Origin of the sequence: Mycolicibacterium tokaiense (assembly GCF_010725885.1) — a bacterium.
Taxonomy (GTDB): Bacteria; Actinomycetota; Actinomycetes; order Mycobacteriales; family Mycobacteriaceae; genus Mycobacterium; species Mycobacterium tokaiense.
Window position 1 is genome coordinate 913,155 of record NZ_AP022600.1, and the last position, 57,671, is coordinate 970,825.

The window sequence follows — 57,671 nt, forward strand, 5'->3', positions numbered from 1 at the left end:
CCAAGACGTATGTGCCCGGCATCGCGCTGGCCTTCATCGCGGCGATGGCCACCGCCGGAGTCGCGATGGCCGCGCACTCGCGCGCCGCAGTGGCACAGCGGATCTCGAGTCGCGGTCGGTGGCGGGTCAGCGCGGGCATCTGCACGGCCGCAGTCGCATTGATCGCACTCGAGGTGTCGGGAGCTGGCGGTATCTCCTCGGGATTCATCGACACCTACTGGGAGCTGGGTGATCGGTGGACGTGGCCCCACGCCGTGGCGGTGGCACTGGCCATCACCGCCGTCGCACAGCGGTCGTTCCGCTCGCCTCTGCTCCTACGTGGTGACGTGGCAACCACATTGGCCATCGGGGTCAGCACCCTGTCCGGCCAGATCGTGCTGGCCCTCACCATGACGACGACCCTGATCGTCAGTGCGGTGCACGGCCCGCAGACACCTCTGATCACCCCGCCGCCGGGGTCCCACCTGCTCATCACCTGGGTGGCTCTGGCCGCACTGGTGCCGGTGGCGGTCGGGGCCCGCTGGCGAGACACCGCGGGCCGGTCGGTCGCCCGGGTCAGCCTGCTGTTCCTGCTCCCGGTCGCCACCGGGGTCACCGTCCTTCAACTGGGGGGCCACTGGCCGGTCGTGTTCTGGGCCAAGGCACCGCAGGTCGCGATCTGCCTGACGCTGATCGGTTGTCTGGCAACGTTATTCGGCGCCCTTGGAAGGCAACGTGCCATCGGTCCGGAACTGGTCAACCGGTTGATGCTGATCCCGCTGCTTCTGGTCAGCGGCGCATCGTGGCTCCCCAGCGTGATCGCGACACCGCTGACACCGGTCATCGCCGTCACGGCCGCGTTGTTCGCGCTGCTCTGGGCGATGCCGTCCGACGACCAGGGCGGACACACCGGCGTCGTCCTCACGGTCTCGGCGCAACTCCTGCTGGTCGCTGCGGCAGCCGCCCTGGTCACCGTCCTGCCAGACGTCGCCGGCGACGACACCACCTTGGCCGTTCTGCTGTTCAGCGTCCCGCTCTCAACGCTGCTGTGCGCCAAAGTTCGATCGGCCGACGCATAGTTCCTGCCACGGTGGGGGCAATGGCTGCCAACCCGAAATCTCTGCGCTGACCTGCTGGTTATGCCTGTCAGAACGGATCGGAATCCCCTCCCGGACCGCCAGACAGAATCACCGCTGAGCAGAGAGAAGAAGACCATGAAAAATCTCACCGCCGCCACTTTGATCGGCACCGCGCTGACCGCCGCCACCCTCGGACTGGCCGCCCCCGCGCTGGCCGCCCCCACCGGCGCCGGCAACGCCCAGGACACCATCAGCTCGCTGCAGGACCAGGGCTACAAGGTGATCGTCAACCGCCTCTCGACCGCCCCGCTGAGCGAAGCGAGCGTCGTCTCCGTCGGCGAGGGCCCCACCTTCAGCCACACCAACTCCAACAACCGCAGCGAAGGTGGCTACGCGCCCAACTCCGACAACCAGTTCGCCCCGGTGAACACCAAGACCGTCTACGTCAACGTCCGCTGACCCACGGTCGGAACACGAGCGCCCCGCCCTTCGGCGGGGCGTTTCTGCGTTGGCGCCGCAACTGACCTGTTAACAAATCGAGATCGAGTCACACGCTGAACATTCGTCACACCGGGCATACGCTCGGCATGGTGACCATCCGGACAACGTGGACGCTGCTCGGCGCTGCCGCGCTGACGGTGGCCGCGGTGGCCGGTTGCTCCTCCACCACCGACGGTGACGCCGTGTCCGACGGTTCGACCTCCTACGTCGAACCCACCTCGCCGACGACTCCCCGGCCATCGACCACCACGCCCACCACCACGGCGGTCCCGCTACCCACCGCGACAGCCGCGCCCCCGCCGCAGGCTGAACAGCTACCCGCCAATGAGCAGGGGTACGTCTACATCGAGACCAGGTCCGGTCAGACCCGCTGCCAGTTGAACGCCCAGACCGTCGGCTGCGAATCGGCGTTCGAGAACTCGCCCGTCGTCGATGGCGCACCCGCCAACGGCGTGAGCGTCACCTCCGACGGCGCGGTGCAGTGGGTGCTCGGCAACCTCGGCAACATCCCCACCGTCAGCATCGATTACCGCACCTATCAGGCCGTCGGGTGGACCATCGCCGCGGGCAGCGACGGGACCCGGTTCACCAACGACAGCACCGGCCACGGCATGTTCGTCGCCGTCCAGGGCGTCGAGACGTTCTGAACCTCGCCTAGGCTTGCCCGGGTGGACTTCCGCGCATTCGTCGAACCTCAGCAGGGCGCCTCGTACGCCGATCAACTCGCCGTCGCCAGGGCCGCCGAAGCCCTGGGGTACTCGGCCTTCTTCCGATCCGATCACTACGTCGCGATGAGCGGGGACGGGCTACCCGGGCCCACAGACTCCTGGGTGACGCTGGCCGGCCTGGCCCGGGAGACCACCAGCATCCGGCTGGGCACCATGGTCACCTCAGCCACCTTCCGCCATCCCGGACCGCTGGCCATCTCCGTGGCCCAGGTCGACGAAATGAGCGGGGGCCGAGTCGATCTGGGGCTCGGCGCTGGATGGTTCGAGAAGGAGCACCAGGCATACGCGATCCCGTTCCCGCCGCTGGGGGAACGCTTCGAGCGCCTCGAGGAGCAGCTCGACATCCTGACCGGGCTGTGGCGGACGCCGGTCGGCGAAAGCTTCGACTACACCGGGACCCACTACAGCGTCAGCGACTCGCCGGCGCTGCCCAAACCCCACCAGCAGCCGGGCCCGCCGATCATCATCGGCGGCAAGGGCAAAAAACGCACCCCGGATCTGGCCGCCAGATTTGCCGACGAGTTCAACGTCCCCTTCTCGCCGCTGGCGGAGATCACCACCCAGTTCGACCGCGTCCAGGAGGCCGTCGCCGCCGCAGGCCGCGCCCCGGACTCGATGACCTACTCCGCGTGCTTTGTGCTGTGTGCCGGCCGCGACGACGCCGAGGTGGCGCGCCGCGCCGCCGCAATCGGCCGCGAGGTCGACGAATTGCACACCAACACCCCGCTGGTCGGCACCCCCGCGCAGATCGTGGACAAGCTGAGCCCGTACCTCGACGCCGGCGTGCAGCGGGTGTACCTGCAGGTGCTGGACATGAGCGACCTCGATCACCTGGAGTTGTTCGCCGAAGGTGTGATGCGGCAACTGGCCTGAGAGAACTTCTGCTCCGTCAGTGCTGGCGAGGCCGTTAAGCTCGGTAGCTGTGGCTACACACGAACCCGAGCCGGGGGCCGGGTTTTTCGGTGGGCGCCCTGACATCGACGAGGCGGCACCCGAGAGCACTCCGCCGCCCCGACCCCGCCCTAACCCGGACCCTCCCCCCGCTGCCGAGAATGTCGATTTCTTCAGCTCCGACCGCGGCGGGGTGGGCTCGGGTTTTTTCGGCGGTTCGGCTCCGGCAGTTGCCGACGAGCCTCCTGCTCCGGAACCCGAGCCACCAGGGTGGACCGCGCCCCCGGTAGCGGCCGACCCCGTGCCCGACCCAGAACCCGAACCGGTACCCCAGCCGGAACCCGAACCCGAACCACAGCCCGAACCGGAACCGGAGCCCGAGCCTGTACCCCAGCCGGAGCCCGAGCCCGAACCACAGCCCCGGCCGGAACCCGAGCCTGCCCCGCCACAGGCAGCGACCGGGTTTTTCACCACCACGAGGTCGGCCGCCGCCGACGTCACCTGGCCCGAGCCCGAATCCGAGCCGGCGCGCTACGACGACCCCGAGCCGGCCACCGACCCCCAGCTGCGGGTGCCGTTCGTCGCGCCGCCGCCGTACGACGACTACGACCCCTTCAGTCCGAACGCGTACCGCGCCGAGCAACCCTGGCACCGCAGTTCGTCGGCGCGAATCGCGTTGGGCGCCATCGGCGCGGCGGTGATCGCACTGGTGATCGCCGGTTCGCTGCTGCTGGCCGGTGGGGGCGACGACGAGGAACCCGACGAGGCCGTTGCACCGGCTCCCACATCGCAGTCACCCGCCCCGGATTCGCCGGCTCCGGCGTCGACGTCGGCGCCCCGACTCGCGCCCACCAGCGCGCCGCCGCCCCCACCGCCTCCACCTCCCCCGCCGCCACCTCCCCCACCCCCGCCGCCACAGACTGCCGAGGGCCGCAGCACCTACGTGCCGCAGTACACGCAGCGCCCGCGCAGCACCTGGACACGACAGGCACCGGAACCCGGCGGCCAGGGCGGTATCACGCGTGATGACGGACCGACGCAGAACTTCCCGACCGCGGGCCGTAACCCGAACTGGGAGCGTTAGCTAGTTACTATCGGCTCGTGGCGCGTAACGATGATCCGAACGAGTACTCCGACCAGGACCCAACGCAGTACGCCAATTACACCGGTGACACCGGCAGCGGGGGCCAGGCCTACAGCGAGTACCAAGGTCCGGACTACAACCAGGCCGACTACGGCGACCCCACCGGTTACGGGCAGGCGCCTGAGCCCACTCCCTGGTTCAAGAAGCCGCCGGTGCTGGTGGGCCTCGGCGCGGTCGCGGTCATCGTGCTCGCGGGAATCATCTACCTGGTCACCGGACTGACGGGCGATTCCTCCAGCACCACGGACACGTCCACCACCACCTCGACCACCTCGTCGAGCGAAGAGGCGACGACGCAGCCGGTGGCGCCGGTACCCGGCCAGACGGAGACAGTCACCATTCCGCCGTCGACCACCGAGACCACGGCACCCACGACCACCACCACGCCGCCGACCACGACGACGACGACCACGACCACCACGACGACGCCGACCACCACGACCACCACCACCACGGTCCCGCCGAGCACCGTCACCCAGACCGAGACGCAGACGCAGACCGAAACCGTCACGCAGCCGCCGCCGGTCGAGCCCGCCCCCGAGGACGGCAACTAGCCGGCTAGTACCGGCCGGCCTGCCCGGGTCTCTTGGCCTGAGCTCCTTCACCTGGCTCGTCCCTCGCCAGCCTCGGACTCAGGCCGAACTGCGCCACCATCGCCTCGGCGGAGCGCACCGCGGCGCGGCACGCGCGGGTGGTGAACGGATCGTTGAGCGGATGCTCCCCGCGGCGACGCCAGCGCTGCGCGGCCGCGAACGCCGCCCGCGGGCCGTCATACGGTTCGTCGGGCCGCAGACCCAGCCGACTGGCCGGGTCGGTTCCCGAACCGCCGATGATCCGCCGCAGCGACGCCATCTCGTCATCGTTGAGGGTGGTCGGCCGCGACCGCAGCGCCGAGAGCAACCGCAGTTCCTCGAAGGCGTGGGTGTCCGCCAACAGCGGGTCGATGTCGGCCAGGATGTAGGGCGTCGCCCGGATCGGATGGACCTCCACGAACCGGCGCAGCGACAGCAGCGCGGTGTGCGCTTTGAGCAGTTCGGAACGCTGGGCGAACTGCTGGTCGATCACGTCCCGCAGCGCCACCAGACCGCTGCGCTCCAGCAGTTGGTCGGCCAGGGCGGCGGAATCGGTGACCCCGGCGCGCAACACGGCGATCGAGATGCGGATCCCGAACATGCCGAACCGGTCCAGCAGTTGAGCCCGGATGTGGGCATCGACCGGCAGGGTGCTGTCCTCGCGGACGAAGCGGTCCACCGACAGCATGGCTTTGTTGAGCTCGCCGACGTCGACACCGGCCAGCTTCTCCAGCGCCACGAATTCGCTCTGGCGCAGGGTGCGGGCAGTCAGCGCCAGCAGGCCCGACACCGGAACGACGGCCTGACAGATCCCGGTCTTGTCCATCTCTTTGGTGAACCGGGTGGCCACGTCCTTGGCCGAGAGCATCGCGTCCAGCCGGCCTGCCCCGATCTCGTCGGCGCGGGATGCGACGCCGATGACGCCCAGCGCCCCCGACGACCCGCCGACCAACTCACCGATCTGTTTGAGCAGTGCGATGTCGGCAGCGTTGAGGGTGCGCAGCAGGAACACCACGGCGTCGACGCGCGGCACGCCGTCGTCGGGTACCAGCAACCGCAGCGTGCGTTCGGAGACGTCCTGCGACAGTGACGATGTGCCCGGGGTGTCGATGATCGTCGCGTCGATGAGTTCGGCCGCGGGCCATTCGACGTCGAGGTCCGCGACCTCGGCGGGATCCAGTCGGCCCAGGTCGAAGGTCAGGCCGTCCTCCCGCGTGATCGGCACGTTGGTCCGTCGCCCACCGACGTGGTTGGCCGTCACCTTGGGCGTGGGCCCGTGCCGGAACCAGGTGACGATCCGGGTGGCCTCGGTGGCATCGGTGGGGGCGATGGTCTCCCCGACCAAGGCGTTGACCAGCGTCGACTTGCCCGCCTTGAGGGTGCCGGCCAGCGCGATCCGGATGGGCTGATTGAGCCGTCCGCCGATCCGGTTCAGCTCGTTGATGACGTCGGGGCGCTGTCGGTAGGCCGGCTCGCCCTGGTAGGCGCGGATGGTCCCGTTCAGGATGGCGCGCACCTGGTCACTCGTGCTCATTGCCGCCTGAGTGTACGGCCCGACTTGCCGCCCGCCGGTCGCTCGCTAGTATCGGCGCCCGTGGCTCCTCCCCCGACACCCGACCCGGAAGACCGTGGTGCGTGGTATCGCAGCACGACGGCGGTATCGGTCGCCGGCGTGGTGGGTGCGGCACTGGTGGCGGGCCTGGCGGTCACCGTGGTCAAGATGTCCGACCAGTGGACCAGCCCCACACCGACGGTGATGACCACGTCGGTACCCACCACGCAGCAGACCCTGCGCACCACCGAGCCGTTCATCGCCACGCCCACCTACAGTTCGACGAGCTTCCCCACCAGCGTGCGGCTGTCCACCACCGACATCGGGGTGCCTGGTGAGTCGAGCACCACCACCGACAGTTCGGCCACCAGTGCCACCGATTCCCCGACGTCACGCAGCACGCGGCGTCCCGGCGGCCAGGATGAAGACGAGACCACCACCACGACCCGAAAGCGGCCTCGGCTCAATGAGACTCGGACGCTGAGCCCTTAGGACGCCGCCGGGGCACGCAGCTTCTGCACGTTCTCGTTCACCTGTCGCAGGATGTTGAGCTGACGCTCGAGTTCCTTGACGCGCGTGTTTCGTTCCGCCTCTTCCATTTTTGCTGTCGACAGCGCTGCCTGCAGGGATTCGTTCAGCGAGCGGGTGGCCTGGTTGGCGATGTCACGGTAGTGGTCGCGCAATTGGCGCTGAACACCTTTGAGCCGGTCCCGGGATTCCTTACTGACGACGAACATCACGTCGTCGACGAAGCGACGCAGGTTGGTCTTGGCCTCGTTGCGCACCCGCAGCATCCGGTTCTCCATGTCCTCCCGATACGCCTTGCGGCCCAAGAGAAGTCCGGCGCCCAGCGACAGCGGGTTGAACATGCCCAGACCGGCCACCGAGGTCAGCATGCCGAACATCAGGATGCCGCCATAGGATCCGCGCATACTGGTGATGGCCTTGTGCCCCACCCCGATCGGCTTGGATTCCAGGCGGGCCAGCGATTTCAGCCCGTCGAACCCGGCGCCCATCTCGCGGGCGCTGACCTCGGGCATCTGCACTGCGTCCAGGCCCGCTTCGACGAAGGTGCGTGCCACCTCCTCGGCCAGTGCCTCCGCCCGTTGATACGCCCAGACGAAGTTATCCCCCACTGCGGTGGCCACGGCGTTCTCCACCTCGGCGCCGATCTCTGCCCAGTGCACGGTGGGATCACACGAATCGATGACGCCTTCGGCGTGATGGGTGATCGCCCGGAATCGGGAGCGCATGTCGTGGTCCACATCGGCGGTCAGGTCGGCGATGCCGTCGCTGAGCACCTGCTGCCACAACGCGGTGTGCGCCAAGGCCTGCTGCGCTTCTTCCTTGCGCCGCTCGAGGTCGTCGGTGAGCCGCCGGACATCCTCGGGGTCGTTGATCGCCGACAGTTCGGACGTCAGCGCCAGCGTCAGATGTTCTGCGGCCGCAGCGATGTCGGCGATCACCTGATCACGCACCCGGTCGTTCTCGCGGGAAAGCACCTTGTCGGAGAGGAACTTCACGATGGCGGGAAAGTTCGACTCCTCGTTGAGCTCTTTGTCGTTGTGCTGGACGGCATGGCTGCGCAGCAGTGACGACGCCGGGATCACCGGGAGCTCGGCCAGCCCTGCCCGCTGCAAGTGACCGGTGTTGGTGTCGACGATCTGACGCCAGTACGGGTAGAGGTCGGTCTTGGTGGCCACCACCGCACCCACCGGACAGATCTCGTGCGCCTGGCGGATGAAGCGCATCTCGGGTTCGGTGAACTCCTGGCTGGTGTCGGAGATCATCAGCATGGCGTCGGCGTCGGGCAGCAGTCCCAGCGTGGCCGACAGGTGCGGCTGGCCGTGCCCGCCGACGCCGGGGGTGTCCACGAACGCCAGTCCGCCCTTGAGCAGCGGGCTGGGGGCGCTGACCTCGACGCGGATCACCTCGCGGCCGCCGGCTTGCGGGGCCCGGCGCAGATCACGGGCGATGTCGGCAACCGGGATCTCGATGATCTCGGGTTCGGCCGACCCCGGCTGCGGGGCCACCACCAGCCGGGCCGAGGCCTGCTCGCCGTAGGACACGATGGTCACCAGCGCGGTGGTCTCGTCGTCACCGACGCGGGCCACCGGCATGTTCAGCAGCGAGTTGAGCAGTTGGCTCTTGCCCTGCTTGAGCTGCCCGGCGATCACCACCCGGATCTGAGGATCGGTGATGCGCTCTTTGGCCGCCGCCAGCCGTTGCCGCAGATCGCCGCGGTCGTTTTGCTCGGCGATGCGGGCGGTGTGGTCGATGAGTTCGACGATCACCTTGACTTTGCGCGGGTCCGCCGGCTGCGTCACTGACACCCTCCTGTCGACTGTTCCACGGTAAGCCGCGAAACGGCGGGGACCGTAACGGTCCCCGCCGTTTCTGGCGGTCGGGTCAGAACCCGACGTGGGTCTGCGGCTCGTTGGTCAGCGCCGCGTCGGCGTTCAGCGCCGAATCGTTGTGCGCGAACAGATCGGTGGAGACCCCGGTGTCGTTGCCGCTGAACATCTCGTTGCTGAAGGACTGGTCATTGGACAGCGCGGTGTCGTTGTTGCTGGCCAGGCTGGTGTCGATCAGCGAACTGTCCGAGTGGTCGGAGCTGTCGATGGCGGTGGTGCTGCTGTCGGTGTCACTGATCACCGTGGTCTGCGAGCTGGTGCTGGTGTCGAAGTCACCCTCGATGGCGGTCTGGTCGCCACCGACGTTGGTCTCGTCGGTCCGGTTGTCCACCAGGATGATTCCACCGCCGCCGGCGTTGCCGCCGTCGTTGCCGCCGCCGATCCCGATCAGGCTGCCGCCGCCGCTGGCGTTGCCGCCGTTGCCGCCGGACGCGTCGACGTCCTGGAAGACGGGGGCCTCGTTGTCGGTGATGATGCTGCCGCTTCCGGTGTTGGTGTTGCCGTTGTCCTCGATGTCGCCCTCGCCGATGTTCACGTTGGAGCCCGACCCGGCGATCACGTCACCGTTGTTGACGTCGTTGCCGTTGCCGAGCACGGCGCCGTCGCCGCTCACGATGTCGCCGGTGTTGTTGCCGTCCACCACGACGCCGCCGTCGGTGGCGGTGTTGGTGCTCTTGTCACCGAGGGTGATGTCGCCGAAGCCCAGGTTGAACGCGCCGTTCTGAGCGTTGGCGCCGGCGCTCTGCTCGGGGCTGGCGATCGGGACCTCGTTGCCGCTGAGCAGGTCGGTGTTGGTCTCCGGGGCGAACGAGGTGTTCGGGGACAGGAAGCTGTTCGACGGGGAGTAGTCGGTGGCCGGGGCGAAGCCGTAGTGGTTGGACACCGCGCGCTGCAGGCCCACCACCGGGTCGCCGCCGCCGAGCACCAGGCCGGGGACGGCGGTGGCGGCAACGGTGGACATCTGGGCGGCGGAGACACCGGCCAGGCCGGCGTCGCGCAGGGTCTGCTCCGGGGCCGCGACGAAGGCGCGGGCCACATCCTCGCTGCGGAAGAGGTCGAGGATCCAGTCGATGAGGTTGTTCATTCGAGTGCCTTTCGCTTGCGAGCTCCGGAGTGTCCGGGGCTGATGGGAACTACGTTATGGGCGCCGCAACACCCCGGAAACGGGGCGCGTTCCCCTGCCTGCGGCCGTCTCATCCGGGTTGTCGGCAGCCGCATCGTTAGGGGATTAGGGGGTGGCTAGGGGATGCTCCGTCACAGCGCACCTGAACTGGACAAACAAAAACCGCCGGCAATGCAGGAGCATTGCCGGCGGTGTGCCGTCAGGGGCGGTGACCCTAGTCGAACAGGTCGAACGTGTGGTGGCCCTCGTCCAGCGGCTGGGGATCGGTGGCCGGGCCCTCCCACAGGGCGGGTGCCGGGTCAGCCGAGGCGTCGCCCAATGCGGGGTCGTCGGTCAGCACCGTGTCGACCAGTGGCTCGAAGTCCGGGACCACCGATGCCACCTCCGGACCGGCAGTGTCCACGACGGTGGGGATGTCGCTGATGTGCTCGGTGGTCAAGGGCGCGAAAGCATCAAAGGCCGCGGTCGCGGCGCCGCTGGTCCAGACATTGCCGTCGAGCGTGTCGTCGAGGCCGGCATCGGCACCGAACGCAGGCGCGGCCATGGACAGCGAGTCGGACACCATGGGGATCAGGTTGTTGACGTCGGCGCTGGTGACATTCGTCAGGTGGGCGTCAGCGATGGCCTGGGACGGATCGGCGGCGTACCGTGCGGCGGCGTCCGGGTCCCGGACCAGACCCATCACGAAGTCCAGAAGTTCGTTTGCCATCCCCCGCGCTCCTCTTGTGCTCGACGAGTCCACTACTCGATGCCGTTGATGCTAGGGCGCGGGCCCACCGCAGCGGATCGGTGCGATACCCACTACCCCTGACCCGTCGTTAGGGGCTGCCCCGATAGGGGATGTGAACTGATAGGGGGATCGTGGCCCGGCGTCACGGGCAACCATCCCCCCTGCGGCTAAGGTGAGGGCCGCACGCGGCTCCACAGATGATAGGCAGGCGACATGACCGACTCGTTGGGGTTGTCCATCGGGGCGACGAACCTGGTTGCGCTGCGCACCGGTCGGCCGCCGGTGGTCCGCCGTTCGGTCCTGACGTTGTTCGAGCACCGGCCGCCCGAGGTGGGCCTGCCCAGCGAGAACCCCGGACTCACCGAACCCGGAGTGGTGATGTGGGGCTTCGTCGAGCGGGTGGGTGACCCGGTGCCGCTGGTGGCCCAGGACGGGTCATCGCATCGCGGCGAGGCGTTGATGGCCGAAGCACTGGAGTCGATGGCCCGCGCGGTGGCCGACGGATCGGCACCGGCGCGGGTGGCCGTCGCCGTGCCCGCGCACTGGGGTCCGGCAACCGTCGGGGCGTTGCGCGGTGCCCTACGGTCGAAGACCAGCCTGTACTCCGACGGTGCGCCGCCGGAGCTGGTGTCGGACGCGGCCGCCGCGCTGGCTGCCCTGAAGGCGGACCAGGGTCTCCCGGAGTCCGGGATCGTGGCGCTGTGCGACTTCGGCGGCAGCGGCACCACCCTGGCCCTGGCCGACGCGGGCGCAGGCCTGTCCCCCGTGGGCGAGGTGGTGCGCTTCCCCGACCTGTCCGGAGAGCAGCTCGATCAGGCAATCCTGCGCCATGTGCTCGCTGGGGTGGCCGACGCCGGTGGAGCGGAGACGGCCGGGACGGCGGCGGTGGGAGCACTCACCCGGTTGCGGGGCGAATGCAAACTCGCCAAGGAGCGGCTGTCTGCCGAGACCGCGACGGTGATCCCGGTCCAGTTGCCCACCGCCACCTCCGATGTCCGGCTCACCCGCAGTGAACTCGAGGGGCTGCTGACCGAGCCGCTCGCCGGATTCTTCGATGCACTCGGAGACCTGTTGGAGAGCAACAGGATTCCCGCGACCGCGCTGTCTGCCGTGGCGACCGTCGGCGGGGGTGCGGCCATCCCGATACTGACGCAACGCCTCTCGGAAGAGCTGCGGGTTCCCGTCATCACGTCGCCGGACCCGGCTGCCTCGGTGGCGGCCGGCGCCGCGCTGCTGGCGGTGCAGGGCCCGTCACCGGACGCCCCCACCGGCATGGCCAGCTCGGTGGACGCCGCCGACCTGCCCACCGGATTGGCACCCGCGGCGTGGGCGGCCGGTGCGGCGGGAGCGGCCGCCGCCGAATCCGCCTCCGACGGTTCACCGTCGGCGACCTTCCGGGCGCTGGCGTGGTCCGACGACGATTCACCCGGCAGCGAACCGGTGCCCTATTCGGGCGAGGACTACACCTTCGACACCTACGCCCAGCAGGGCGCCACCAGCGCCCGCCCAGCGGTGGAGTTCGACCGCAGCGACGACGAGACCTACGTCATGGAACCGCCACCGCTGGCCTGGTACAAGCGACCGCCGGTGCTGTTCGGCGCCGCGGCCGCCGCCGCGCTGTTGGCCGTCGGCGGGCTGGCCATCACCTTGACCGGAACCAGCACCGACAGTGGTCCGGTCACCGAGACCACCACACTGCCAACCGAATCGGGTGCATCCAGCCCCGAGGTTCCGCTGACCACCGAGACCGTCACCATCACCGGCGAGAACGGCCAGATCATCACCTCGGAGGTCCCGCCGCCACCACCGCCACCTCCAATCACCACCACCACACCGGTGACCACCACGACGTCTCCGACCACCACTACCACCACCACCACAACCACCACGACAACAACGACCACCACCACGCCCACCACGACAACAACCACGCGCACCACCACCACCACCCCGCCGACGACCACGCAACCGCCGCCCACCACAACACAACCGCCGCCCACCACCACGGCCCCGCCGCCGACCACCGATCCGGTGATCCCCGACCCTCCTGACACACCCGACGTTCCCGACGACCCGGTGATCCCCACCTTCCCGGACGCGGGATGAATCAGGCCGGCCCCGGGCACTCACCCCGGTGGTCGACCCTGCTCGCCGTCATTCGTGGGGGCCATGGCGCACCGGTGAAGGCACTGATCACCGGCGGGGTCGGCACCGGCAAGAGTGCGGCCCTGGCCGATATCCGGGAAGCGCTGCGTAGCAACGATGTTGACGTGCGTAGTCAGCCCAGCGGGGATGTCAGCCACGCGGCGCTGGTGATCGACGATGCGCATCTGCTGCCGGTGTCCGAACTGGCTGCGGTGACCGCCGCGGTGGCCGATCCTGCCCGCACGGTGGTGGTGGCCACCGAGGCCCGCGACCACAGCGCGGCACTGCGGGAGCTGATGGCCGCGTTGGAGCGGGAACGCCCACGGCTTGCGCTCTCCGGCCTGACCAGGGCCGAGATCGCTGCAGAGAACCCCGGCGTCGATGCCGCGACGGTGGCCGAGATCGTCTCCGTCACAGCGGGTCTGCCGTTTCTGGTGAACTCGGTGACCTCCTTCGACGGCGCCGGGTCGGTGAGTCAGACCGCGGAGAACGCGTTGACCGAGCGGCTGCGTCGCATCGAGCAACCGGTCCTCGACGCCCTGCTGATCACGTCGCTGAGCCCGGACCTGGGACCCACCGACATCGCCGCCGCACTGGGCACCGACGCTGAGTCCGCCCACGCGGTGGCCGCCACCGCCCATGCGACCGGGCTGCTCGACGCCGGGCACGGTGACCGCTTCCTCTCCTCGGTACATGACGCGACGGCCCGCATCGTGGGCACGGCCCGCCACCACGACATCGAAATCGCGTTGCTGCGTTCACAACTCGAGATGGGCACGCTGGCCACCATGTTGGCGCTGCGGCTGGCCGAGCACGGGGTACGCGACGCGCGCCTGACGCAGGCGCTCAGCGATGAGGCCGCGCGGGCGCGGGACCGGCCCGAAGTCGCTGCCCGACTGCTGCGCGCGGCAGCGACCGCCGGTGCCGACGCACCCACCGTGCCGCTGGCCGACGCCCTGGCGTTGACCGGCGACTGCGCCGCCGCCGCGGCCCTGAGCGACGAGCTGCTCGCCTCACCGGATGTGGGCGTGCGCGCGGCGGCGGTTCGGGTGGCCGCGGCCGTGGCCGCCCATGACGGCGACATGGCCCACGCCGCCGAGTTGTTCGGCTGGATCGGGCCGCAGCCGGATTCGGCACTGAGCGCTGCCGCCGTGGTGACCCTGATCGGCGCCGGCGAGCTGGCTGCCGCGCACGCCGCGGTGGGCACACCGAGCGGGCCGCCCACCGCCGCGGCCCGCGCCGCGCGCAGCCTGGCCGACGGGGTGCTGGTCTCGGTGGACCAGTCGTACTCCGCTGCCGTCGTCAAACTCGGGCAGGCACTCGGCCCGGAGAGGCCGACCACCGAGGCTCTGCCGGACAGCCCCGCCGCGCTGGTCGGGTTGGCAGCCCTGCACGCCGGCGATGTGGTGCGCGCCCGCAGCGTGCTGGGACGCGCGGTGCGGGCACCCGAACCGCCGATGTTCGCGCACCGCCACCGGCTGTTGGCGGCGTGGGTGAAGATGCAGGATGGCCATCTGCCCCAGGCGGCGGTCGATGCGGGCGCGCTACCCGCGTCCGGCCTGCACCGCCGGGACGCATTGTGGGCGGCCGCCCTGAAGACCGGGCTGGCGCGGCGCAGTGGCGACGCGGGCACGCTGCAGACCCAGTGGTCGGTAGCCATGGATGTGCTCACCGAGTTCTCGGTGGACCTGTACTCCCTGCTCCCGCTCGGTGAGCTGTGGGTGGCCGCGGCACGGTTGCGTCAGGCCGACCGCCTGGCGCCGGTGCTGGACCAGGCTTTCGCGGTGTTGGCCGGACTGGGCAATCCGACTGCCTGGGTGCTGCCGCTGCATTGGTCCGGCGTGCACGCCGCCATCCTGTCCAATTCGCCGGAGGCCCTCACCCCGCATGGCCAGGCACTGACGGCGGCCGGCGCACACAGCGACTTCGCCCGTGCGCTGGCCATGGCCGGCCGGTCCTGGTTGAGGGTGCTGGCCAGACAGGTCGATGTCGACGACGTGACCGCTGCCGCGCGCGGCCTGGCCCGGTACGGCCTGGGCTGGGATGCCACCCGGCTGGCCGGGCAGGCGGCCCTGCAGGCGGGCGATCCCCGGGTGTCGGGGGCGATGTTGCAGGTGGCGCGGGACTTGAAGCTGACATCGGGCGCCTCGGAAGCGGCGGTGGAGAGCAGCTCACCACGTGCGACACCGGCGACTGCGGCGTCTCCGCTGTCGGACCGTGAGCGCGAAGTCGCCGAGTTGCTGGTGCTCGGGATGCCGTACCGCGACATCGGAGCGCAGCTGTTCATCTCGGCGAAGACGGTCGAGCATCACGTGGCCCGGATCCGGCGCCGCCTGGGCGCGGAGTCCCGGTCGGAGATGTTGTCGATGTTGCGCGCGCTGCTGAGCACCCCCGAATGAGACACGCGACACAATTGTGTCGAAGTTAGGTAAGCCTCCGTAGCGGACATTTGCACCGAGATGTAACTATGAGCTGGATCGAGCTTAAGTTACCGTCCGGTAACATCCAATAAGTTACTGTCGGGTAACTTCGATTGGGGAGGCACTTGTGGGCACCTTGGAATGGGTCAGGCTGGTAATCGGCCTGCTCGCGACGGCCGTGGTGGCCGCCCTCGCCGTCAAGCGGGTGCTCTGGCTCGTTAACTTGATCCGCTCCGGTCAGCCCATCAGCGACGCTGCCGGGCGCAAGGACGACATCCCCGATCGGGTCAAAGCACAGTTCACTGAAGTCCTCGGTCAGGCCAAACTGCTGAAGTGGAACCTGCCGGGCATCGCCCACTTCTTCACGATGTGGGGCTTCTTCATCCTGGCCTCGGTGTACCTCGAGGCCTACGGCGTGCTGTTCAACCCCGAGTTCCACATCCCGCTGATCGGCCGCTGGGACGCGCTGGGCTTCCTGCAGGACTTCTTCGCTCTCGCCGTGCTGCTGGGCATCATCGTCTTCTCGATCATCCGGTTGCGCTCCGAGCCCAAGGAACACGGCCGCGACTCGCGGTTCTACGGCTCCCACACCGGCGGCGCCTGGCTGATCCTGTTCATGATCTTCCTGGTCATCCTGACTTACGCGATCTTCCGGGCCGCCGCGGTGAACAACCTGGGCGAAGCCTTCCCCTACGGCTGGGGCGCCTTCCTGTCCCACGGCCTGGCGGTGGTGCTGGAACCGCTGGGGCAGTCCGCCAACCACGTCATCGAGACCGTCGCGCTGCTGGCGCACATCGGCGTCATGCTGGTCTTTCTGCTGATCGTGCTGCACTCCAAGCACCTGCACATCGGCCTGGCACCGATCAACGTCACCTTCAAGCGGCTGCCCGACGGCCTGGGCCCGCTGCTGCCCATGGAGTCCGGCGGCGAGCTCATCGACTTCGAGGATCCCGCCGAGGACGCCGTGCTGGGCCGCGGCAAGATCGAGGACTTCAGCTGGAAGGGCTACCTCGACTTCACCACGTGCACCGAGTGCGGCCGCTGCCAGTCGCAGTGTCCGGCGTGGAACACCGGCAAGCCGTTGTCTCCCAAGCTCGTGATCATGAACCTGCGCGATCACCTGTTCGCCAAGGCGCCCTACATCCTCGGTGACAAGGAATCGCCGCTGGAGAACACCCCTGAGGGCGGCCTGGGCGAAGAGGTGCGCGGGGAGAAGAAGTCCGAAGAGCATGCTCATGAGCACGTGCCCGAGTCGGGCTTCGAGCGCATCATGGGTTCCGGGCCCGAGCAGGCCACCCGTCCGCTGGTCGGCACCCTGGAGCAGGGCGGCGTCATCGACCCCGACGTGCTGTGGAGCTGCACCACCTGCGGCGCCTGCGTCGAGCAGTGCCCCGTGGACATCGAACACATCGACCACATCGTGGACATGCGCCGCTACCAGGTGCTGATGGAGTCGGAGTTCCCTTCCGAACTCGGGGTGCTGTTCAAGAACCTCGAGAACAAGGGCAACCCCTGGGGCCAGAACGCCAAGGACCGCCTGACCTGGATCGACGAGGTGGAGTTCGACATCCCGGTCTACGGCAAGGACGTCGACAGCTTCGACGGCTACGAGTACCTGTTCTGGGTCGGCTGCGCCGGCGCCTACGAGGACCGTGCCAAGCGGACCACCAAGGCCGTGGCCGAGCTGCTGTCCGTCGCGGGCGTGAAGTTCCTGGTGCTGGGCGACGGTGAGACCTGCACCGGCGACTCGGCCCGCCGCTCGGGCAACGAGTTCCTGTTCCAGCAGCTGGCGGCGCAGAACATCGAGACCATCAACGACCTGTTCGAAGGCGTGGAGACCGTCGACCGCAAGGTCGTCGTCACCTGCCCGCACTGCTTCAACACTCTGGGCCGCGAGTACACGCAGGTGGGCGCCAACTACACGGTGCTGCACCACACCCAGCTGCTGAACCGCCTGGTGCGGGACAAGAAGCTGGTGCCGGTCAACACCGTGAGCCAGGACATCACCTACCACGATCCCTGCTATCTGGGCCGGCACAACAAGGTCTACGAGGCACCGCGTGACCTGGTGGGCGCGGCCGGCGCCACGCTCAAGGAGATGCCCCGCCACGCCGACCGCGGCCTGTGCTGCGGCGCCGGCGGCGCCCGGATGTGGATGGAAGAGCACATCGGCAAGCGGGTCAACGTCGAGCGCAGTGAGGAAGCCGTCGACACCGGCGCCTCGGCCATCGCCACCGGCTGCCCGTTCTGCCGGGTGATGATGACCGACGGTGTGGACGACGTGACGGCCACCCGCAGCTTGGAGAAGCCGCCGGAGGTGCTCGACGTGGCGCAGCTGCTGCTGGGGTCGCTGGATCTGAGCTCGGTGACGCTGCCCGCCAAGGGTTCCGCGGCCGCTGAGGCCGAGAAGCGTGCTGCCGCGCGGGCCGAGGCGCAGCCGGAGGCACCGGCCGAGGTCGAAGCCGAGGAGGCACCGGCTGCGGAGGTGGCCGAGGAGGCGCCAGCCGAGGTCAAGACACAGGCTCCGGTGAAGGGTCTGGGGATGGCCGGCGCTGCCAAGCGCCCGGGCGCCAAGAAGGCCGCCCCCGCGGCCGCTGCACCGGCGCAGGAAGAGGCCAAGGCCGAAGCTCCGGTCAAGGGTCTGGGTATCGCGGGCGGCGCCAAGCGCCCCGGCGCCAAGAAAGCCGCGTCCGCCGCCGCCGCACCGGCGCAGGAGGCTCCGAAGACCGAGGCTCCGGTCAAGGGTCTGGGTATCGCGGGCGGCGCCAAGCGCCCCGGCGCCAAGAAAGCCGCCCCGGCGAGCGCTGCTGCTCCGGCGGCCGAGCCCGCCGCAGCGGAGGAGACCCCCAAGGCCGAGGCGCCCGTCAAGGGTCTCGGTATCGCCGCCGGCGCCCGCCGCCCCGGCGCGAAGAAGGCTCCGGCCGCGGCGTCGCCGAACGAGGGTGCCGCCACCGTGGTGCAGCCGGCGAACGTCGACCCCGATGAGGCCGAGTCCGGCACCCAGGCCGCCGACAGCGCCGATTCGAATCGGGGGTTGGACTCCGCGGTCAAGACCGAGCCTCCGGTGAAGGGTCTGGGCATCGCCGCGGGTGCCAAGCGTCCCGGCGCCAAGAAGACAGCCGCGGCACCGCAGCCCGCGGCAGCCACACCCGATCCGGAGCCGACCCCGGAGCCTGAGCCTGAGCCTGAAGCCGAGGCGCCGGAAGCCCCGTCCGCCAATGGATCCGGCAACGGTGAGGCCCGTGTCGTCGGCGATGAGCCACCCGTCAAGGGCCTCGGCATCGCCAAGGGCGCCCGCCGCCCGGGCAAGCGCTGACCCACTCCTCGAGACTGCACACAGTGCGCGCTTTCCGCCGAAAGCTCGCACTGTGTGCAATTTCGGCGTTGGTGGCGGCCCTCGGACTGGCCACTCCGGCGGCCGCAGCACCCGCGGACTGCGTGGTAGTCGACACCGACTTCGACATCGACGACCTGATGTCCATCCCCACCGTCATCGGAGCCCGTCATGTCGCGGCGGTGGTGACCACCGAGGGTTTCACCCGGGCCCCGATGGGCGCCTCGGCCGTCGAGCGGCTGATCGCCGAACCCGGCCAGCGCCGGATCCCGGTGATCGTCGGTGCCGGCATCAACCGCTCCGACGCCGACATCGCCGAGTCCTTCGGGGATTTTGTGCCGGTGTACCGGGCGCTGCTGGACCGGCTGAACAACTTCCTGCCCACCCCACTCCCCCCGGCGCAAACGAGTCCCGACTTCGTCCGGCAGGTTGTCGACGCCACCGCAGGTTGTCAGACGGTGGATGCCCTCCTGCTGGGCGGCTTCACGTCGTTCGTGGCTTACAGCCCGGCCATCCGCCCCAAGCTCGGCCGGGTGGTCATCACCGGCCGGCCCCTGGAGGGTGACCCCGACCTCGAGGCCGTCGAATCGTTCAACTGCCTCTATGACCGAGCCTCGTGCGTCACCGCATTCCATGAGCAACTGCCCGGCCTCGACCACACCTACGTCGATGTCCCCCGAACCGATTGCGACCTGACCCCCAACGCAGCGGGATGCACCGGCACGGTCTATGGACCCACGCTGGCGATGGTGCGGGCGCTGGGGCCGGTGGGACTGCCCAACACCCTCAAACAGGTGTTGCTCAACCACCCGGACAGCTGGGCCCTGGATACCTGGGAGCAGTCGGGCTACGGCGGCCGGACGTTGTTCTGGGATCAATCCGCCACGCTGGCGTTACTGGATCCGGCGGCGTTTCGCACCGTGGGCGCCCACGTCGAGACGACGCTGAGTCCCGAAGAGTTCCAAGCAACATGGACGGAGTACACCAACCTCGCGGCGGTGTACCGCTAACCGACCTTGGTGAGCGTGAACGGCGTCTGGGTGACGTTTCCGCCCGGGCAGCTGTAGTTGTCGTCCAGCGAGATGACGCCGTTCAAGTTCACCGGGTTCACCTCGATCTCGATGTAGGCCGGGGCGTAGCTGCCGTCGGCGCAGATGGCACCGTCCGGTTTGGTGATGACGAAATGCCAGAGCCCGCCCGCCATCTTCGTCGGCACCTGCCACCCCTGATTGCTGGACACGGTGCCGGTGCACCCCTCGGTCTGACAGGCGGTGGCCACGGTCCAGTAGTTCTCGGCGTCACCGCCGGCGTAGTTGCCCTGAAACGGGGGTGCCTCTGCCCGCGCAGGTGCCGCCAGGGCAACCATCAACGACAACAGCACGACGACTGTCAGCCTCATATCCTGCGCCTCCCGACCAGTGGTGTTGCAGCGAGTTAACAGCCAACCGTCGGCAAAACCGCGGAGCGCGGCAACGTGTCTTAAAAAAACGTTTCGACAGCCGTGGGATGATCGTTGCCGTGAGCACCCACCAGCTGCCGTGGCATCAGACCGGCCACGGGACCCGGCAGCGCGTCTTCACCCAGTCGACGAAGCTGCAGGATGTCCTCTACGAGATTCGAGGGCCCATCGCCGAGCACGCCACCCGCTTGGAGAACGAGGGCCACCGGATCCTCAAGCTCAACATCGGCAACCCGGCGCCGTTCGGCTTCGAAGCCCCCGATGTGATCATGCGGGACATCATCGCCTCGCTGCCGTACGCCCAGGGTTACTCCGACTCCAAGGGCATCGTCAGCGCCCGGCGCGCGGTGTTCACCCGCTACGAACTGGTAGACGGCTTCCCCAAGTTCGACATCGACGACGTCTACCTGGGCAACGGAGTCTCCGAGCTCATCACGATGACGTTGCAGGCGCTGCTCGACAACGGAGACCAGGTGCTGATCCCGGCGCCGGACTACCCACTGTGGACCGCGTCGACGGCGCTGGCCGGCGGCACCCCGGTGCACTACCTGTGCGACGAGACCCAGGGCTGGAATCCCGACATCGCCGACCTGGAATCCAAGATCACCGACCGCACCAAAGCGCTGGTGGTGATCAACCCGAACAACCCGACCGGGGCGGTGTACAGCCGCGAAATCCTGGAGCAGATGGTCGAGTTGGCGCGCAAGCACCAGCTGCTGCTGCTGGCCGACGAGATCTACGACAAGATCCTCTACGACGACGCCCAGCACATCAGCCTGGCGACGTTGGCTCCCGATCTGTTGACGCTGACATTCAACGGCCTGTCCAAGGCCTACCGCGTGGCCGGCTACCGCTCGGGCTGGCTGGTCATCACCGGCCCCAAGGAACACGCCAGCAGCTTCCTCGAAGGCATCAGCCTGCTGGCCAGTATGCGACTGTGCCCGAATGTGCCTGCGCAACATGCCATCCAGGTGGCCCTCGGCGGACATCAGAGCATCGACGACCTGGTGCTGCCCGGTGGGCGCCTGCTCGAACAGCGGGATGTGGCCTGGAACAAGCTCAACGAGATCCCCGGGGTTTCCTGTGTGAAGCCCGCGGGTGCGTTGTATGCGTTCCCCCGGCTGGACCCCGAGGTCTACGACATCCACGATGACGAGCAACTGGTGCTGGACCTGTTGCTGCAGGAGAAGATTCTTGTGGTGCAGGGCACAGGGTTCAACTGGCCCGCACCAGATCACCTGCGGATCGTGACCCTGCCGTGGTCGCGTGACCTGTCCGACGCCATCGAACGTTTGGGCAACTTCCTCGCGAGCTACCGTCAGTAGGTGCGCCGAACCCGTCGAACCCTCCCGGCACTGCTGCTGACCGTTCTCGTCGTCGCGGGATGCGGTTCTGCTGCTCCGTCCCAGACGATGCCGATCGAACGGGCCCAGCAGCCGATGGCCTACACCCGCACCATGCCGGACATCGCGCCGCAGGTGTGGGCCCAGCGCGGCCAGGTCATCTCCTCCGACGACGAGACGTCGTTCGACATGGCCAAACTGCCGTCCGGCAGCAAGGCTTCCACGATGATCTACCGGTCGACGTCCGGGATCGACGGCGCGCCGACGGTGGTCAGCGGCGCGCTGTTCGTCCCGCCGGGTGACGCGCCCGACGGTGGCTGGCCGGTGATCAGCTACGCCCACTACACCACCGGGGTGTCGCAGGGGTGCGGTCCGACCGCCGACAAAGAATTGGCCGGCAGCATCTCGTTCGTGGGCGCCATCCTGGGGCAGGGTTACGCAGTGGCCTACACCGACTACGTGGGCCTGGGCGACATCGGTGCCGAGCCCCGGCAGGTGCACCCCTACCTGGAGCCGAAATCGGCTGCGTTCAACGTGATCGACGCCGTCCGGGCCGCCCGCACCCTCGACCCCGAACTGTCGGACCGTTGGGTGGCGGTGGGGAATTCCCAAGGTGGGCAGGCCGCGTTTGCCGCCGCCGAGTACGGAAAAGAGTACGGCGACGGAACCCAACTGCTGGGCGCCGCCGCGGTGGTGCCCGCACTGGACGCCAGCCGACTGGGCGATCCCGCCACGCTGACCGACGCCCAGAAATCCGTCTTTCCGCTGCTCATCGCCGGGCTGTCGGCCGTCGACCCGGAGATCATCCCCACGGACTACCTCCCGGAAGGATCCGATCAGTCCGTGTCGTGTGCGCCGGGTCCGGTACAGCCCAAGGACGCCTCGCCCGAAGCGGTCGCCCGCCTCACCGAACGGTTGGCCTCCTACGCCCTGCCGCAGATTCCCACGCAGATCCCGATCGCCGTCTACTACGGCGGCAATGACCAGCTGATCCGGCCCGAGTGGACCGAGGAAGCGCTGCAGCGGGCGTGCGACCTGGGTGACACCATCGAGGCCACCCGGGTCGACGACGGCGGTCACGATCTCAATCCCGGTGACGCCCTGACCGACTGGGTCAAGGCCAGGTTCGCCGGTGAACCCGCTCCGTCAGACTGCTGATGGCACACAGCCATTCGCACTCCCACAGCGGCCCCGCCCCCCTGGGCCCGCTGGCCGCCCGGGTGGTGGTGGGCCTGCTGATCGCCATCGGCGTGGCCGTGCTGGCCGGCGCGGTGGTGTTGTGGCCCAGCCAGCAGAAGGCCGACATCCCCCTGCCCTTCCAGGACGCGACAGGCGGGGCGGTCACCACCGAGGGTGGCCACGTGGTGTCCACCGCGCTGGGTACCTGCGGCAGCCCGTCGGCGGGGCAGGTGCTGACCTCGGCGCCGGCACCCGGCCTGCCCGGCGCCGGTGACTGTGTGCAGTCGGTGGTGTCCATCGACTCCGGCCCCAATGCCGGCGCCACCACCTTGCTGGAGTTCACTCAAACACCCGGCCAACCCAACTTGGTTGCCGGCGAGGACATCCGGATCATCCGCGCGGTCGACGCACAGGGCGCCACCACCTATGCGTTCTTCGACTACGAGCGCACCTGGCCGCTGATCGGACTGGCGCTGGCGTTCGCGGTGATCGTCGTGGCGGTGGCCCGCTGGCGGGGGTTGCGGGCAATGGTCGGCATCGTGGTGGCCTTCGCGGTTCTGGTCATATTCCTGCTGCCCGCGCTGCGCGACGGCGCCCCCGCGGTGCCGGTGTCCCTGGTGGCCTCGGCGGCCATCCTGTATGCCGTCATCTATCTGGCACACGGAGTCAGTCTGCGGACATCGGCGGCGCTGCTGGGCACCCTGACCTCGTTGCTGCTGGCGGCCGTATTGAGCTGGGCGGCTATCGAAGTGGCCCAGCTGACCGGGCTGTCGGAAGACCAGAACAACGAGGTGGCCGCCTACCTGGGCAATGTGTCGATCACCGGGCTGTTGCTCGCCGGGTTCATCATCGGGTCGCTCGGTGTGCTCAACGACGTCACCGTCACGCAGGCGTCCACCGCCTTCGAGCTCGCCGCCATCGAGAACACCTCGCGGCGTGCGGTGTTCACCGGCGCCATGCGGGTGGGTCGCGATCACATCGCCAGCACGGTGTACACCCTGGTGCTGGCGTATGCGGGCAGCTCGCTGCCGTTGCTGCTGTTGTTCAGCGTCGCGGGACGGTCCCTGTCGGATGTGCTGACCAGTGAGAGCGTCGCCATCGAGATCGCCCGGTCCGCCGTGGGCGGTATCGCGCTGGCGTTGTCGGTGCCGCTGACCACCGCCATCGCCGCTGTGCTGGCTACCCCTGGCGGCCCAGCAGCTCCAACAGGTACCCGCCGTATCCGGACTTGACCAGTCCTAGGGCGCGCTGCGCCAGCTGCTCGTCGTCGATGAAGCCCATGCGCCAGGCCACCTCTTCGGGGATCGAGATCCGTAGGCCCTGACGGCGCTCGATGGTGCGCACGTAGTCGCTGGCATCCAGCAGCGAGTCGAAGGTGCCGGTGTCCAGCCAGGCCGTACCGCGGGCCAGCACCTCGACGGTCAGCCTCCCCTGGTCCAGATACGTCTGATTGATCTCGGTGATCTCGTATTCGCCTCGGGCAGAGGGCTTCAGCGACCGCGCGATGTCCACCACATCGCTGGAGTAGAAGTACAGACCCGGGACCGCGTAGTGGGACTTGGGTGTTGCCGGTTTCTCTTCCAGCGACAGCGCCACGCCGTCGGCGCTGAACTCCACCACCCCGTACGCGGACGGGTCGGCCACCCAGTAGGCGAAGATGGCGCCCCCGTCCACCCCGGCGAACCGGCTCAGGCTCGTGCCCAGCCCCGGGCCGTAGAAGATGTTGTCGCCCAACGCCAATGCCACCGACTCGGTGCCGATGTGGTCAGCGCCGATGACGAACGCCTGGGCCAGCCCGTCGGGACTGTCCTGCACGGCGTAGGTCAGGTTGATCCCGAACGCCGAGCCGTCGCCGAGCAGGCGGTGGAACGCCGGCGCGTCCGCGGTGGTGGTGATCACCAGGATGTCGCGGATGCCGGCCATCATGAGCGTGGACAACGGATAGTAGATCAGCGGCTTGTCGTACACCGGCAGCAGCTGTTTACCGGCGCCCAAGGTGATCGGATAAAGCCGCGTCCCCGAGCCGCCGGCCAGGATGATGCCCCGCATCAGGCGTCCAGGTCGTCCTCGGTCAGATCGGTGGCCTGCAGCGCTGACGCCAGGTCCGGGTGACGGAACACGGAGGTCACCTGGTCGTGCACCACACGAAACGCTGTCGCGCCGTTGGACTGTTCGGCGACCACATGTCCGTCACGGACGTAGAGCCGTCCGACGGTGGCGTCACCGGCGTAGGTCTGGGCCCATTCCTGCAGCGCCTCCAGGCCCTGCAGGGCACCGTCGGCGTGGGCGACCTCGATGTCGTCACTGGACAGGTCGACCAGCGTGGCGAGGTCCTTGGCGTTCAGCGCGTCGTGCCAGGCGAGGACGGTGGCGATCTCGGATGTGCTCATGATGTGAACCTACCTCCGCAACGCCCGTCAGAAGCTCACGTGGTCCACCCACGATTGCCACACCGCTTCGTCACCGAACGTCTGCACGGCCAGTTCCTGGCGGGGTCGGCGCCGGGTCAGCGCCAGCAGCAGGTCGACCGCGGCGCCACGCAGGGCCACCGTGCCCTTGCCATGATCGTGGGTCCACGACACCGTGTCCCCCTCCCGGGTGACGGTCCATTCCCCACCTTCTCCGAGTCCGTCATCGCTGGCGTGCAGGTGAATCGAGTCGCCGTCGCGCAGCGCCGTCCGCAGGTCGATGTCGGGGGCCAGCACCACGATGTCCAGCCATTCGCTGATGGCGTCGGCCGCAAGGTCGGGGCGCGCCTGGAAAGGCCACCGCAGAGTCAGCGCGGCGTCGGCGCGGTGCACCAGGACTTCGTGGAGTCGGCGCCGCACCCACCACGACGCCGGCCGCGGACCGAGGAACGTCCAGACCTCGACATCGCCGCCGGTGGCCACCGCGTCGATCAACCGGTGCGCACCTGTCAGCAGCCAAGCGGATTCCTGCCCGTCCGGTGGCTTGCCGTCCGGCACGGCACGCGGGTCGAGCGCCTCGGAGGCGCGATCCAGCACCATCTGGGCGGCCCACCGGTTGCCGCGCCCGACGTGCCGCAGCAGCTGCTGCAACGTCCAGCCCGGGCAGGTCGGCACCTCGGCGGCCGGGTCGCCCTGAGAGATCAGCGCGCCGAAGGCCTCGGTCTCGGCGAGGAATTCCGCAGCGAAGTCCACGCCGGTCAGGCTACGCGCCTGCCCAGGCAGTGCACCTGCCAACCGGCGGCGCGCCAGCGGGTGTCGTCGAGGCAGTTGCGGCCGTCGACCACCACCTTCGCCCGCACGGTGTCCCCGAGGGTCACCGGGTCCAGGTCCACGAACTCCTGCCACTCGGTCAGCACCAGCACCGCATCGGCGCGCTGGCAGGCCTCCTGCACCGACGCCGCGTAGTTCAGCGTCGGGAAGAGCTTGCGAGAGTTGTCCATCGCCTGCGGGTCGTAGACGTTGACCGTGGCACCGTTGAGCTGCAGCAGTCCGGCCACGTTGAGGGCGGGCGAGTCCCGCACGTCATCGGACTCGGGCTTGAATGCCGCGCCCAGCACCGCGATGTTGCTGCCCAACAGCGAGCCGCCACACGCGGCCGTGGCCAGCTCCACCATGCGCGAACGCCTGCGCATGTTGATACTGTCCACCTCGCGCAGGAACGTCAACGCCTGATTGGCACCCAGCTCGCCGGCGCGAGCCATGAAGGCGCGGATGTCCTTGGGCAGGCACCCTCCCCCGAAACCCAAGCCCGCGTTGAGGAATCGGCGACCGATGCGCGCGTCGTAGCCCAGTGCGTCCGCCAGCATGGTGACGTCGGCGTCGGCCGCTTCGCACACCTCGGCCATCGCGTTGATGAAGGAGATCTTGGTCGCCAGAAACGCGTTGGCGGACACCTTGACCAGTTCGGCGGTCTGCAGATCGGACACCAGGAACGGGGTGCCGGCCTCGAGCATCGAGGCGTACATCTGCCGCAGCATGGCCTCGGCCCGCTGCGAGCCCGGCTGCACACCGATCACGATGCGGTCGGGATGCAAGGTGTCGTTGACCGCGTGACCCTCCCGCAGGAATTCCGGATTCCAGGCGATCTCGACGTCGATTCCGTTGGGCGCCAGGCGCTCTGCCCGTTGCGTCAGTTCAGCGGCAGTGCCCACCGGCACGGTCGATTTCCCGGCGATCACCGCCGACTGCGACAGCCGCGGCACCAGCTCGTCGATGACGCTGTAGACGTGTCGCAGATCGGCGCCGTATTCGCCTTTCTTCTGCGGGGTTCCCACCCCGAGGAAATGCAGCTCGGCGAAAGCGCCGGCTTCGGCGTAGTCGGTGGTGAACCGCAGCCGCCCGGCGTCGATGTTGTCCCGCAGCATCTTTCGCAGGCCGGGCTCATAGAACGGAACTTCCCCGGCAGAGAGCTTGGCGATCTTGTCCGGGTCGACGTCGACACCCAGCACCTCGTGGCCCAATTCGGCCATTCCCGCGGCGTGGGTGGCGCCCAGATAACCGGTTCCGATCACGGTGCAACGCATAGGGCAATCTACCCCGCCACCATGGACTCATGACGTCCCAGGGTTGAGCACCCCGCAAACCCGAGGTGACCAGTAGCGCGGATCAGGTCACTCGAACGGCCACAACGGCAGGATGCCGTCGCCGCCCGACCCACCTCCGGAACCGCCCCCGGATTCACCGGAGCCGGAGCCTGAGCCGCGTCCCGACTCGCCCGAGCCGCCGCCGGAGTCACCGGACCCACGGCCGGAGTTCGATCCCCCGGAGCTTGATCCCGAGCCGCCGGAACCCGGCCACTGCGGAAGCTGCGGCAGCTGGATCGACGGAACCTGGGGCACCGGCGGCACGGTCGGGCGCGACGGCGCCTCCGGTGCGACGGTGGGCACCTGGGGAACGGTGACCGCCGGCGGGTCCGGACGTTCGGGCTGCTGGGTCTGGGTGGGCCGCGGCGTCTGAGTCTGGGTAGGTCGCGGGGTCTCCGTCGGCGTGGGCCGAGGAGTCTGAGTCTGGGTGGGCCGCGGCGAATCGTCATCGTCGGGCTGATTACGCGGCGGGTCCCAGTCCGGCCAGTTGTTGCGCGGCGGCTGCCACGGCGGCCGGAAGATGTTCGGCAGCTGGATCACCGGCGGCGGCAACTGGATGACCGGCGGCGGGAGCACCACCGGCGGCGGCACCACCGGTGCCACCACGGGCGGCGCTGCCGGCGCGGGTGCCGGAGCGGCGGGAGCCGGGGCCGGTGCGGCCGGTGCCGGGGCGGGCGCCTGGGGGGCTTCGACGTAGACCGTGCGCGGCGGAGCCTGCGGCTGCGGGGCCTGTTGCACGACGGGCACGGGCGCCTGAATGGTTTCCGGCGCGGGCGGCGGAGCCACCGCGGCTTCGGGTGCCGGCGGCAGCGCCTCGGGCACCTGGGTGGGCACGATGAGGCTTTCGGCCGGGCTGGGCCGCTGATCCACGGTGGGGCGGATGCTGACTGCCAGCGAGATCACCAGCGCAGTGACGCCGAGGACGAAGACCGAGGTCAGCGCGCTGCCGACCAGCAGGAACGGCTTACGCCCCTGCTGCTGCGGAGCCGGCTCCGGCCGGTCGTCGTCGAGGTAGGCGGGGAACGCCTGGGATTCCGGGTCGGCCTGGCTGTAGGCGAGCGCAGCCGGTGCGCCCGTGTAGCCGATTCCGGCGACCTGCGTGACGTCGGCCGCCGCCGCGCCGGCCAGCGCGGCACCGGCGGTGGTGGCTTCCGTGCCGTCCTGGGAATAGGCCAGGCCGACGGTGGATGCTTCGAATCGCGGGGCACCGGCACTGGCCAGCGCTGCGCCCCGGGCCAGCGCGACCTCGGGTTCCTCGGGGGCACTGACCGGCAGGGACGTCGCCGATTCCAGCTGCAGCTTGATGGCGCCGATGGCGACGCCCGAGCCGACGACGAAGACACCCTGCGGCGGCGACTCCAGCGTTTCCAACCCGGCGACCATCGCGGCCAATTCGGCCACCGCGTCGGTGGCGTGCAGATCGTGGCTCTGGACCTTGACGATGGAGCCGTCGGCGGTGTCCACCACCGACAAGGTGGCGGTGTTGCGTTCGAGGAACATCAACGCGGTGCGCTCGTAACCCACGGCGGCGCCGACCGCCTGCGCCAGCGCACCCGCAGCGTGGAGTTCCGAGACCAGCATGACGTCGTCGATCTTGTGGGCGGCCAGGGCGTCGCGCAGCGCGGCCGCTTCGGCGTGATCCCGCCAGGCCACACCGGTGCCGACCAGTCGGTGCCCGCCCTCGGCGGCGCTCTCCCTGGTGCCCAGGATGGCGGCCACCACCTGCTGCGGCGACGTTGCCGACGGGTTGTCGGCCGGGATGTCGAACACGTCGTGGTCGACGGTGACACCATCAGCCTTTTCGCCTTCGACCAGCACCATCCGCACGGTGGTCGGTGTCATGGACACACCGAGTACGATGTCCACTACCCCTCCAAAATCATTTGCTGCGACATCCCCGTCCACCCCGCACGGGCACGCCGCTCACGCTGTCAGCTAGATGTTTCATCGACCATCCGGGTACTGGCGTTACAACGTCCTGCGATTAGCTGGATTCCCCGCGGCCCAACCCGAGCCAGGGTACGCGGGTCGCGCTACTGCTTCACGAAGTTCAGGTACGAGCGCGACGGGGTGGGTCCCCGCTGCCCCTGGTACTTCGAGCCCACCTGGGCGCTGCCGTAGGGATGCTCGGCCGGGCTGGTGAGCCTCAGCAGACACAGCTGGCCGATCTTCATTCCCGGCCACAGCGTGATCGGGAGGTTGGCGACGTTGGACAGCTCCAGGGTGATGTGACCACTGAAGCCCGGGTCGATGAACCCGGCCGTCGAATGCGTCAACAATCCCAACCGGCCCAGCGACGACTTGCCCTCCAGACGCCCGGCCAGGTCGTCGGGCAGCGTGCACAGTTCCAGCGTCGAGCCCAGGACGAACTCGCCGGGATGCAGGACGAAGGGTTCCCCTTCGCTCGGCTCCACGAGGCTGGTCAGATCGTCTTGGCGCTGCGCCGGGTCGATGTGGGTGTAGCGCAGGTTGTTGAACACTCGGAACAGGTTGTCCAGGCGGACGTCGACGCTGGACGGCTGCACCATGCTGTCGTCGAACGGGTCGATGCCGAGCCGTCCGGCAGCGATTTCGGCACGGATGTCACGGTCAGAGAGCAGCACGCGACGAGCGTATCGGCCCAGCGTGGCGGGTGAGCACCTCGGGCGGTTCCCGCCTACTCGGAGGCGCTGCTGCCGGGGTTCGACTTCTCGGACTTGTCAGCCTTGTCGGCTTTCTCCGTCTTGTCGGCCTTCTCCGCCTTGTCAGCCTTCTCGGTCCTATCAGCCTTCTCCGGCTTCTCGGTCCTATCAGCCTTCTCCGGCTTCTCGGACTTCTCCACCTTGTCGGTCTTGTCAGCGGGCTCGGTCTTCTCGGCGTCCTCGGAATCCTTTGAGTTCTCCGACGACGCAGAATCGCTCTTGGACCCGGTGAACAGGCCCTCGACACCCTTGCGTAGGTCGTCGAGTCCCTTCTCGATACTGAACTGTGGCGTCGCTAACTCTTCGGCGGCATCGTCGGAGACAACGTCCTCGGTGGCCACGTCCTCGACGACCGCCTCTTCCGCGGTCTCGGTAACAGCCTCGGCATCGACCTCGACGGAAGCCGTCGACACCTCGGTGAGGTCCGCGCTGACCGACTGCGGGATGAACTCGTTGTCCGGCAGGTCGTCCTCGAACTCGGTGACATTGCGGTCGGCCGGCCACTGTCCCCACGGGGTCAGTAGTCCCGGCGCCGCCACCCGTTCGGCATTGGGGTCGCCAGTCAGCAAGGGGCCAAGATCGCCATAGCCGCCGAACAGGAAAGCCTCGATCACCTTGGCCGGCCCGTTGAGCAGGGCGAGGTTCTGGCCGAGGCGGTCTCCGGCCATACCGGCGTGGTAGTAGTCCTGGTGCACCGCGCCGGTGGAGCCGATGGCGCTGAGGAACGGTCCGACCAGGCGGGCGAAGGCGTACTGGGTGAATTCTGGAATGCCCTGGCGGATCTCGTCGCCGTACTGCGGGAACACCGTGGCCACCGCGTCGGCGACGGCGTAGTTGAACGGTCCCACCACTAGCGGCGCGATGGGCGCCAACGCCGCGGCGGCCACCAGGCTGTGGTTCCAGGGGGTCAGGTTGATGTCGGGCCACTGCTGCACCACCCGGTTGAAGATGGTCGGGGCGTCGTACTGGAAGGCCTCGATCGTGTCCTCGACGGTGTCGACGGCGCCGGTGGCCAGGATCTGCAGCACGGTCGCCAGGACGACGGGTTCGACCTCGGCGCTGACGACGCGGGGCGGGGCGACGTACGCCGGCGGCGCGGCAACCACAACATCGTCCAGCGGCACCGGCGCCGGGACGGCCGCGAAGGCGATGGCTCCAGCGCCTGCCAGCGCTACGCCGGCTTTGACAGATCGATGAAACCCGTTGTACGCCATACCTTCTGGACTCCGATGCATTTGCTGTGATGCGGACCTGCGAAGTCTAGCCGAGCGGCTCAGTCAATTGGGGGCTACCTTTGCGCCGTCACACAGGATGCGTTCCCGGAGGGACTCCCCTGCCCTGGTCCGCTACCCAGCGCGGCCCTGCTAGTCTGTCTAGCCACACGCCGATGTAGTTCAATGGCAGAACATCAGCTTCCCAAGCTGAATACGCGGGTTCGATTCCCGTCATCGGCTCCAAATATCCTGGTGGAGCTTTCCTGGCTCGCCGTCACAGCACAGTGTTCACTCCACGCCCCCACCCCCGGATTCGATCCGCAGGGCTGATTGCCGACCGATTCGTCCAGGACAGCGGGGGCTTTGCGGCCCACGGGTGACCGCCCCCGACGAAGTGGTCCGTCGACCGCGCTGCCTTCACCCAGAATGGACGCATGGCATTCTCGAACACCCTGCCACTGCCCCGGCCGGGTGATACCCCGCACCGGGTCATGACCATCGCCGGTTCCGATTCCGGTGGCAGCGCCGGCCTGCAGGCCGATATGCGTACGTTCGCGATGTTGGGCGTGCACGCATCGGCTGCGGTGACGGCGGTGACAGTGCAGAACACTCTGGGTGTCAGAGCTTTTCATGAGATCCCGGTCGACATCGTTGCCGGACAAATTGATGCCGTGGTCTCGGATATCGGTATCGAGGCGGCCAAAACCGGCATGCTGGCCTCCACCGACATCATCAACACCGTCGTCGAGGCATGGCGCACCAACCGGCTCGACGGCGTGGTTCCGCTCGTGGTCGACCCGGTGTGTGCCTCCAATGTCGGCGAACCGCTGCTGCACGCCGGCGCACTCGACGCTCTGCGCCGCCACCTGATCCCGGTTGCCACTCTGGTGCCCCCGAACCTGGACGAAGTGCGCCTCCTCGTCGGCATCGACGTCGTTGACGACGACACCCAGCGCGACGCAGCCCGAGCTCTACACGCCCTGGGACCTCAGTGGGCGTTGGTCAAGGGTGGTCACCTGCGCACGTCCCCGATCAGCTCCGACCTATTGTTCGATGGCACCGAATTCCATCAGTTCGCCGCCGACCGTGTGGACACCCGCCACGACCACGGCGCCGGAGACACTCTCGCGGCAGCAGTCACCGCGGCGCTGGCACACGGCCACACAGTTCCCGACGCTGTCCGCTTCGCCAAACTCTGGGTCACGGAGTGCATCCGCGCCTCCTACCCGTTGGGCCATGGCCTCGGGACGGTGAACGGTTTCTCTCGACTGCTGCACTGAGCATCAGGGCATCGTCGAGGCTGATCAGCCAGGCTGAATCAGAATGTCCAGCTACAGAATCAACCCGAGTAGCTCTGGTGAAGAACCGAATTCGCTGACTACACGCCGCTCCCGCCCTCGCGGGACTACTCCAACGGCGTCTCGAAGATCGCCGCGAACACCGCCCCGAGGATCGTCTCGAGCTGGTCGGCGCTGCCCGAAGTGAGAGCCTGCGTGCCGATCACCTGTCGCAGCAGCAACACCCCGCTCATCACGGCCAGCGCCACGTCGCTGCGGACCTGGCGCCAGGGTTCGGGTAGCTGTCGCGAGAGTCGCCGGCCGGCGTGACGGGCCAGACCTGCCCGCACGATGTCCACCGCCGCCGGGTTGGACACCGACCGCAGCATGATGAGGAAGGGGGCGACGGACTCCGCGCCGGGCGCGCTGTGCTCGGTCAGTGCGGCCGCGATGTCACGGGCCAGGTCCTCGGGGGCTTCGGCAATGAACACCGGGGCCGTGAACGATGTCTCGACGGCCTCGGCGAACAGCTTCTCCTTCGAGCCGAAGTACCGGTTGACCAGCATGGCGGTCACCCCGGCGTCCGCGGCGATCTCGCGAACGCCCACCCGGTCGTAGCCTGCGCGGGCGAAGTGCCGGATCGCCGAGTGCAGGATGGCGTCCCGCGTGGCGGCGGCATTACGGGGCCGTGACTGTTGCGTGGGCACACGTCACGATAGGGGAATAGAAAGCCGGCCGTCTACGTCTGTAGACCTAGAAGTCTACGAGTGTAGATTTGGTTTGATCATCAGAAAGGTTCTGCCATGTCGAAGGTATTCCTGATCACCGGCGCATCCCGCGGCCTCGGCCGTGCCATCACCGAGGCCACCCTGGCCGCCGGGCATCACGTCGTCGCGGGGGTGCGCTCCCCGGAGGCGTTGGCGGACTTGGCAGCTCGAGAACCCGACCGGCTCGCTGTCATCGCACTCGACGTCACCGACGCCGAGCAGGCACAGGCCGCGGTCACCACCGCGGTGCAGCGCTTCGGGCGCCTCGACGTCCTGGTGAACAACGCCGGCTACGCCAACATCGCCCCCATCGAGGACGTCGACTTCGACGACTTCCTCGCGCAGATCGACACCAACTTCCTCGGCGTCGTCCGCATGACGCGCGCCGCCCTGCCGGTCATGCGCTCCCAGGGCAGCGGCCACATCGTCCAGATCTCCTCTGTCGGTGGACGTCTGGTGCGTCCCGGTCTCGCGGCCTATCAGTCGGCCAAGTGGGCGGTCAACGGGTTCTCGGGAGTCCTCGCGCAGGAGGTGACACCGCTCGGCATCAAGGTCACCGTTCTGGAGCCGGGCGGCATGCGCACCGACTGGGCCGGCTCGTCGATGCGGATCGACCCGGTGCGTGAGGAGTACGCGAGCACGGTCGGAGCCGCCGCCGCGATGACCGACCCGAAGCTGCTGGGTGCCAGCGACCCCGCCAAGGTCGCCACACTACTGCTCGACGTCGTGGCCATGGCCGAGCCGCCGCAGCGCCTGCTCGTCGGACCGGACGCGTATCGTTACGCCACCGCCGCCGGACGAGGTCTGCTGGCCGACGACGAGAAGTGGCAGGCGCTGAGCCTGTCCACCGCGGCCGACGACGCCACAACCGAGCAGGTGGACCCGCTCGGGGCAGGCGCCGACACGTAACGCCCACAACGGAAGTGAGCCCATGTCGATCCTGTCCAGGCAGATCGTGGCCGACAACCTGGCCCGGCTGTTTGCCGCACTGATCAACCCGGCACCCAAACCCGCGGTGCGATTTACCGACATCGCAGGCCGCACCTCCGAGGTCACGGTGCCCACCCGTCACGGCAACGTCGCCGCGACGCTGTATCACCCGCCGCAGGAGCCCGCGGGCGTCTACGTGAACATCCACGGGGGCGGCTTCGTGGTCGGCCACCGTGAACAAGACGATCCCTGGTGTCGCTATCTCGCCGCGCATGCGGGTGTGGTGGTGATCAACACCGATTACGTGCTGGCACCGGGGCACCGCTTTCCGGCTGCGCCGCAGCAGATCTATGACGTGGTCAGCTGGGCTGCCAGGGAATGGGACGCAGCACCGGTCTGCGTCGGCGGTCAGAGCGCAGGTGGCAGTCTGGCGGCGGCGGCTGCCCGACTGGCGCTCGAAAACCACGGTCCCGCAATCGCTCTCCAGGTACTGCACTATGCACCCCTGGATCTGGTGACGCCCACCTCTGCCAAGCGCTCAGCCCTCGGCAAGAAGGCCGTGATGAAGCCGTGGATGGGCCAGGTGTTCGACACCGCTTACATCCCCGACCCGGCGCAGCGCAACGACCGGCTGGCCTCCCCCGCGCTGGATGTCGCGGATCTGACCGGTATCGCTCCGGCACTGGTGGTCACCGCCGAATACGACCGCCTGCGTGACGAGGCGCGCCGGTATGCCGACGCCTTGCAGGCCGCCGGAGCGTTGGCCGAGTACTACGAGGTGCCCGGCGTCGATCACGGTTACAACATCATGAGCGACGCCGCCGACGTCACGCTGGCGGCCTACGCCCACATCACCGACCACGTCCGCCGGGCGATCACCTCTTCATGAGCGGATCCCCGTGTTGGGCCCACCGATATCGATGCGGACGAGCTTGGCTTGCTGGACAATGCCATCCAGTGGCATCACGATGCCCCCGGTGGTGGTGACGAACAGGCTTGTGCCGTGGGCCTGCGTGCGACCGAAGATACAGGCGGTCGAACCGGCCATACCCTGATCGGGCCCGGCGATAGCCACCCGCTCGCCGCTACTCGGGGAGAAGCGAATCACAGTGTTGTGAATGTGATTGGCGATGTAGAGCACCCCGTCCTCGGCCACCGCCAGATCGTCACCGCGCAGGTGTTCGGCGACGATCTCGACGCTGCCGGTCGGCAGGCCTGCCGAGTCCAGTGCCGCACGCAAGACCAGCGCCCGGTCGGTATTGGTGATGTACAGAGCGTCACCGAAACGCTTGATGCCGTTGGCGCCGGGCATCATGGGCTCGGCCGAGACCTTGGTCAGAAGTGGGTCTTGAAGCACCAGATGCGAGTCACCGGTGGAAAGCTCAATCGAATAGATACCTCCCACAAGGGAATCCACCGCGTAACCCATACCCGGGGGCCCTGGTGTGAAGCCGTTCAAGAACAGGGAGCCGGGGATCGGTCCGAGATCGGTCACCTCCCGGGTCGCGATGTCAACCCGGATGAGGCGGTGCGGTCCCTGCCCTGGTTCACCTCCGACGGCGAAAACTGCGTCTCCGGTGGCGATCAGACCTGCCGGCGACACGGGCATCGTCGCCCACACGCTGTGTGCACCGGCGGCGTTGACCGTATGCAGCTCCCGGTGGTTGTGCACCGACACCACAAAGTCATCGTTCGCCAGCGCGACAATGTTCTCCAGGAACGTTCCGACCGGCCAGGTCGCAACAACCTGGTGTGGTGCAGGTACGACGTCGACATCGCGGTGTTCGGCAAGTGCTGCCATCACGGAATTCCCCTCATTAGACCACCCGATCCTCGGAATCCCGGACGGCGAACACAACACTGCTGCGCACTTGTTCACAGTTTTTCGCGGTCAGCGAAAGCACGTCGATGATGGCTATTCTCCACAGAACACCTGTCCACCAACGCTGGAGTGCACGCTATGCGGACTTCCGACATCGAGGCGCTCGGCGACGTCGCCGCCGAGGGGCTGACGGTTCTCAACACACTGGTACGCGGCACGCATCGCGGCATCGCACGCAGAGTGTTCACCTCGATCGGCCCGGTCGCACTTCCCGTCGAGGTTGTCCACGATGCCATCGCTGATGCGGTGTATGGCGCGCTCGACGCCGCCGGACAGCGTATTCCACCTGCGCTGAGCCGTCGGGCAGCCACAAGCCTGGGCGTCGACGACGACCCGGCGCTGGACGAGCGGCCGGGCGTGGCCGAAGCGATCGCGGCCCTCGACGGAATCTATGGTGACGAGCTCGCCGAGCGCAGTAGCCCGCTGGCGCCGTCGATGGCCGTCCGCGTCGGCGGTCATTCGGTCCCGTTGACCGCCGACGGAATCGCCGCCGCGTATCCCCGGCCCACGGATGCCCTCGCTGTCTTCGTGCACGGCCTGTGCCAGACAGAAGCATCGTGGCGGCGCTCGCCCAGGACGCTCGGCGCCGATGACCGCTCCTACGGTGAGCGTCTACACGAGGATCTCGGGTTCACTCCCATCGACATCCGCTACAACACCGGCTTACACATCTCCACCAACGGTCACCATCTCGATCAGACCCTGACCCGTCTGCTGGAGGTCTGGCCGGTGCCGGTCCGCCGTATCGCCGTGGTCGGGCACTCGATGGGCGGTCTGGTGGTACGCAGCGCCTGCCATTACGGGCACGAAGAGAACCGCCGCTGGACCAGGGCAACGCGTCAGGTGGTCTGCCTGGGGTCTCCGCACCTGGGGGCTGACCTGGAGAAGGGGGTGAACGTACTGACCTGGGCCATGACGAAGCTCGGCGAAACCCGTTCCATGGCCGACCTTCTGAATCTACGCAGCGACGGCATCAAAGATCTGCGGTTCGGGGCAGTGCTGGATGACGACTGGGACCAGGCAGACCCCGACGAATTCCTCCGCGACCGCTGCTCGGAAGTGCCGTTCCTCCCCGGCGCCCATTATCACTTTGTCGCGACGTCAGCAGCCCCGGCGGCTGTCGGCGCTGTGTTGGGCGATCACCTGGTGCGACCCTCGAGCGCCTCCGGCCGAGGCCGTCGCCGGCAGCTTCCGTTCGCTGACGAGGCCGGCCTGACCTTGACCGGACTACACCACTTCGACCTGCTCAATCATCCTGAGATCTACGCCAAGCTGAGAACCTGGCTGACCGCCTGACCACCGCACCACACAGCCACCTCATGCCGAGGTGGCCAGGGCCCGCCGATCCTCGTCGGCGAAGCTGTCCTCCAACTGCAGGGGTGAGGAGTCGATGTCGATTTCGGACAGCGGACGCCCGCGCGCGCTGCTGATGGTGCCGAAGCGCCGCATCCCCTTGTCGGCGGCGTACTGCTGGAACTCCTCCATCTGGAGGCCGAACGGCACCACGTCGTAGAGGGCGAACCCGTCTTCGGTGTTCTTCAGCGCCAACGGAATCAGCTCGGTCATCCGCGACTCGAAGACCGCCCAGTTGTTGTCGTCGGCGGCGACGTGGCGCCGGCAGGTGAACGTGCCCCAGGCCATGTGTCGACGCTCGTCGTCCCCGATGCGGCGCACCAGTTCCTGCATGCCGGGCAGGATGCCGCGGTCGACGCAGATGCGTTGCCACGCGTAGTAACCCGTAAGCGCCATCATTCCTTCAATGACGTGGTTGTAGGTCACCGAGGCGCGTACCTGCGCGGCCGGTGACGGATCGGTGGCCAGCGTGTCCAGCGACGCGGGCAGTTCGTCGTAGAACATCTGCCGGTAGGACGGCAGGTCGTCCAGAAACACCTGCAGGTCGTCGGTCATCCCCACGGCATCGAGCCACAGCCGGAACACCTGCGTGTGCTTGGCCTCCTCAAAAGCGAACTGCGTCAGATACATCTCGTCGCCCAGACGTCCCTCCGCGCGCATCGCCGCCATGAACGGCTGGATGTCCTGGGTGACGGCCTCTTCGCCGGCGATGAACTGGGCGCACAGCCGAGTTGCCCAGTGCCGCTCCAGTTCCGAGAGCGACTCCCAGTCCTCGCGATCACGGGTGAAGTCGATGTCGGCGGGGTTCCAGAACTTCGCATTGCCCCCGGCGAAGAGCTTCAGCGGCAGGCTGTCCCAGTTGAGGCCGCCGGCGGCCAGCGATTCCGAGTGCTGTCTAGACATGAGAGTGTCCTCCTGCGTTGGGTACTGCGGTGTGGGGCTGTGAGACAGGGGCAAAAGCGGCCGCCAGCACGGCGACGAACCGGCGCACCGCCAGCGCCGGCTGCTCGGGTGACAGCTCGTCGAGACCGAGCAACGGATCCAGGCCGCGCACATACGGTGCCAGCGCCAGGTGCGGCAGGATCATCAGCAGCAGAGACAGCAGCATGTCGACGTCGGCGTCGCCCCGCAGATCGCCGCGGGCCTGCGCATCGCGCACCAATGGTCGAAGCACGTCGAGGTAGTGGCGGTGCACCACCGCGCGCACGCTGACCCGCGCGTCGGTGTCCACCTCGAAGCTGGCTGCGGCATGCAGGGCCCGCTGGCGGGGATTGTCGGCGAAGTAGGCGACCCAGGCGTCCAGCAGGTCGGTCAGAAAGTCGAAGAAAGGGCGGCTGGAGTCGAGCGCGTGGATCTGCGCTTCCATGTAGGCCCGGACACGCTGGCTCGCTTGATCCGTCACGTAGGCGTACAGATCGCGTTTGTCGGCAAAGTATTGAAACAAGCTGCCTTTGGCGACGCCGGCGCGCTTGGCCACCACGTTGAGGCTGCCACCGGAGAAGCCCTGCGCCGCGAACTCCTCCTCGGCGGCGCCCAGTACGGCGCGGCGACGCTCACCGTCGAGACGAGCCCAGGTCACCGTCGGCATGGCACCTCCTCGCACACTATGACCACTGGTCATATTAATGTGACTTGAGACACAGTCAAGAGCAATCCAGTTTGAATTTCAGCGGGCGTCACCATCGCTTCACCCGACCTCCCGCCGGCAGCGTCGCGCGGACAGGTAGCATTATTTCAGTCACTGAACTATCAGATCCGACAGGAGCGTCATGCAGCCGAAGACTTTGGTCCCGTCCGCCCTCGCCGTCGCCGTCACCGGGGCCCTCGGCGGGCTCGCCAGCCGCCCCGCTCAGTCGGTGTGGTTCGCCAAGCTGAAGAAGCCGCCGTATCAGCCTCCGCGCCAAGCGTTTCCGATCGTGTGGCCGGTGCTCTACGCCGACATCGCCGCGGTGTCCTCGGCCACGCTCGACGAACTCGAACGCACCGGCCAACACGACGAGCGTCGACGCTACATCCGGGCACTCGCCGCCAACCTGGTGCTCAATGCCAGCTGGTCCTGGCTGTTCTTCAACCGGCGCATGCTCGGCACGTCAGCCGTCGCCGCCGGGGTCCTGGCCGTCAGCAGCGCAGACCTGACCCGGCGCGCCGTTGCCGTGAAGGGGGCCTCTGCTGCGCCGCTGGCGCTCTACCCGGCATGGTGCGCGTTCGCGACCGCGCTCTCGTCGCACATCTGGTTCCTGAACCGGCGTCGCTAGACCGAGACCGCGGCTGACTCTGCCGCCGGCTGCCGGGTCCGGGTGATCCAGCCGCGCACGCCCTTGACCGACGCCCGGTTCAGCAGCTCGCGGTAGAGCTCGTCGGAGATCACCGGATCCCGGGTGAGCAGGAAGCCGCTGAAGCCGGTGGAGTCACTGACGATTGCCCACTGGTAGTCGGGGTCGAGGTCCACGATCCAGTAGTTCCCCGGCGGATTCGCCGAGGCCGGACCGAAGAACGTCACGTTGAGTTTGTTGTTGGCCGCGTTCACCGGCAGCGCGACACCGACGATCCGCGACAACGGTCCGTTGCTGAAGAAGTAGTTGCCCGAGTTCACCACTCGGATCGATCCGTCCGGGTTGAGGCTGTACTCGGCCTTGGTGTTGACCAGTCCGAGCGAGAAGAACTGCTTGACGCTGCCCACCTCGTACCAGGTGCCGAGGTAGCGGTCCACGTCGACGGTGGGCGCCGGCGCCAGCACCACGCCCGCGGCGTTCCCGAGGACCAGGTACTCGTCGGGCGCACCGTAGATGCCGGTGCCGTCCGTCGGACCCAGCCCTTGGTACAGGTCGTTGATCCAGCCGTTGGCCAGCGTGTACACCGCGGCGGTGTTGCCGCGCGGGGAGAACCGCGTCACCAGCTGCATCACGAAGTCGACAATCGGGTTGCTGCCGATCAGCGCGTCGACATGGGAACCATTGGCCAGCGTGACGCCGACGAACTGTCCCGGACGCGCCGCCACCAACTGGGAGGTGGTGGAGCCGAAGGCATTCCACGCCTGCGGCGGGGCGGCGATCTGGTACACCGGGACGGTCCCGAGACGCTCGAGTGCGTCGGGCAGCGCGTCATCGCGCGCCACCCCATCGAACATCACAACCCCGCGCAGACGTCGCTGGTTGGGGTTGGTTGCGTAGAAGCCACCGACTCCGGCGGCGAATCCACCGCCGGCCGAGTGCCCGGCGAGGATGAACTGCTCGGGCAGTGTGCCGCTGAAACCCGCCTTCATCGCGCTGGAGTTCAGCGCCTCCTGATCGCCGTCGAACATGGTGGCCACGGCCTGTTGCATCTGCACGCCGTTGAGCGAGCAGCCCGAACAGCGCAACGGGAAGGACGGCACGTTCGGGGCGACGACGATGCTGTTGGTCTGCTGCGACAGCGATTTCGCCAGATCGGAAGTGAAGGACTTGTCGGACAGGAAGCCGTGTTGCAGCCAGATGACGCCTGTCGCGGAGACCGAACCGTCGGCCTGGGTGGGGAAGTACCAGTCTGCGTTGGTGTTGAACCCCTTGTCGCCCACCGGGATCGTGAGCGTGGAGTGCCCGGTGCGCACCCCGGTGACCGTGCTCGCAGCAGCGACCGGTTCAGCGGTCGGCGCCGGCCGCGCCACCGCGGGAGCCACACCCAGCGACGACCAGAAGTTCGTGGCCATGGTGGCCAGCGCCTGCATCGGGTCTTGAGCCTTCGTGGGCGCGGTGATCGTGTCGGTGTCCACCGCGGGCGGCGAGGTCACCGAGGTGTCGGGCTGTGCCGTCAGCTGGTCATCCTCCGCAGTGGTGGGCTCATCGACAGTGGAGGCGGGTGCGTCGTGGTCGTCGTCCTGCGTGGCGCCGTCGGGGTCGGTGCCGTACTTGTCCGCACCCTTCGTGTCCCCGCTGTGGGACGCTGACGGGCGGTCATCGTCGCGCAACGAGTCCGTACCGTCGTCGTCCTCGGGCTCGTCCTTCGAGCTGCTCTTGGCCGCCTCTGCCTTGTCGTCCGCCTTGTCGTCCGCCTTGTCCGATGTGCCGGCGTCCGATCCGCTCGTGGCATCCTGACTGGTGCCGTGATCCGAGGGCGGGCCGCTGTCCGCGGTGTCGGCCAGGGCCACAGCGGACCCCGCACTCAGCGCGATGCAGGTTCCGGCCCCCATCGCCACTAGCCACAATGTCCACCGCCCGGGAGTCATGGCCGGACTGTAACCCTTGGGCAGGGACGCGGGGGCGGAATCTACGCCGCCGTCAGGATGGCGTCACGATCAGATCCGCGTACCGGCCGGATCCCCGCCGATCCGCTGCGCCAACCACACCGGGATGATGGCCGCGATCGTCAGGGCGGCCGCGACGACATTGATCACCGGAGCTTGATTGGGCCGAAACAGGTTCCCGAAGATCCAGATGGGCAGTGTCTGCACCGTCGGGCCGGCGGTGAAGGTGGTCACCACGATCTCGTCGAAGCTCAGGGCGAACGCCAGGATGGCACCGGCCACCAGTGCCCCGCGCATCATCGGCAGCGTCACGAATCGGAAGGTCTGCCAGGTTGAGGCACCCAGGTCTGCCGAGGCGTCCTCCAGGCTGCGCCCGAGCCGCCGCAGCCGGGCCTGGGTGTTGTTGAACACGATGACGATGCAGAAGGTCGCATGCCCGACGATCACCGTCGCCATCCCCAGCGTGATGCCCAGCGCCGAGGTGAAAGTGGCGTTCAACGCGATGCCCGTCACGATGCCGGGTAGCGTGATCGGCAGCACCACAAGCAGATTGACGGTCTGTTTACCGAAGAAGTCGTACCGCTGCACCGCAAACGCCACCATGGTCCCCAGGACCAGCGCGATCGCGGTGGCCGCCAGACCCACCACCACGGAGTTGCCCAGCGACGCCCACATCCCCTCGCTGTTCCACGCCGCGCGCCACCACTGCAGTGTGAAACCCGTTGGCGGAAAAGCAAAGGTGTTGGACGCGTTGAAGGCGTTGATCACCACCAGCAGCAACGGCGCGTAGACGAAGATCAGCACCAGTACCGTCCACAGGACAGTGAATCCACGCAGGCGTGAGGACAGCATCAGACGTTCTCCAGAGCCCCGGTGCGTCGCATCGCGAGCAGATACAGCACGATCGCCAGCAACGGGATCAGCGACAGTGCAGCGGCCATCGGCTGATTGTTGGCCGTCACCAGCTGTCCATAGATGACGTTGCCGAGCATCTGCGTCTTGCCTCCCACGATCGTCACCGCGATGTAGTCACCCAGGGACAGCGAGAACGTGAAGATGGACCCGGCAGCGATACCCGGAAAGACCATGGGCGCCACCACCAGTCGCAACGTGCTCAGGTCCGAAGCCCCCAGGTCCGAGCTCGCGTCCACCAGCGCATCGGGCACCCGCTGGAACGCCGCGAACACCGGGATCACCATGTACGGCAACCACAGATAGGTCAGGGTGATCACCGTGGCCGTCAACCCGTATCCCGGCGACCACCCGGTGGCCCACGACATCGGGCCCTCCGGCGAGAGCAGCATCCGCCAGGCGTAGGCCTTGACCAGATAGCTGGCCCACAGCGGCGTGGTGATGGCGACCACCAGGATCACCCGCAGGGCCGGCGAGGCGAACTTGGCCATGAACAGCGCCAACGGCACCGCCAACACCGCGCACAACACCGTCACCACCAGCGCCACAGCCAGGGTGCGCAGCGCCACCGTCCGGATCACCGGATCGGTGAACACCCGCACCAGGTTGTCGACGGTGAAGGTGTGCACCACCGCACCGGTGAAGCTGTTCGTGCCCCAGAACGCCGAGACCATCAGCACAGCAAGCGATCCCAGGTAGGCCAGGATCAGCCATGCCAGCGGCGGGACGAGCAGGAACGACAGCGCCAACCGGTTGCGGGTGCGCAGCGCCGGCGCAGGCGGCATCAGCCCTTGATCTCCTGCCACTTGGTGACCCACTCGTCGTAACTGGTGCAGTTGTCACCACTGCCGTCCACGCACTTCTTCTGCGGTGTTGTCCAGTAATGGATCTGGGCGGCGTAGTCGGCGTCGGTGGCGTGGTAGGTCTCGCAGTGCGTCTTCTCCGCGGTCAGATCACAGGATTTGGTCTGCGACGGAGCCTCGCCGAAGTACTCGGCCACTTGGGCATTGGCCTCCGGGGAGATGATGTAGTCCATCCATTTGTACATGCAGTTGGGGTGTGCCGCTTTGGATGACAGCATCCAGGTGTCCGACCATCCGGTGGATCCTTCCTTGGGCAGCACCGTGCCGATCTTCACCTTGCCGTCGGCCTCGATGGTGTTCGCGATCACCTGCCAGCTGGTGCCGATCACGGTGGAGCCGGACTCGAAGGCCTGCACCTCTTTGGTGTAGTCCGACCAGTATTCGCCGATGTTCTCCTTCTGCTGCTTCAGCAGATCAGCGGCGGCCTCGAGCTGTTCGGTGGTCAGGGAGTAGGGGTCCTTGATACCGAGGTCGGGTTGGGTCTTGGAGAGATACAGCGCGGCGTCGGCGATGTAGATCGGTGAGTCGTAGGCGGTCACCTTCCCCTTCATCTCCGGTGCCCCAGGGAACACGGCCGACCACGAATCCGGGGCGGGTGTCACCGCATCGGCGTTGTACATCAACAGGTTTGCGCCCCAGCCGTGTGGAACGCCGTACATCTGGCCGTCCACCGAGTTCCACGGTTTGTCCTTCAGGAAGTCGACCACGGTGGCGTAGTTGGGGGTCAGATCGGTGTTCACCGGAGCCACGTCGCCGGCGTAGATCAGCCGCAGGGTCGCGTCCCCGGACGCCGACACCCCGTCGTACTGTCCCGAGCGCATCAGCTGCACCATCTCGTCGGAGGTGTTGCCGATCTTGACGTTGACGTTGCACCCGGTCTGCTGTTCGAACGGCGTCACCCAGTCCACCGCCGGGTCATTGGAACCGTCCTCGGCGTATCCGGGCCACGCCACCAGGTTGAGTTCCCCCTCGCCGTCACCGACCTCGGTGGCGGCCTCCATCTGCGGCGGACCCTCCGCGGTGCCCCCGCCGGAGTCCCCGGAACCGGAGCATCCGGCCAGCAGCAGCGAACCCGCTGCCAGTGCACAGCCCAGGCGGTGGATCTTCTTCATGAGGTCTCCTTCGCGTGATCGGATGTGAGATCGAGGACCGCGGTGTCCGGCCAGGCCAGGGCCACAGGGGTGCCATGGCCGATGGCGGTGGACGCGTCGGCCGAGAGCAACGTCGCGACCAGCCGAACGGGTTCGGCCACGCCCGTGACCGTGGCCGCGACGCGGGTGATCGGGCCGGCGTAGACCACTTCGGCCACCTCGGCGTCGACGCGGCGTTGCCCGGCCGGCGCGGGGGCGTCGGGGGCCAGCACGGCGATGCGTTCGGGCCGGATGGCGAAGGTGCCCGTCCGGCCCACCACGGCTTCGGCGGCGGGACCGTCCAGCACGTTGGAGGTGCCCACGAAGTCGGCGACGAAGCGGTTGGCCGGGTTCTCGTAGACCTCGCGGCCGCCACCGATCTGCTCGATGCGGCCCCGGTTGAGCACCACCAGCCGGTCGCACAGTGTCAGGGCCTCGTCCTGATCGTGGGTGACGATGACAAAGGTGATCCCGACTTCACGCTGGATCGCCTTCAACTCGATCTGCATCTGCTCCCGCAGTTTGAGGTCCAGCGCGCCCAGCGGCTCGTCGAGCAGCAGCACCCGGGGACGCCCGACCAGGGCTCGGGCCAGCGCGACCCGCTGTTGCTGCCCGCCGGACAGTTCGGCGGGCTTGCGGCCGGAGAACCCCGTCAGCTGCACCATCTCGAGGGCCTCGGCAGCGCGGCGCCGGCGCTCCGGTTTGGCCACCCCGCGCACCCGCAGGCCGTACTCGACGTTCTGCGCCACCGTCATGTGCGGGAACAGGGCGTACTGCTGGAACACCGTGTTGGTGTCCCGCCGGGACGGGGGCAGGCCGGTGACGTCGATGCCGCCCAGCCTCACGGTGCCGGCGGTGGGCGCTTCGAAGCCGGCGATCAGCCGCAGCAAGGTGGTCTTGCCCGAGCCGGACGGTCCCAGGATCGCGAACAGCTCACCGTCGGCCACCGCCAGGTCGGCTCCCTCGACGGCTACGACGTTGTCCCCGAACTCCTTCCGGACACCGACGAGCTCAATCCTGGGTACGTCGGTACCCGGCTCAGACGCGGCCGCAGCGAGTGGCATTCACGCATCCTAGGAACTCTGTTGCGATACCGCTGGTTTAAAGCCAAACCTCCGGTTCCCGGTAACCTTCCTGGCATGCCGCAACCGCTGACCATCATGTTCTGGCCGGAGTCGGCCTACGGGCCCACCAACCAATGCATCGGCCTTGCTGCCATCCTGCGCGACCGTGGGCACACCATCGTGTTCGCCGCCGAGAGCTCCTGGGCCGGCAAACTGGCGCCGCTGGGTTTCGTGGAGGAGCTGGTGGATCTGGCCGAGCCGGCCAACGGCGCCGCCGACGAAGATCCGGGCAAGTTCTGGACCGATTTCATCGCCGAGACCGCCCCGGAGTTCCGCAAACCCACCCATGAGCAACTCGAGTCGTTCATCCAGCCCACCTATCAGGCGTTGATCGACGGTGCCAAGTACTGCGAGCCGCGGCTGCGCGAGATCATCGCCACCCATCGTCCCGACGTGATCGTCGAGGACAACGTGGTGCTGTTCCCGGCCCTGACCACCGCCGGGGTGCCGTTTGTGCGCATCGTCTCCTGCAGTCCGCTCGAAGTGCCGGGCGCCGACATCCCGCCGCCGTTCTCCGGCCTGCCCAGCGCGGACCGCTCCGAATGGGACAGCTATCGCGCCGAGTTCGACCGCACCCACCGTCCCCTGTGGGAGGACTTCAACACCTGGGTCCAGGCCCAAGGGGCGCCCGCGCTGCCGGAGCTGGAATTCATGCCCCGCGACAATGCGGCGAACCTCTACGTCTATCCCGCTGAGGCGGACTACCTCGAAATCCGTCCGCTGCAGGGTAACTGGACCCGGATGGACTCCAGCGTCCGGGAGACCGACGAGGACTACGTGGTTCCCGACGCGGTGGCCGACCGCCCCGAGGGTAGTGCCCTGATCTACCTGTCGCTCGGCTCTCTCGGCGGTGCGGACGTCGACCTGATGCAGCGGCTGGTCGACGTGCTGGGCACCACCCGGCATCGCTACATCGTCAGTATGGGCCCCCAGGCCACCCGGATCACGTTGGCGGACAACATGGTCGGCGCCCAGATGCTGCCGCAGACCAAGGTCATCCCGCAGGTGGATCTGGTGATCTCGCACGGCGGCAACAACACCGTCACCGAGACCCTGCACTTCGGCAAGCCGTTGATCGTGCTGCCGCTGTTCTGGGATCAGTACGAGAACGCCCAACGCATCGATGAACTGGGATTCGGCACCCGCCTGGCCACGTACCACTTCACCGACGACCAGCTGACCGGCGCCGTCGACGCGCTGCTGGCCGACACCGCGCTGCGCGAGCGACTCGACGGCATCGGCGCCGCCATCCGGGCCCGGGACGGCCTGCGGGTGGGAGCCGACGTCATCGAACAGGTGGGCCTGCGTCGCGGTGCCTGAGCTGCTGGACTCGCTGGACCTCGGCGCCGGATACCGGCTGGCCATCGTCGACGACGGTGACCGGGTGTCGGCACTACCGATGGCCGGTGACGCACGCGCCCAGCCCGGTGACGGAGCGTCCGAGGCGCTGCTGCGGCTGCTCGCGGCCGGTTCGTCGACACTGGGCCGCTTCGATGTTCGGTCGTGGAGCACCAAAACCACCGCCGCAGGCGAACGTGCCGTCGGCGTGGACCAGACCAACGAGTCGGTCATCGTCGGCGACGCCGCGGTGGTCAAGTGGGCGACGCATCTGCAGCTCGGTCCGCACCCGGCGCCGGAGCGCCTCACCCTTTTGCGTGAGGCCGGTTTCACCGGCATGCCCGCACCGTGGGGGATGATCACCTGGCGCACCCCCGACGGGGACGAAACGCTGGTGGCCAGCGTCGACGATTACCTGCCCGGCGCGGTGGACGGCTGGACCTGGGCCGTGGAGATGATCACCGCCGCTGCACTCTCCGCTGACCCTGCTCCTGCGGTGTCCGCCGCCGCATCCCTGGGCGTTCTGGTGGCAGATCTGCACGACTGCCTGAGCGCCACGGTGGGCACCGCGTCGACCGTCGACGCCGCGCGGTGGCGCACCCAGGCGCTCGATGTCCTCGACATCGCCTGTGCATCCGGCGATTCGCCCGCTGCTGCACTGGCCCGGCAGCGCCACTCGGAAATCACCGGCCTCCTCGACGAGCTGGGTTCACTGGCGGGCAGCCCGGTGATCCACGGCCACGGCGATCTCCACGTCGGGCAGATCCTGCGTGCGCAGAACCGGTACTTCGTGACCGATTTCGACGGCAACCCGGTGCTGCCGGTGGCGCAGCGGATGCTGCCCATCCCCGCCGCACTCGACGTGGCCGGGCTGGCACAGTCCCTGGTGCACGCCGCCGTGGTCGCGCGCAAGTACACCGACCTGGACCCGGTGGTGGTCGCCGACGTCGACGCCGCACTGCGGTCGGCGTTTCTGTCCGCCTACACCGGTGCCCTGACCCAGCCGATCTACCGCGGCGCGGCATTGCGCGCCTTCCGGCTTCAGCAGGTGCTGCGCGAGATCGTCTACGCCGCCCGCCATCTGCCGCGGTGGATGTATGTTCCCGACGCCGCCCTGCCCGCCCTGCTCGATGAGAGGACCGCACTGTGAAGCCCGAGGGATTCCTCGCCGACCTGCACCGCAAACCCGAGACGCTGCGCGGGCTGGCCGACATCCTGGCTGCTGAAAATCCCTGGCGCCCAGTCACATCCGGCATCGAGCGCGTCGTCATGCTCGGGATGGGTTCCTCGGCCTACGCGGCCGGGGTGGCGGCGGCCCGGCTGCGTGCCCGCGGGGTGCTCGCCACCGCCGAGTTGGCGTCATCGGCGCTGCTTCCGGATTGGGGTCCCGGCACTCTTGTGGTGGCCACGTCGGCCAGCGGCGGCTCGGTGGAGACACTGGACGCGCTGCGACGCCTACCCGCCGGTCCCCGCACCGTCGCCGTGACCAACACCCCTGGCTCCGCCATCACCGACGCGTGCTCGCAGACCGTGCTGCTGCATGCCGACACCGAGCTGGGCGGGGTGGCCTGCCGCAGTTTCCAGCACACCCTGGTCTTGCTGATGGCGTTGGAGTCGCAGCTGCTGGGCACCCCGCTGCCGCTGGCAGCGGTCGACGCCGCGGCCGATGCCACCGAGCACCTGTTGGACACCGAGAACACCTGGCTGCCAGAACTGTCCGAGCAGTTGTTGGGACCGGACGGCACCCATCTGTGTGCCCCTGCCCACCGGTTCAGCTCGGCCCAGCAAGGCGCCCTGATGCTGCGCGAGGGGCCACGCAGGCCTGCGGTGGGATGCGAAACCGGCGACTGGAGCCACGTCGACGTCTACCTGACCAAGACCACCGACTACCGGCTGCTGGTCTTCGCCGGGTCCGCCTGGGAGGCACAGCTGGCGGAGTGGACCTCTGCGCGGGGCAGCACCGTCGTCGGGGTGGGCGCCGAGGTGCCCGGCGCGCAGAGCACACTGCGCTATCCGGGTGACACCGACGACGACGTGCGGCTGCTCACCGAGGTGCTGGTGCCCGAACTGCTCGCCGGCCGCGCCTGGCAGGCGCAGTAGCCGGGTCCCTGGCTCCCGCCCTGGAGACACACCTACGAAGTGCCCGCCTAGGAGCGACTCGTGAGCGACAAGCATGTTTGTCGCTCCCGTGTCGCGCTGAGGCGGGCAATTCAAGAACGTCTACGGACGGAGACGGCTGAGACGCGCCTCTAAGGCATTGGTACCCCGACCGCTTCCAGGTGCCGCGGGTGGTGGCAGGCGGCCAGGTGGGCGGTCTCGCGCTCCACGAGCACCGGCTCGTCGCGGGTGCACACCTCGGTGGCCCAGCGGCAGCGGGTGTGGAACCGGCATCCCGACGGCGGGTCGATGGGGCTGGGCACATCGCCTTCGAGGATCACCCGCTCGCGGGCCGCGTTACGGCGCGGGTCCGGGATCGGCACGGCTGAGAGCAACGCATTCGAATACGGGTGAAACGGCTTGTCGTACAGCTCGTTTGCGGTGGCCGTCTCCACCACCTTGCCCAGGTACATCACCGCCACGCGGTCGGAGACGTGCCGGACCACCCCCAGGTCGTGTGCCACGAACAGGTAGGACAGCTTGAACTCCTGCTGCAGATCCTCGAGCAGGTTGATGATCTGCGCCTGCACGGAGACGTCCAGGGCCGAGACCGGCTCATCGGCGATGATCAGCTTGGGTCGCAGCGCCACCGCGCGGGCGATGCCGATGCGCTGACGCTGACCACCGGAGAACTCGTGCGGGAACCGGTTGTAGTGCTCGGATTGCAGCCCCACCCGCTCCAACAGCTCCTGGACCTGCCGTTTGGCATCAGCGCCGCTGGCCAACCCGTGCAGTTCCATGGCGTCGCCGATGATCTGACCGATCCGCTTGCGCGGGTTCAGCGAGGCGTACGGATCCTGGAACACCATCTGGATGTTCTTGCGAATGGGCCGCAGGTCGCGCCGCGACCGGCCCACCAGTTCCTCGCCGTCGAAGCGCACCGACCCCGAGGTGGGCGTCATCAGCTGCAGGATCAACCGGCACAGCGTGGACTTTCCGCAGCCGGATTCGCCGACCAGGCCCAGGGTCTCACCCTCGTGCAACACCAGGCTCACACCGTCGACGGCCCGCACCCGGGCAACCTCACGTTCCACCACCGCGCCTGCCTTGATGGGAAAGTGCTTCACCAGGTCGGTGACTTGCAGCAGTGGCTCACTCATGACGCCACCGGCTTCCGCAGCCCGATCCGACCGTCGACCTCTCGCAGCGCCACCTTCTGCTCCGGCTCCAGCCAGCAGCGGTCCAGGTGTACGTCACCGGTGAGTGGCGGCGGTTGCGAGCACGCGTCGAAGGCGTGCGGACACCGCGGCGCGAACCGGCAGCCCGTGGGCAGTGCCAGCAGCGACGGCGGCGCTCCCCCGATCTGCGGCAGCCGGGTGTGCTGCGGCGCATCAAGCGGGGTGAGCGAGCCGAAGAGCCCCCAGGTGTAGGGATGTCTGGGGTTGTAGAAGATCTCGTCCACCGTCGCGTCCTCCACCACGTGCCCGGCGTACATCACCACCACGCGGTCGGCCACCTCGGCCACCACGCCGAGGTCGTGGGTGATCAGGATGACGGCGAGATCTCGGTCGCGATTGAGGTCGTCGATCAACCGCAGGATCTGCGCCTGGATCGTGACGTCGAGTGCGGTGGTGGGCTCGTCGGCGATCAGCACGTCGGGCTCCAGGGCCAGCGCCATCGCGATCATCACCCGCTGCCGCATCCCCCCGGAGAACTCGTGCGGGTAGTCCTTGACACGCCGCTCCGGGTTCGGAATGCCCACTGTACGAAGCAGTTCCACCGCGCGCTCACGCGCCTCGGCGCGGGGGACGTCGCGGTGCGCCCGAATCATCTCGGCGATCTGGTCCCCCACCCGGTACACCGGATTCAGCGAGGTCATCGGATCCTGGAACACCATGGCGATGTTCGCGCCGCGGACCTTGCGCAGTTCGTCGTCGCTGAGCTCGGTCAGGTCCCGGTCGCGGTAACGCACCGCACCGGAGATGCGGGCGTTGTTGGAGCGGGTCAGTCCCATCAGGGTCTGCGCGGTGACGCTCTTGCCGGACCCGGATTCGCCCACGATGGCCAGCACCTCACCGGCGCGCAGGCTGAACGACACCCCGTCGACGGCGCTGACAACGCCGTCCTCGGTGGCGAAACCGACTCGCAGGTCCTGCACTTCGAGAATCGGGCTCATACGGGGGCCTCCTGCCCCAAACGGATCCGGGGATCCAGGAACGCGTAGGCGATGTCGACCAGCGTGTTGAACAACACGATGAAGAAGGCACCGAACATCGTCACTCCCATCAACGGTGGTAGGTCCAGGGTGCCGATCGCCTGACCCGCGTACAGCCCCACTCCGTTGATGTTGAAGACGGTTTCGGTGAGGATGGCGCCGCCACCGACCACCGCCCCGAAGTCGAGGCCGAACAGGGTGACGATCGGGATCATCGAGTTGCGCAGCACGTGTTTGATCCGTACCTGCCGCTCACTGATGCCCTTGGCGCGCGCGGTGCGCACATGGTCTTCGTTCATCACGTCGAGCATGTTGGAGCGCAGCACCCGGGAGTAGAAACCGACGTAGAGCACGGCCAGCGTGATCCACGGCAGAATCAGGTGATACGCCCACTCCAGTGGGTCCTCGCTCAGCGGAACGTAACTGCTGGTGGGGAACACCGGAATCTTGAACGTGAAGTAGTACAACAGGATTGCCGCCAGCCAGAACACCGGCATCGAGATGCCGACCAACGACAGCACTGTCAGCGCCCGGTCGGTGAACTTGCCGGCGTGTACCGCCGACAGGTAGCCGAAGACGACGGCCAGCGCCATCCACAGCACCGCCGCACCCACGCACAGCGACAGCGTGGCGGGCAGCCCCTTCCAGATCTGCTCGACGACGTTCAGCGAGCTGGCGTACGACGTGAGCTCACCGGTGAGGATCTGCTTCATCATGGTGAAGTACTGCACCGGCAGCGGCTGGTCGAGACCCAGATCTGCGCTGACCCTGGCGATCAGCTCCGGGTCGGCGTTCTTGCCGGCGATGCGGACCGCCGGGTCGGAGTTCGGGATGACGTTGAAGATCAGGAACACCAGGATCGAGATGGCGAACAGCACCGCCACCATCCCGATCAGGCGCCGGGTGATGAAGCGGACCATCAGTGCTCCATCCTGATCTTTGCCCGCGGATCCAGAGCATCACGCAGCCCGTCACCGAACACGTTGAGCGACAACACCGTCAGCACGATCATCAGGCCGGGGACGATCGTCAGGTGCGGCGCGGTGTAGATGTTCTGGTAGCCGTCGGCGATCATGGTGCCCCACGACGCGTTGGGTGCCCGCACGCCGGCCCCCAGGAACGACAGTGCCGATTCCAACAGCATGTTGTTGGCGATGTTCAACGTGAAGAACACGATGATGGTCGACACCACGTTGGGCAGCAGCTCGGTGGCCATGATGCGGATGGGGCCTTTGCCCTGCGCCACCGCCGCGTCGACGAACTCCTTCTCCCGCAGCGCCAGGATCTCTCCGCGGATGGGCCGCGCCATGTACGGCACGTACACCAGCCCGATGATCATGATGGGGATCCACAGGCTGTCGCCGGCGACCTCGAGGCCGCCGATCTTCAACCCGCCCAACGCCAGTGCGGTGCCCAGCGCGATGCCCAGCAGCAGCACCGGGAAGGCCCACACGACGTCCATCACGCGGGAGAGCACCGCGTCGATCCAGCCGCGGAAGTACCCGCAGACCAGCCCGACCAGCACCGCGAGCACCGTGGTGATGGCCGCAGCCGCCACCCCGATGTAGATGGAGGTCCGCCCGCCGTACATCAGGCGCACCATCACGTCGCGCCCGTTCTGGTCGGCACCCAGCAGGTAACGACCGTGCAGGCCGGGACCGATGGGGGTGCCGTCCGGGGACACCACATCGGTCTCCTGGCCGTCGATCATCACGGTGTCGGTGATGTGGTTCTCGTTGGGGCCGGTGTGGGCGACGTGCTCGGCCCACAGCGGCGCCGCCAGGCAGAACCCCACGATCAGGATGAACAGCACACCGAAGCCCAGCGCAACCTTGTTGCGGCGCAGCCGTAGCCACGCCAGATACCACGGACTGCGGCCCCGGATCTGCGCCGTGGGGACGCCCGTCGGGAGCACCGGCTCCCCGGGCGCCGCCACGGCCTCTGTCGGGGTGGCCACTACTTCAGCGTCAAAGCCGACCAGTCCTGATTGAACAGGAGATGGCTGTAGGCCTTGTCGAAGTCGATCCGATCGGACACGAAGGTGGTGTACTGCTCGTTGCCGTAGGGCGCCCACACCGCCTGCTCCATGTACGCCTTGTCCAGCTCGGCGTAACCCTGCTCCACGCCGTCGTCGGTGAGCTGCTTGGAGCGCAGTTCGTTCATCTTGGCGTCCAACTCCGGCAACGAAGCACGCGAGAAGTTGTTGCCATTGGTCGGCAAGATGGCGTCGGTGTTGAGCAGCGGCCGGAAGAAGTCGTCCGGATGCGGGAAGTCCTGGAACCAGTTGCCGAAACCGGTGTCGAGATCCGGTGTCGACTGGTTGCCGATGGTGGTGAAGTACACGTCACCGGCGAGCACCTTGAGGGTGGCGTTGAATCCCAGCTGGTTGAGCACGTCGTGGTAGTACTCGCCGATGCGTTTGCGGTCGGGTTCGTCGTTGGTCCACACCGTGATGTCCATGTCCGACGGATTGGCCTCGGCGAGAAGCGCTTTGGCTTTGTCCATGTCCGGACCCGGGTACAGCTTGTACTCCTCGTAGCCGGGCATCCCGGGCGGCAGGATCTGCTGGGTGGCGTGCAGGCGCCCACCGAACACGCGGTTGAGCGCTTCGGGATCGATGGCGTAGTTGACCGCCTGGCGCACCCGCACGTCGTTGAACGGCGCGGTCTGGTTGTTCATCCAGAAGTAGAAGGTGTTGATCGACTCCTCCATGCGGAACCGGTCCGCGAAGCGGGACTTCACCTCCTGCAGACGGTCGGCGTCCGGCGGGTCGACCATGAAGTCGATGCTGTTCTGCTCGACGCCGGTCACCTGGGCGGTGTTGCTCTTGTTCTGGGTGACGGTGATCTTGTCGACGCCCGCGTCGGCCACTTCGGTGGCACCGGCGTCCTGAACTGTCTTGAAGTTCGGGTTGCGCTCCAGCGTCAACGTCTGCGGTGCTTCGACATTGGTGATCATGAACGGCCCACTCGACGGCGGCGGGCTGTTGGTCGCGTCGTCGGACAACGGCGTGCTGGGCGGCACGGGTGCGGCGAACATCAGGCCCAGGACGTTCTCGAAGGTGCCGTTGGGCCCGTCGAGAGTGATGGTGATGTCGCCGGTGGCGTCATCGGTGACGATGCCGCTGATGGTGTCGGCGCTGCCGTCGGCGTACTCGGGCGCTCCGACGATGCCGTTGAAGAACACCGATCCCCCGGAGTCCGCCTTGAACAGGCGCTGGATCGCATAGGTGAAGTCGGAGGCCTTGATGGGGGTGCCGTCTGAGTACAGCATGTCCGAACGCATCTTGAGCTTGTAGGTCAAGCCGTCGGGCGATACCTCCGGCAAGGCTTCGGCGAGTGCGGGCACCACTTCGGTGCCGTCCTCACCCTTGGCGTGCTTGTACGTCAGCAGCGGTGTGTAGACGTTGTAGAGGGTCTCCCAGCCCTCCACGGTGTAGGACAGCTGCGGGTCGATGTAGTCGGGGAACGACGTCATCGTGATGTTGATCTCGCCCCCACCCCCGCCGCCGGATCCGCCCGACCCGCCACCCTCGTCGTCGCTTCCGCACGCCGCGACCCCGAAGGCGGCGACCGTGCCGACGGAGATCAGGACAACTGCCTTGCGCAGAGTTGTGCGCAACGTCAACATGCTTGCTCCTCAGCTCGTCCCGTGGCGTGACGGGGACCGGAACTTTTCCGGACCGCTACCCGTCCACAGCTACGCTTCTCACAGGATCCGGCAGCCATCTTGGGCGAAGTAGGCAGAAATAGCACCCTCAGGCCGGAAATTTTTCAGCGTTCACAGGACTTTGACAGGAAACATTTCTGAAACTTACGCCCGCGCAACCGGTTGGTAGGGCGGAGTAGAAATAGCGCATGACGCACAACGAGCTACCTCCTCCGCCGCCCACCACACCCACCCGCACCGCGGCGCGACTGATCCTGGCCGGCGCCATGATTTTCGCCGGCCTCAGTCATCTGTTCTGGGGGCGCAAAGAGTTCCAGGCACAGGTGCCGACATGGGTACCGATGGATCCCGACGGCGTGGTGATGGCCTCCGGCGGCGTCGAGGTGATGCTCGGAGCGGGATTGGCCCTGCTCAACCGCGATCGGGTGTTGGTGGGGCGCCTCTTGGCAGCCTTCTTCGTCGCGGTGTTCCCGGGCAACCTGGCCCAATTCGTCAACAAACGCGACGGCTTCGGCCTCGACAGCGATGCCAAACGTTTCGTCCGTTTGCTGTTTCAGCCCGTGCTGGTGGCGTGGGCGCTGTGGTCGACAGCCGCTACGGGGTCTCGTCGCTAATTGCGTCGTCGAGCGCGGTGACCGCGATTCCGTAGGGCAAGAACCGCACCTTGCGCTTCGGATCGGTGTTGTGCTTGTTGGCGCGTAGGGCGTCCAGCTCGGTGGCGAACACCTGCTCCACCGTGGCGGACCCGTCGTCGGTGACGATGTAGATGGCCCACACACCGTCCCCGGCGTCGCCGGTGGTCTCGGGTTCCGGCCGGGCACGGGGCCGTCCGCCGGCCTGGTCGAAGAACACGTTCCAGGCACCGCGCTGTGCAGGGTTGTCGAAGACCCGGCCGAACGCGTCACGCAGACCTTCACCCGCTTCGCGCACCATGCGGTCGAGATCCTCGGGATCAAAGCCGAAGGGATTATTGCTGCTCATGCCCTCCAGTGTGCCACCGCAATTCCCCGCCCAAACCGACGCAGGCCTGAGGCCGAGGCTGGCGAGGCACGAGCCAGGTGAAGGAGATCAGGCCGGAACGTCACACCCGTTTGTACGAGAACGGTCGGGAATTACGTGGGTTTCGGCGCACCTGCGTGGTCGCACACCTCGGCCAGCCAGTTGGCCCACGCGGGCTTGTCGTCGGCGGCGAACTGCGCAGCCTCCGATCCGTAGAGATAGGCACTCACGTTGACCATGGTCTGCCCGCCCACGGTGCAGGTGCCGGCCACCAGAGCCCCGGCAGTGGGTTCGGTGATCCGCAGCAGCAGCTGACGGAACCGGTGGTTCTGCTGCACCTGCTCCACCGTGCCCAGGATGCGCGGCGTGCCGAGTGAGACGACGTCGCCCAGATCGGCGTCGCGCGCCCCGAACGCGTCCACGAGCGCCTTCCAGACGTGCGCCTCGGTGGCCGACGGCGATGCGGTGGCGTTGACCACCGCGGCGGGCTCGCCCGGGTGGTCGGCCAGATAGATCCGCAGGATCTCGAAGAACGTCGGCCACCCGCTCTCGAAGCTCTCCAGTTCAGCGTCCCAGTCATCCCGGTCGCTGAGCAGACTGTGCGTCATGCGCACCACGCACTGGTCTGCGCTGCGGCGGGTCACGGTCACCTCGGTGGCCACCGGCGGCGCCTCGCCCGACCACCCCACCTCTTCGTAACCGAAGCGCGTCGGCGGTTCCCACACGGTCACCGGTCCGGACGTGGTGACCCCCGCACCGAAATCGAATGTGATTGTCCCGCCGACGTGTTCGTCGATGGTGGCGGGACTGAACCAGGCGCTGTTACCGGGACCGGTCGCGACGGCCTGCCACACCTGTTCAGGGGTTCCCGGGACGACGAACTCCACCTCGACCCAGCGGCGACCTGCATCGTCCTTCATCAACGGCATGCTCACTCCTGGATTCGAGCTGGGGCTACGGCGCTTCCTGGTTGGGCACCTGGATCGGGATCGGCACCGGCAGGAACGGAATGTTCAGGTGCGTGGTCGTCATCGGTGGCGGCGTGGTCGTGGTGGTGGTCGGCGTCGTCGTGGTGGTGGTCGGCGGCGTCGTGGTCGTGGTGGTCGTCGTCGTGGTTGTGGTTGTGGTTGTGGTGGTAGTCGTCGGCGGCGTCGTGGTCGTGGTGGTGGTCGTCTCCGGGGGCGGAGGCGGCGCCTGACTGGGTGTGATGGTGACGTAGGTGGTCTCCGGCGGGGGCGGGACGTAGGTGGTCTCCACCGGGGGTGGGGGCGGCGGTTCGGTGGTGACGGGCGGCGGTGGTGGGGGTGTCGTGGTCACCGGGAGCGGCGCCAGCGTGGTGGGCGTGGTGGGAGCCGTACTCGACGAGTCGGTGGTGAGCGTGTAGGCAACGCCGCCAAGCGCGACCACGGCGATCAACGCCGCGGCGGCCAACGCCAGTTGCGGGACGCGGAATCTGGACTTGGGTTCGTCGAATGCGCCTGTGGCAGGGGTGTATTGGATCTCCGGGCGAGCACCGGTGGACATTGCATATGGATTGTCGGTTTCGTACGGGCTCTGGTATTCGCCCTCGTACGGCACCGGATCGGCAGTGCTGTCGTCATCCTGCGACCACGCCAGCGCCCGGAAGGTCGACGAGGCGGGTGCGTTCGGGTCGGGCTGCAGCGCAGCGGCTCCCAACGACGAGGTGGCCGCATCTCCCAGCGCCGTGGACAGCCCGGTGGGCGCGTCGGCATCAGGGCCGCGGGCAGCGATCAGCGCCGATCCGACGGCGACGTCGAGCCCCGGGGACGCGGTGGTGACCACCGGCGCGGCTGAGCGCTGCGAAAGCAGCTGTGTCACAAGCGGGATGGCAGCTC

Annotated in this window: 52 protein-coding genes and 1 tRNA gene (2 of these 53 cut by a window edge); 24 read left to right on the forward strand and 29 right to left on the reverse strand. The window is 67.9% G+C overall.

Going from position 1 to position 57,671, the window contains the following annotated elements:
* From G6N58_RS04360 to G6N58_RS04385, 6 genes are all read left to right on the forward strand, one after another.
* Positions 1-1,058 carry the 3' portion of a hypothetical protein gene (locus G6N58_RS04360; protein ID WP_147289364.1) on the forward strand. 631 nt of this gene lie to the left of the window's left edge, so 1,058 of the gene's 1,689 nt are visible here — the last part of the coding sequence; its start codon lies beyond the left edge, outside the window; it ends in the stop codon at positions 1,056-1,058.
* 135 nt (positions 1,059-1,193) lie between these two features.
* Positions 1,194-1,517 carry a hypothetical protein gene (locus G6N58_RS04365; RefSeq protein WP_174904648.1) on the forward strand — a complete coding sequence of 108 codons (324 nt, stop codon included), beginning with the start codon at positions 1,194-1,196 and terminating at the stop codon, positions 1,515-1,517.
* 137 nt (positions 1,518-1,654) lie between these two features.
* On the forward strand, positions 1,655-2,206 hold the full coding sequence (locus tag G6N58_RS04370; protein ID WP_435406198.1) for a hypothetical protein: 552 nt from the start codon (positions 1,655-1,657) through the stop codon (positions 2,204-2,206).
* A 21-nt stretch (positions 2,207-2,227) separates the two neighbouring features.
* A complete protein-coding gene (locus G6N58_RS04375) occupies positions 2,228-3,160 on the forward strand; it encodes an LLM class F420-dependent oxidoreductase (protein ID WP_115279586.1) in 933 nt (310 codons plus the stop codon).
* Positions 3,161-3,209: 49 nt separating this feature from the next.
* On the forward strand, positions 3,210-4,262 hold the full coding sequence (locus tag G6N58_RS04380) for a hypothetical protein (RefSeq protein WP_163907895.1): 1,053 nt from the start codon (positions 3,210-3,212) through the stop codon (positions 4,260-4,262).
* A gap of 17 nt (positions 4,263-4,279) precedes the next feature.
* Positions 4,280-4,876, forward strand: coding sequence for a hypothetical protein (locus tag G6N58_RS04385; protein ID WP_163907897.1), 597 nt, complete (start codon positions 4,280-4,282; stop codon positions 4,874-4,876).
* A 4-nt stretch (positions 4,877-4,880) separates the two neighbouring features.
* Here the strand turns inward: G6N58_RS04385 and iniC are convergent, their stop codons facing one another.
* Positions 4,881-6,428, reverse strand: a complete 1,548-nt coding sequence (iniC, locus tag G6N58_RS04390) for an isoniazid-induced dynamin-like GTPase IniC (RefSeq protein ID WP_115279583.1) — start codon at positions 6,426-6,428, stop codon at positions 4,881-4,883.
* A gap of 60 nt (positions 6,429-6,488) precedes the next feature.
* Between iniC and G6N58_RS04395 the strand changes: the two genes are divergently transcribed.
* Positions 6,489-6,938 carry a hypothetical protein gene (locus G6N58_RS04395; protein WP_147289362.1) on the forward strand — a complete coding sequence of 150 codons (450 nt, stop codon included), beginning with the start codon at positions 6,489-6,491 and terminating at the stop codon, positions 6,936-6,938.
* Here the strand turns inward: G6N58_RS04395 and G6N58_RS04400 are convergent.
* From G6N58_RS04400 to G6N58_RS04410, 3 genes are all read right to left on the reverse strand, one after another.
* A complete protein-coding gene (locus G6N58_RS04400) occupies positions 6,935-8,773 on the reverse strand; it encodes a dynamin family protein (protein WP_163907900.1) in 1,839 nt (612 codons plus the stop codon). The two genes, G6N58_RS04395 and G6N58_RS04400, sit on opposite strands and share 4 nt — an antisense overlap.
* A gap of 82 nt (positions 8,774-8,855) precedes the next feature.
* Positions 8,856-9,944 (reverse strand): IniB N-terminal domain-containing protein, encoded by a 1,089-nt coding sequence (locus G6N58_RS04405; protein WP_068918747.1) that lies wholly within the window; start codon positions 9,942-9,944, stop codon positions 8,856-8,858.
* A 253-nt stretch (positions 9,945-10,197) separates the two neighbouring features.
* A complete protein-coding gene (locus G6N58_RS04410; protein ID WP_115279581.1) occupies positions 10,198-10,692 on the reverse strand; it encodes an Rv0340 family IniB-related protein in 495 nt (164 codons plus the stop codon).
* 234 nt (positions 10,693-10,926) lie between these two features.
* Between G6N58_RS04410 and G6N58_RS04415 the strand changes: the two genes are divergently transcribed.
* The 4 genes from G6N58_RS04415 to G6N58_RS04430 all read left to right on the forward strand — a co-directional run bounded on the left by G6N58_RS04415 (position 10,927) and on the right by G6N58_RS04430 (position 19,622).
* Positions 10,927-12,819, forward strand: coding sequence for an Hsp70 family protein (locus G6N58_RS04415; RefSeq protein ID WP_163907902.1), 1,893 nt, complete (start codon positions 10,927-10,929; stop codon positions 12,817-12,819).
* Entirely contained in the window at positions 12,816-15,257 is a 2,442-nt protein-coding gene (gene iniR, locus G6N58_RS04420) for an isoniazid response ATPase/transcriptional regulator IniR (RefSeq protein ID WP_115279580.1), read from the forward strand. Before G6N58_RS04415 ends, iniR begins: the two co-directional genes overlap by 4 nt.
* A 148-nt stretch (positions 15,258-15,405) precedes the next feature.
* Positions 15,406-18,594, forward strand: a complete 3,189-nt coding sequence (locus G6N58_RS04425; RefSeq protein WP_163907904.1) for a (Fe-S)-binding protein — start codon at positions 15,406-15,408, stop codon at positions 18,592-18,594.
* Positions 18,595-18,665: 71 nt separating this feature from the next.
* The gene (locus G6N58_RS04430; protein WP_115279578.1) at positions 18,666-19,622 is read left to right on the forward strand and encodes a nucleoside hydrolase; all 957 of its coding nucleotides are present in this window, start codon (positions 18,666-18,668) and stop codon (positions 19,620-19,622) included.
* Here the strand turns inward: G6N58_RS04430 and G6N58_RS04435 are convergent.
* The gene (locus G6N58_RS04435) at positions 19,619-20,011 is read right to left on the reverse strand and encodes a hypothetical protein (protein WP_115279577.1); all 393 of its coding nucleotides are present in this window, start codon (positions 20,009-20,011) and stop codon (positions 19,619-19,621) included. The genes G6N58_RS04430 and G6N58_RS04435 overlap by 4 nt on opposite strands.
* A gap of 107 nt (positions 20,012-20,118) precedes the next feature.
* Between G6N58_RS04435 and G6N58_RS04440 the strand changes: the two genes are divergently transcribed.
* The 3 genes from G6N58_RS04440 to G6N58_RS04450 are packed head-to-tail and all read left to right on the forward strand — an operon-like array spanning position 20,119 to position 23,825.
* Positions 20,119-21,396: a pyridoxal phosphate-dependent aminotransferase gene (locus G6N58_RS04440; RefSeq protein ID WP_068918754.1), complete on the forward strand. Its 1,278-nt coding sequence runs from the start codon at positions 20,119-20,121 to the stop codon at positions 21,394-21,396.
* On the forward strand, positions 21,397-22,572 hold the full coding sequence (locus tag G6N58_RS04445) for a lipase family protein (RefSeq protein WP_147289361.1): 1,176 nt from the start codon (positions 21,397-21,399) through the stop codon (positions 22,570-22,572).
* Positions 22,572-23,825 (forward strand): YibE/F family protein, encoded by a 1,254-nt coding sequence (locus G6N58_RS04450; protein WP_163907906.1) that lies wholly within the window; start codon positions 22,572-22,574, stop codon positions 23,823-23,825. The genes G6N58_RS04445 and G6N58_RS04450 overlap by 1 nt, the downstream gene beginning before the upstream one ends.
* On the opposite strand, the gene rfbA is transcribed toward G6N58_RS04450, so the two are convergent.
* From rfbA to G6N58_RS04485, 7 genes are all read right to left on the reverse strand, one after another.
* A complete protein-coding gene (gene rfbA / locus G6N58_RS04455) occupies positions 23,773-24,642 on the reverse strand; it encodes a glucose-1-phosphate thymidylyltransferase RfbA (RefSeq protein ID WP_115279575.1) in 870 nt (289 codons plus the stop codon). The two genes, G6N58_RS04450 and rfbA, sit on opposite strands and share 53 nt — an antisense overlap.
* Positions 24,642-24,983, reverse strand: coding sequence for a nuclear transport factor 2 family protein (locus tag G6N58_RS04460; RefSeq protein ID WP_068918757.1), 342 nt, complete (start codon positions 24,981-24,983; stop codon positions 24,642-24,644). The genes rfbA and G6N58_RS04460 overlap by 1 nt, the downstream gene beginning before the upstream one ends.
* 27 nt (positions 24,984-25,010) lie before the next feature.
* Positions 25,011-25,754 carry a maleylpyruvate isomerase family mycothiol-dependent enzyme gene (locus tag G6N58_RS04465; RefSeq protein WP_115279574.1) on the reverse strand — a complete coding sequence of 248 codons (744 nt, stop codon included), beginning with the start codon at positions 25,752-25,754 and terminating at the stop codon, positions 25,011-25,013.
* A 5-nt stretch (positions 25,755-25,759) separates the two neighbouring features.
* Positions 25,760-27,085: a UDP-glucose dehydrogenase family protein gene (locus G6N58_RS04470; RefSeq protein ID WP_115279573.1), complete on the reverse strand. Its 1,326-nt coding sequence runs from the start codon at positions 27,083-27,085 to the stop codon at positions 25,760-25,762.
* A gap of 87 nt (positions 27,086-27,172) precedes the next feature.
* Positions 27,173-28,987, reverse strand: coding sequence for a DUF7159 family protein (locus tag G6N58_RS04475; protein ID WP_276016578.1), 1,815 nt, complete (start codon positions 28,985-28,987; stop codon positions 27,173-27,175).
* A gap of 191 nt (positions 28,988-29,178) precedes the next feature.
* A complete protein-coding gene (gene dcd / locus G6N58_RS04480; protein WP_115279571.1) occupies positions 29,179-29,748 on the reverse strand; it encodes a dCTP deaminase in 570 nt (189 codons plus the stop codon).
* Positions 29,749-29,801: 53 nt separating this feature from the next.
* Complete coding sequence (locus G6N58_RS04485; RefSeq protein ID WP_115279570.1) at positions 29,802-31,040, reverse strand: hypothetical protein; 1,239 nt, start codon at positions 31,038-31,040, stop codon at positions 29,802-29,804.
* A gap of 169 nt (positions 31,041-31,209) precedes the next feature.
* Here G6N58_RS04485 and G6N58_RS04490 point away from each other — a divergent pair.
* Together G6N58_RS04490 and thiD are read left to right on the forward strand one after the other, a co-directional pair.
* A tRNA-Gly gene (locus tag G6N58_RS04490) sits at positions 31,210-31,283 on the forward strand.
* 191 nt (positions 31,284-31,474) lie between these two features.
* Positions 31,475-32,320, forward strand: coding sequence for a bifunctional hydroxymethylpyrimidine kinase/phosphomethylpyrimidine kinase (thiD, locus tag G6N58_RS04495; RefSeq protein WP_115279569.1), 846 nt, complete (start codon positions 31,475-31,477; stop codon positions 32,318-32,320).
* 125 nt (positions 32,321-32,445) lie between these two features.
* On the opposite strand, the gene G6N58_RS04500 is transcribed toward thiD, so the two are convergent.
* Positions 32,446-33,024 (reverse strand): TetR/AcrR family transcriptional regulator, encoded by a 579-nt coding sequence (locus G6N58_RS04500; RefSeq protein WP_115279568.1) that lies wholly within the window; start codon positions 33,022-33,024, stop codon positions 32,446-32,448.
* A gap of 96 nt (positions 33,025-33,120) precedes the next feature.
* On the opposite strand from G6N58_RS04500, the gene G6N58_RS04505 reads away from it, so the two are divergent.
* Positions 33,121-33,993, forward strand: a complete 873-nt coding sequence (locus G6N58_RS04505; RefSeq protein WP_068918768.1) for an SDR family NAD(P)-dependent oxidoreductase — start codon at positions 33,121-33,123, stop codon at positions 33,991-33,993.
* Positions 33,994-34,015: 22 nt separating this feature from the next.
* Positions 34,016-34,903: an alpha/beta hydrolase gene (locus G6N58_RS04510; RefSeq protein ID WP_163907908.1), complete on the forward strand. Its 888-nt coding sequence runs from the start codon at positions 34,016-34,018 to the stop codon at positions 34,901-34,903.
* On the opposite strand, the gene G6N58_RS04515 is transcribed toward G6N58_RS04510, so the two are convergent.
* A complete protein-coding gene (locus G6N58_RS04515; RefSeq protein WP_115279567.1) occupies positions 34,898-35,815 on the reverse strand; it encodes an SMP-30/gluconolactonase/LRE family protein in 918 nt (305 codons plus the stop codon). The two genes, G6N58_RS04510 and G6N58_RS04515, sit on opposite strands and share 6 nt — an antisense overlap.
* A 159-nt stretch (positions 35,816-35,974) precedes the next feature.
* Between G6N58_RS04515 and G6N58_RS04520 the strand changes: the two genes are divergently transcribed.
* Positions 35,975-37,192 carry an esterase/lipase family protein gene (locus G6N58_RS04520; protein ID WP_115279566.1) on the forward strand — a complete coding sequence of 406 codons (1,218 nt, stop codon included), beginning with the start codon at positions 35,975-35,977 and terminating at the stop codon, positions 37,190-37,192.
* A 21-nt stretch (positions 37,193-37,213) separates the two neighbouring features.
* Here the strand turns inward: G6N58_RS04520 and G6N58_RS04525 are convergent, their stop codons facing one another.
* Positions 37,214-38,152, reverse strand: coding sequence for a R2-like ligand-binding oxidase (locus G6N58_RS04525; protein ID WP_068918771.1), 939 nt, complete (start codon positions 38,150-38,152; stop codon positions 37,214-37,216).
* Positions 38,145-38,837, reverse strand: a complete 693-nt coding sequence (locus tag G6N58_RS04530) for a TetR/AcrR family transcriptional regulator (protein WP_115279565.1) — start codon at positions 38,835-38,837, stop codon at positions 38,145-38,147. The genes G6N58_RS04525 and G6N58_RS04530 overlap by 8 nt, the downstream gene beginning before the upstream one ends.
* A 181-nt stretch (positions 38,838-39,018) precedes the next feature.
* Here G6N58_RS04530 and G6N58_RS04535 point away from each other — a divergent pair, with 181 nt between their 5' ends.
* Positions 39,019-39,504: a TspO/MBR family protein gene (locus tag G6N58_RS04535; protein WP_115279564.1), complete on the forward strand. Its 486-nt coding sequence runs from the start codon at positions 39,019-39,021 to the stop codon at positions 39,502-39,504.
* Here G6N58_RS04535 and G6N58_RS04540 read toward each other — a convergent pair.
* From G6N58_RS04540 to G6N58_RS04560, 5 genes are all read right to left on the reverse strand, one after another.
* A complete protein-coding gene (locus tag G6N58_RS04540) occupies positions 39,501-41,450 on the reverse strand; it encodes a lipocalin family protein (protein ID WP_115279563.1) in 1,950 nt (649 codons plus the stop codon). The genes G6N58_RS04535 and G6N58_RS04540 overlap by 4 nt on opposite strands.
* A gap of 69 nt (positions 41,451-41,519) precedes the next feature.
* Complete coding sequence (locus G6N58_RS04545) at positions 41,520-42,320, reverse strand: ABC transporter permease (protein ID WP_115279562.1); 801 nt, start codon at positions 42,318-42,320, stop codon at positions 41,520-41,522.
* A complete protein-coding gene (locus G6N58_RS04550) occupies positions 42,320-43,165 on the reverse strand; it encodes an ABC transporter permease (RefSeq protein WP_115279561.1) in 846 nt (281 codons plus the stop codon). Before G6N58_RS04550 ends, G6N58_RS04545 begins: the two co-directional genes overlap by 1 nt.
* Entirely contained in the window at positions 43,165-44,355 is a 1,191-nt protein-coding gene (locus G6N58_RS04555; protein ID WP_115279560.1) for an ABC transporter substrate-binding protein, read from the reverse strand. Before G6N58_RS04555 ends, G6N58_RS04550 begins: the two co-directional genes overlap by 1 nt.
* Positions 44,352-45,437 (reverse strand): ABC transporter ATP-binding protein, encoded by a 1,086-nt coding sequence (locus G6N58_RS04560; RefSeq protein ID WP_115279559.1) that lies wholly within the window; start codon positions 45,435-45,437, stop codon positions 44,352-44,354. Before G6N58_RS04560 ends, G6N58_RS04555 begins: the two co-directional genes overlap by 4 nt.
* Before the next feature lie 75 nt (positions 45,438-45,512).
* Here G6N58_RS04560 and G6N58_RS04565 point away from each other — a divergent pair, with 75 nt between their 5' ends.
* From G6N58_RS04565 to G6N58_RS04575, 3 genes are read left to right on the forward strand one after another with little or no spacing between them, the layout of a single operon-like run.
* Positions 45,513-46,817: a glycosyltransferase gene (locus G6N58_RS04565; protein ID WP_115279558.1), complete on the forward strand. Its 1,305-nt coding sequence runs from the start codon at positions 45,513-45,515 to the stop codon at positions 46,815-46,817.
* The gene (locus tag G6N58_RS04570) at positions 46,810-47,985 is read left to right on the forward strand and encodes a glucosamine kinase (protein WP_172545010.1); all 1,176 of its coding nucleotides are present in this window, start codon (positions 46,810-46,812) and stop codon (positions 47,983-47,985) included. Before G6N58_RS04565 ends, G6N58_RS04570 begins: the two co-directional genes overlap by 8 nt.
* On the forward strand, positions 47,982-48,935 hold the full coding sequence (locus G6N58_RS04575; protein ID WP_115279557.1) for an SIS domain-containing protein: 954 nt from the start codon (positions 47,982-47,984) through the stop codon (positions 48,933-48,935). The genes G6N58_RS04570 and G6N58_RS04575 overlap by 4 nt, the downstream gene beginning before the upstream one ends.
* A 149-nt stretch (positions 48,936-49,084) precedes the next feature.
* On the opposite strand, the gene G6N58_RS04580 is transcribed toward G6N58_RS04575, so the two are convergent.
* Genes G6N58_RS04580 through G6N58_RS04600 form a run of 5 tightly spaced genes read right to left on the reverse strand, consistent with a single transcriptional unit; the run spans position 49,085 to position 54,777 of the window.
* Positions 49,085-50,092 carry an ABC transporter ATP-binding protein gene (locus tag G6N58_RS04580; RefSeq protein WP_115279556.1) on the reverse strand — a complete coding sequence of 336 codons (1,008 nt, stop codon included), beginning with the start codon at positions 50,090-50,092 and terminating at the stop codon, positions 49,085-49,087.
* On the reverse strand, positions 50,089-51,108 hold the full coding sequence (locus G6N58_RS04585; RefSeq protein ID WP_068918782.1) for an ABC transporter ATP-binding protein: 1,020 nt from the start codon (positions 51,106-51,108) through the stop codon (positions 50,089-50,091). The genes G6N58_RS04580 and G6N58_RS04585 overlap by 4 nt, the downstream gene beginning before the upstream one ends.
* Entirely contained in the window at positions 51,105-52,067 is a 963-nt protein-coding gene (locus tag G6N58_RS04590) for an ABC transporter permease (RefSeq protein WP_068918783.1), read from the reverse strand. The genes G6N58_RS04585 and G6N58_RS04590 overlap by 4 nt, the downstream gene beginning before the upstream one ends.
* Complete coding sequence (locus tag G6N58_RS04595) at positions 52,067-53,083, reverse strand: ABC transporter permease (RefSeq protein ID WP_068920165.1); 1,017 nt, start codon at positions 53,081-53,083, stop codon at positions 52,067-52,069. The genes G6N58_RS04590 and G6N58_RS04595 overlap by 1 nt, the downstream gene beginning before the upstream one ends.
* A gap of 20 nt (positions 53,084-53,103) precedes the next feature.
* Positions 53,104-54,777 carry an ABC transporter substrate-binding protein gene (locus tag G6N58_RS04600; protein WP_068918784.1) on the reverse strand — a complete coding sequence of 558 codons (1,674 nt, stop codon included), beginning with the start codon at positions 54,775-54,777 and terminating at the stop codon, positions 53,104-53,106.
* A gap of 227 nt (positions 54,778-55,004) precedes the next feature.
* On the opposite strand from G6N58_RS04600, the gene G6N58_RS04605 reads away from it, so the two are divergent.
* On the forward strand, positions 55,005-55,430 hold the full coding sequence (locus G6N58_RS04605) for a DoxX family protein (RefSeq protein WP_115279555.1): 426 nt from the start codon (positions 55,005-55,007) through the stop codon (positions 55,428-55,430).
* Here G6N58_RS04605 and G6N58_RS04610 read toward each other — a convergent pair.
* The 3 genes from G6N58_RS04610 to G6N58_RS04620 all read right to left on the reverse strand — a co-directional run.
* Positions 55,411-55,797 carry an Rv0313 family protein gene (locus G6N58_RS04610; protein ID WP_068918786.1) on the reverse strand — a complete coding sequence of 129 codons (387 nt, stop codon included), beginning with the start codon at positions 55,795-55,797 and terminating at the stop codon, positions 55,411-55,413. The two genes, G6N58_RS04605 and G6N58_RS04610, sit on opposite strands and share 20 nt — an antisense overlap.
* A 131-nt stretch (positions 55,798-55,928) precedes the next feature.
* A complete protein-coding gene (locus G6N58_RS04615; protein WP_172545009.1) occupies positions 55,929-56,744 on the reverse strand; it encodes an SRPBCC family protein in 816 nt (271 codons plus the stop codon).
* Positions 56,745-56,769: 25 nt separating this feature from the next.
* On the reverse strand, positions 56,770-57,671 hold the 3' portion of the coding sequence (locus G6N58_RS04620; protein ID WP_435406168.1) for an Hsp70 family protein. It continues 847 nt past the right edge of the window; the window shows 902 of its 1,749 coding nt (coding positions 848-1,749); the start codon falls outside the window, past its right edge — the gene reads right to left on this strand; its stop codon occupies positions 56,770-56,772.

Coding starts and splice junctions, on each gene's coding strand:
- G6N58_RS04565 (WP_115279558.1), top strand. CDS start 45,513: ATGCCGCAACCGCTGACCATCATGTTCTGGCCGGAGTCGGCCTACGGG.
- G6N58_RS04560 (WP_115279559.1), bottom strand. CDS start 45,437: ATGCCACTCGCTGCGGCCGCGTCTGAGCCGGGTACCGACGTACCCAGG.
- G6N58_RS04615 (WP_172545009.1), bottom strand. CDS start 56,744: ATGCCGTTGATGAAGGACGATGCAGGTCGCCGCTGGGTCGAGGTGGAG.
- G6N58_RS04520 (WP_115279566.1), top strand. CDS start 35,975: ATGCGGACTTCCGACATCGAGGCGCTCGGCGACGTCGCCGCCGAGGGG.
- thiD (WP_115279569.1), top strand. CDS start 31,475: ATGGCATTCTCGAACACCCTGCCACTGCCCCGGCCGGGTGATACCCCG.
- G6N58_RS04450 (WP_163907906.1), top strand. CDS start 22,572: ATGGCACACAGCCATTCGCACTCCCACAGCGGCCCCGCCCCCCTGGGC.
- G6N58_RS04580 (WP_115279556.1), bottom strand. CDS start 50,092: ATGAGTGAGCCACTGCTGCAAGTCACCGACCTGGTGAAGCACTTTCCC.
- G6N58_RS04540 (WP_115279563.1), bottom strand. CDS start 41,450: ATGACTCCCGGGCGGTGGACATTGTGGCTAGTGGCGATGGGGGCCGGA.
- G6N58_RS04590 (WP_068918783.1), bottom strand. CDS start 52,067: ATGGTCCGCTTCATCACCCGGCGCCTGATCGGGATGGTGGCGGTGCTG.
- G6N58_RS04600 (WP_068918784.1), bottom strand. CDS start 54,777: ATGTTGACGTTGCGCACAACTCTGCGCAAGGCAGTTGTCCTGATCTCC.
- G6N58_RS04475 (WP_276016578.1), bottom strand. CDS start 28,987: ATGACACCGACCACCGTGCGGATGGTGCTGGTCGAAGGCGAAAAGGCT.
- rfbA (WP_115279575.1), bottom strand. CDS start 24,642: ATGCGGGGCATCATCCTGGCCGGCGGCTCGGGGACGCGGCTTTATCCG.
- G6N58_RS04530 (WP_115279565.1), bottom strand. CDS start 38,837: ATGCCGACGGTGACCTGGGCTCGTCTCGACGGTGAGCGTCGCCGCGCC.
- G6N58_RS04555 (WP_115279560.1), bottom strand. CDS start 44,355: ATGAAGAAGATCCACCGCCTGGGCTGTGCACTGGCAGCGGGTTCGCTG.
- G6N58_RS04405 (WP_068918747.1), bottom strand. CDS start 9,944: ATGAACAACCTCATCGACTGGATCCTCGACCTCTTCCGCAGCGAGGAT.
- G6N58_RS04515 (WP_115279567.1), bottom strand. CDS start 35,815: ATGGCAGCACTTGCCGAACACCGCGATGTCGACGTCGTACCTGCACCA.
- G6N58_RS04485 (WP_115279570.1), bottom strand. CDS start 31,040: ATGGCGTACAACGGGTTTCATCGATCTGTCAAAGCCGGCGTAGCGCTG.
- G6N58_RS04510 (WP_163907908.1), top strand. CDS start 34,016: ATGTCGATCCTGTCCAGGCAGATCGTGGCCGACAACCTGGCCCGGCTG.
- G6N58_RS04535 (WP_115279564.1), top strand. CDS start 39,019: ATGCAGCCGAAGACTTTGGTCCCGTCCGCCCTCGCCGTCGCCGTCACC.
- G6N58_RS04435 (WP_115279577.1), bottom strand. CDS start 20,011: ATGAGGCTGACAGTCGTCGTGCTGTTGTCGTTGATGGTTGCCCTGGCG.
- G6N58_RS04410 (WP_115279581.1), bottom strand. CDS start 10,692: ATGGCAAACGAACTTCTGGACTTCGTGATGGGTCTGGTCCGGGACCCG.
- G6N58_RS04440 (WP_068918754.1), top strand. CDS start 20,119: ATGATCGTTGCCGTGAGCACCCACCAGCTGCCGTGGCATCAGACCGGC.
- G6N58_RS04525 (WP_068918771.1), bottom strand. CDS start 38,152: ATGTCTAGACAGCACTCGGAATCGCTGGCCGCCGGCGGCCTCAACTGG.
- G6N58_RS04460 (WP_068918757.1), bottom strand. CDS start 24,983: ATGAGCACATCCGAGATCGCCACCGTCCTCGCCTGGCACGACGCGCTG.
- iniR (WP_115279580.1), top strand. CDS start 12,816: ATGAATCAGGCCGGCCCCGGGCACTCACCCCGGTGGTCGACCCTGCTC.
- G6N58_RS04545 (WP_115279562.1), bottom strand. CDS start 42,320: ATGCTGTCCTCACGCCTGCGTGGATTCACTGTCCTGTGGACGGTACTG.
- G6N58_RS04550 (WP_115279561.1), bottom strand. CDS start 43,165: ATGCCGCCTGCGCCGGCGCTGCGCACCCGCAACCGGTTGGCGCTGTCG.
- G6N58_RS04470 (WP_115279573.1), bottom strand. CDS start 27,085: ATGCGTTGCACCGTGATCGGAACCGGTTATCTGGGCGCCACCCACGCC.
- G6N58_RS04610 (WP_068918786.1), bottom strand. CDS start 55,797: ATGAGCAGCAATAATCCCTTCGGCTTTGATCCCGAGGATCTCGACCGC.
- iniC (WP_115279583.1), bottom strand. CDS start 6,428: ATGAGCACGAGTGACCAGGTGCGCGCCATCCTGAACGGGACCATCCGC.
- G6N58_RS04605 (WP_115279555.1), top strand. CDS start 55,005: ATGACGCACAACGAGCTACCTCCTCCGCCGCCCACCACACCCACCCGC.
- G6N58_RS04415 (WP_163907902.1), top strand. CDS start 10,927: ATGACCGACTCGTTGGGGTTGTCCATCGGGGCGACGAACCTGGTTGCG.
- G6N58_RS04365 (WP_174904648.1), top strand. CDS start 1,194: ATGAAAAATCTCACCGCCGCCACTTTGATCGGCACCGCGCTGACCGCC.
- G6N58_RS04585 (WP_068918782.1), bottom strand. CDS start 51,108: ATGAGCCCGATTCTCGAAGTGCAGGACCTGCGAGTCGGTTTCGCCACC.
- G6N58_RS04505 (WP_068918768.1), top strand. CDS start 33,121: ATGTCGAAGGTATTCCTGATCACCGGCGCATCCCGCGGCCTCGGCCGT.